General features: G+C 43.6%; 49 protein-coding genes and 2 rRNA genes (1 of these 51 running past the window's edge). 44 read left to right on the top strand and 7 right to left on the bottom strand.

Annotated elements, in window-relative coordinates:
- From FTV31_RS02730 to hisC, 9 genes are all read left to right on the top strand, one after another.
- Positions 1-99: ribosomal RNA gene (locus FTV31_RS02730) — 23S ribosomal RNA — on the top strand; the annotation flags it as partial.
- Between the two features lie 202 nt (positions 100-301).
- A 5S ribosomal RNA gene (gene rrf / locus FTV31_RS02725) occupies positions 302-416 on the top strand.
- A 267-nt stretch (positions 417-683) separates the two neighbouring features.
- Positions 684-2129 (top strand): RNA polymerase factor sigma-54, encoded by a 1446-nt coding sequence (locus tag FTV31_RS02720; RefSeq protein ID WP_159124272.1) that lies wholly within the window; start codon positions 684-686, stop codon positions 2127-2129.
- A gap of 185 nt (positions 2130-2314) precedes the next feature.
- Complete coding sequence (hpf, locus tag FTV31_RS02715; RefSeq protein WP_004783414.1) at positions 2315-2647, top strand: ribosome hibernation-promoting factor, HPF/YfiA family; 333 nt, start codon at positions 2315-2317, stop codon at positions 2645-2647.
- Positions 2648-2782: 135 nt separating this feature from the next.
- Positions 2783-3034, top strand: a complete 252-nt coding sequence (gene ibaG / locus FTV31_RS02710) for a BolA family iron metabolism protein IbaG (RefSeq protein ID WP_004783413.1) — start codon at positions 2783-2785, stop codon at positions 3032-3034.
- 7 nt (positions 3035-3041) lie between these two features.
- Positions 3042-4298, top strand: a complete 1257-nt coding sequence (murA, locus tag FTV31_RS02705; RefSeq protein WP_159124271.1) for a UDP-N-acetylglucosamine 1-carboxyvinyltransferase — start codon at positions 3042-3044, stop codon at positions 4296-4298.
- Complete coding sequence (gene hisG, locus FTV31_RS02700) at positions 4298-4999, top strand: ATP phosphoribosyltransferase (RefSeq protein ID WP_005234128.1); 702 nt, start codon at positions 4298-4300, stop codon at positions 4997-4999. Before murA ends, hisG begins: the two co-directional genes overlap by 1 nt.
- 187 nt (positions 5000-5186) lie before the next feature.
- Entirely contained in the window at positions 5187-6488 is a 1302-nt protein-coding gene (gene hisD, locus FTV31_RS02695; protein WP_180012900.1) for a histidinol dehydrogenase, read from the top strand.
- 118 nt (positions 6489-6606) lie between these two features.
- Positions 6607-7698, top strand: a complete 1092-nt coding sequence (hisC, locus tag FTV31_RS02690) for a histidinol-phosphate transaminase (protein ID WP_180012899.1) — start codon at positions 6607-6609, stop codon at positions 7696-7698.
- 132 nt (positions 7699-7830) lie between these two features.
- Here the strand turns inward: hisC and FTV31_RS02685 are convergent, their stop codons facing one another.
- Positions 7831-9162 carry an anthranilate synthase component I family protein gene (locus tag FTV31_RS02685; RefSeq protein WP_180012898.1) on the bottom strand — a complete coding sequence of 444 codons (1332 nt, stop codon included), beginning with the start codon at positions 9160-9162 and terminating at the stop codon, positions 7831-7833.
- 261 nt (positions 9163-9423) lie between these two features.
- Between FTV31_RS02685 and FTV31_RS02680 the strand changes: the two genes are divergently transcribed.
- From FTV31_RS02680 to FTV31_RS02655, 6 genes are all read left to right on the top strand, one after another.
- The gene (locus tag FTV31_RS02680) at positions 9424-10389 is read left to right on the top strand and encodes a DUF6160 family protein (RefSeq protein WP_180012897.1); all 966 of its coding nucleotides are present in this window, start codon (positions 9424-9426) and stop codon (positions 10387-10389) included.
- Between the two features lie 188 nt (positions 10390-10577).
- On the top strand, positions 10578-11411 hold the full coding sequence (locus tag FTV31_RS02675) for a C39 family peptidase (RefSeq protein ID WP_180012896.1): 834 nt from the start codon (positions 10578-10580) through the stop codon (positions 11409-11411).
- A gap of 38 nt (positions 11412-11449) precedes the next feature.
- Positions 11450-12703, top strand: coding sequence for a hypothetical protein (locus FTV31_RS02670; RefSeq protein WP_180012895.1), 1254 nt, complete (start codon positions 11450-11452; stop codon positions 12701-12703).
- A 12-nt stretch (positions 12704-12715) separates the two neighbouring features.
- A complete protein-coding gene (locus FTV31_RS02665; RefSeq protein WP_180012894.1) occupies positions 12716-14380 on the top strand; it encodes an OmpP1/FadL family transporter in 1665 nt (554 codons plus the stop codon).
- A gap of 7 nt (positions 14381-14387) precedes the next feature.
- The gene (gene filE / locus FTV31_RS02660; protein WP_180012893.1) at positions 14388-15617 is read left to right on the top strand and encodes a putative pilus assembly protein FilE; all 1230 of its coding nucleotides are present in this window, start codon (positions 14388-14390) and stop codon (positions 15615-15617) included.
- A gap of 21 nt (positions 15618-15638) precedes the next feature.
- Positions 15639-17564, top strand: a complete 1926-nt coding sequence (locus FTV31_RS02655; RefSeq protein WP_180012892.1) for a hypothetical protein — start codon at positions 15639-15641, stop codon at positions 17562-17564.
- A gap of 45 nt (positions 17565-17609) precedes the next feature.
- Here FTV31_RS02655 and FTV31_RS02650 read toward each other — a convergent pair whose 3' ends face one another.
- Positions 17610-18158, bottom strand: a complete 549-nt coding sequence (locus FTV31_RS02650; RefSeq protein ID WP_166136775.1) for an NUDIX hydrolase — start codon at positions 18156-18158, stop codon at positions 17610-17612.
- A gap of 123 nt (positions 18159-18281) precedes the next feature.
- On the opposite strand from FTV31_RS02650, the gene FTV31_RS02645 reads away from it, so the two are divergent.
- The 13 genes from FTV31_RS02645 to FTV31_RS02585 all read left to right on the top strand — a co-directional run bounded on the left by FTV31_RS02645 (position 18282) and on the right by FTV31_RS02585 (position 29803).
- A complete protein-coding gene (locus tag FTV31_RS02645) occupies positions 18282-18896 on the top strand; it encodes a CoA pyrophosphatase (RefSeq protein ID WP_004783401.1) in 615 nt (204 codons plus the stop codon).
- Positions 18897-18910: 14 nt separating this feature from the next.
- Positions 18911-19441 carry a gamma carbonic anhydrase family protein gene (locus tag FTV31_RS02640; protein ID WP_180012891.1) on the top strand — a complete coding sequence of 177 codons (531 nt, stop codon included), beginning with the start codon at positions 18911-18913 and terminating at the stop codon, positions 19439-19441.
- A 140-nt stretch (positions 19442-19581) separates the two neighbouring features.
- Positions 19582-20247 (top strand): tRNA (adenosine(37)-N6)-threonylcarbamoyltransferase complex dimerization subunit type 1 TsaB, encoded by a 666-nt coding sequence (tsaB, locus tag FTV31_RS02635; RefSeq protein WP_180012890.1) that lies wholly within the window; start codon positions 19582-19584, stop codon positions 20245-20247.
- A 16-nt stretch (positions 20248-20263) separates the two neighbouring features.
- Positions 20264-21088, top strand: a complete 825-nt coding sequence (locus tag FTV31_RS02630; protein WP_005234173.1) for an undecaprenyl-diphosphate phosphatase — start codon at positions 20264-20266, stop codon at positions 21086-21088.
- The gene (locus tag FTV31_RS02625; protein ID WP_180012889.1) at positions 21082-21900 is read left to right on the top strand and encodes a class I SAM-dependent methyltransferase; all 819 of its coding nucleotides are present in this window, start codon (positions 21082-21084) and stop codon (positions 21898-21900) included. Before FTV31_RS02630 ends, FTV31_RS02625 begins: the two co-directional genes overlap by 7 nt.
- A gap of 124 nt (positions 21901-22024) precedes the next feature.
- Positions 22025-23425, top strand: coding sequence for a C13 family peptidase (locus FTV31_RS02620; protein ID WP_166136755.1), 1401 nt, complete (start codon positions 22025-22027; stop codon positions 23423-23425).
- A 39-nt stretch (positions 23426-23464) separates the two neighbouring features.
- The gene (gene fghA, locus FTV31_RS02615) at positions 23465-24301 is read left to right on the top strand and encodes an S-formylglutathione hydrolase (protein WP_180012905.1); all 837 of its coding nucleotides are present in this window, start codon (positions 23465-23467) and stop codon (positions 24299-24301) included.
- A gap of 160 nt (positions 24302-24461) precedes the next feature.
- Positions 24462-25508 (top strand): YjgN family protein, encoded by a 1047-nt coding sequence (locus tag FTV31_RS02610; RefSeq protein WP_257227132.1) that lies wholly within the window; start codon positions 24462-24464, stop codon positions 25506-25508.
- An 11-nt stretch (positions 25509-25519) separates the two neighbouring features.
- Positions 25520-26659, top strand: a complete 1140-nt coding sequence (locus tag FTV31_RS02605; RefSeq protein ID WP_180012887.1) for a M48 family metallopeptidase — start codon at positions 25520-25522, stop codon at positions 26657-26659.
- Positions 26660-26910: 251 nt separating this feature from the next.
- The gene (gene rpe / locus FTV31_RS02600; RefSeq protein ID WP_034170624.1) at positions 26911-27597 is read left to right on the top strand and encodes a ribulose-phosphate 3-epimerase; all 687 of its coding nucleotides are present in this window, start codon (positions 26911-26913) and stop codon (positions 27595-27597) included.
- A gap of 628 nt (positions 27598-28225) precedes the next feature.
- Positions 28226-28543 (top strand): quaternary ammonium compound efflux SMR transporter SugE, encoded by a 318-nt coding sequence (gene sugE, locus FTV31_RS02595; protein WP_180012886.1) that lies wholly within the window; start codon positions 28226-28228, stop codon positions 28541-28543.
- Between the two features lie 69 nt (positions 28544-28612).
- Positions 28613-29095 (top strand): methylated-DNA--[protein]-cysteine S-methyltransferase, encoded by a 483-nt coding sequence (locus FTV31_RS02590; RefSeq protein ID WP_180012885.1) that lies wholly within the window; start codon positions 28613-28615, stop codon positions 29093-29095.
- Positions 29096-29128: 33 nt separating this feature from the next.
- Positions 29129-29803: a nuclease-related domain-containing protein gene (locus tag FTV31_RS02585; RefSeq protein ID WP_180012884.1), complete on the top strand. Its 675-nt coding sequence runs from the start codon at positions 29129-29131 to the stop codon at positions 29801-29803.
- 19 nt (positions 29804-29822) lie between these two features.
- Here FTV31_RS02585 and FTV31_RS02580 read toward each other — a convergent pair whose 3' ends face one another.
- From FTV31_RS02580 to paaZ, 3 genes are all read right to left on the bottom strand, one after another.
- Entirely contained in the window at positions 29823-30758 is a 936-nt protein-coding gene (locus tag FTV31_RS02580; protein WP_180012883.1) for a tRNA-dihydrouridine synthase, read from the bottom strand.
- 197 nt (positions 30759-30955) lie between these two features.
- Positions 30956-32395 (bottom strand): MFS transporter, encoded by a 1440-nt coding sequence (locus tag FTV31_RS02575; protein WP_180012882.1) that lies wholly within the window; start codon positions 32393-32395, stop codon positions 30956-30958.
- Positions 32396-32600: 205 nt separating this feature from the next.
- Positions 32601-34712 (bottom strand): phenylacetic acid degradation bifunctional protein PaaZ, encoded by a 2112-nt coding sequence (gene paaZ / locus FTV31_RS02570; protein ID WP_180012881.1) that lies wholly within the window; start codon positions 34710-34712, stop codon positions 32601-32603.
- A gap of 262 nt (positions 34713-34974) precedes the next feature.
- Here paaZ and paaA point away from each other — a divergent pair, with 262 nt between their 5' ends.
- The 13 genes from paaA to FTV31_RS02505 all read left to right on the top strand — a co-directional run bounded on the left by paaA (position 34975) and on the right by FTV31_RS02505 (position 46960).
- A complete protein-coding gene (gene paaA, locus FTV31_RS02565; RefSeq protein WP_180012880.1) occupies positions 34975-35916 on the top strand; it encodes a 1,2-phenylacetyl-CoA epoxidase subunit PaaA in 942 nt (313 codons plus the stop codon).
- A 28-nt stretch (positions 35917-35944) separates the two neighbouring features.
- Positions 35945-36232, top strand: coding sequence for a 1,2-phenylacetyl-CoA epoxidase subunit PaaB (gene paaB, locus FTV31_RS02560; RefSeq protein WP_004783374.1), 288 nt, complete (start codon positions 35945-35947; stop codon positions 36230-36232).
- A 16-nt stretch (positions 36233-36248) separates the two neighbouring features.
- Positions 36249-37004 (top strand): 1,2-phenylacetyl-CoA epoxidase subunit PaaC, encoded by a 756-nt coding sequence (gene paaC / locus FTV31_RS02555; RefSeq protein ID WP_180012879.1) that lies wholly within the window; start codon positions 36249-36251, stop codon positions 37002-37004.
- Between the two features lie 27 nt (positions 37005-37031).
- The gene (gene paaD / locus FTV31_RS02550; protein ID WP_004783371.1) at positions 37032-37532 is read left to right on the top strand and encodes a 1,2-phenylacetyl-CoA epoxidase subunit PaaD; all 501 of its coding nucleotides are present in this window, start codon (positions 37032-37034) and stop codon (positions 37530-37532) included.
- 65 nt (positions 37533-37597) lie between these two features.
- Complete coding sequence (paaE, locus tag FTV31_RS02545; RefSeq protein ID WP_180012878.1) at positions 37598-38656, top strand: 1,2-phenylacetyl-CoA epoxidase subunit PaaE; 1059 nt, start codon at positions 37598-37600, stop codon at positions 38654-38656.
- A gap of 42 nt (positions 38657-38698) precedes the next feature.
- Positions 38699-39475, top strand: coding sequence for an enoyl-CoA hydratase-related protein (locus FTV31_RS02540; RefSeq protein WP_257227134.1), 777 nt, complete (start codon positions 38699-38701; stop codon positions 39473-39475).
- Positions 39475-40266, top strand: a complete 792-nt coding sequence (paaG, locus tag FTV31_RS02535) for a 2-(1,2-epoxy-1,2-dihydrophenyl)acetyl-CoA isomerase PaaG (RefSeq protein WP_180012876.1) — start codon at positions 39475-39477, stop codon at positions 40264-40266. The genes FTV31_RS02540 and paaG overlap by 1 nt, the downstream gene beginning before the upstream one ends.
- A gap of 2 nt (positions 40267-40268) precedes the next feature.
- The gene (locus tag FTV31_RS02530) at positions 40269-41822 is read left to right on the top strand and encodes a 3-hydroxyacyl-CoA dehydrogenase (protein WP_180012875.1); all 1554 of its coding nucleotides are present in this window, start codon (positions 40269-40271) and stop codon (positions 41820-41822) included.
- 12 nt (positions 41823-41834) lie between these two features.
- Positions 41835-43046, top strand: a complete 1212-nt coding sequence (gene pcaF / locus FTV31_RS02525) for a 3-oxoadipyl-CoA thiolase (RefSeq protein ID WP_180012904.1) — start codon at positions 41835-41837, stop codon at positions 43044-43046.
- A gap of 58 nt (positions 43047-43104) precedes the next feature.
- Positions 43105-44397 carry a phenylacetate--CoA ligase PaaK gene (gene paaK / locus FTV31_RS02520; protein WP_180012874.1) on the top strand — a complete coding sequence of 431 codons (1293 nt, stop codon included), beginning with the start codon at positions 43105-43107 and terminating at the stop codon, positions 44395-44397.
- Between the two features lie 60 nt (positions 44398-44457).
- On the top strand, positions 44458-45399 hold the full coding sequence (gene paaX, locus FTV31_RS02515) for a phenylacetic acid degradation operon negative regulatory protein PaaX (protein WP_159123525.1): 942 nt from the start codon (positions 44458-44460) through the stop codon (positions 45397-45399).
- Positions 45400-45440: 41 nt separating this feature from the next.
- Positions 45441-46040, top strand: a complete 600-nt coding sequence (locus FTV31_RS02510) for a gamma carbonic anhydrase family protein (protein ID WP_180012873.1) — start codon at positions 45441-45443, stop codon at positions 46038-46040.
- Positions 46041-46180: 140 nt separating this feature from the next.
- Positions 46181-46960, top strand: coding sequence for a class I SAM-dependent methyltransferase (locus FTV31_RS02505; protein ID WP_180012872.1), 780 nt, complete (start codon positions 46181-46183; stop codon positions 46958-46960).
- A gap of 55 nt (positions 46961-47015) precedes the next feature.
- Here the strand turns inward: FTV31_RS02505 and FTV31_RS02500 are convergent, their stop codons facing one another.
- Entirely contained in the window at positions 47016-47825 is an 810-nt protein-coding gene (locus tag FTV31_RS02500; protein WP_004783358.1) for an inner membrane protein YpjD, read from the bottom strand.
- A 138-nt stretch (positions 47826-47963) separates the two neighbouring features.
- Between FTV31_RS02500 and ffh the strand changes: the two genes are divergently transcribed.
- The 3 genes from ffh (at position 47964) to FTV31_RS02485 (ending at position 50844) form a co-directional block, all read left to right on the top strand.
- Entirely contained in the window at positions 47964-49370 is a 1407-nt protein-coding gene (ffh, locus tag FTV31_RS02495) for a signal recognition particle protein (RefSeq protein ID WP_180012871.1), read from the top strand.
- 159 nt (positions 49371-49529) lie between these two features.
- Complete coding sequence (locus FTV31_RS02490) at positions 49530-50105, top strand: alpha/beta hydrolase (RefSeq protein ID WP_180012870.1); 576 nt, start codon at positions 49530-49532, stop codon at positions 50103-50105.
- 133 nt (positions 50106-50238) lie between these two features.
- A complete protein-coding gene (locus FTV31_RS02485; protein ID WP_180012869.1) occupies positions 50239-50844 on the top strand; it encodes an alpha/beta hydrolase in 606 nt (201 codons plus the stop codon).
- Here FTV31_RS02485 and FTV31_RS02480 read toward each other — a convergent pair.
- A protein-coding gene (locus FTV31_RS02480; RefSeq protein WP_180012868.1) for a type III pantothenate kinase crosses the window boundary here: on the bottom strand, positions 50798-51519 show its 3' portion. It continues 19 nt past the right edge of the window; the window shows 722 of its 741 coding nt (coding positions 20-741); the start codon falls outside the window, past its right edge; it ends in the stop codon at positions 50798-50800. The genes FTV31_RS02485 and FTV31_RS02480 overlap by 47 nt on opposite strands.

The following is a 51519-nucleotide window of genomic DNA, read 5'->3' as shown; positions in this document are numbered from 1 at the left end:
CTAAAGAGCCGTTGAAGACTACGACGTTGATAGGTTGGATGTGGAAGTGCAGTGATGCATGAAGCTGACCAATACTAATTGCTCGTGAGGCTTGACTATACAACACCCAAGCAGTTGTATATAAAGCGTCAATTGATTTCATATTGATCTAACGATCAGACGAAGCCTTGATTTAGTTAAGCTAATCGAACAGACTACAGCAACTCAGATACATCTGTTAATGCATTCTATTTGAAGAAAGCTAGGCAAACGAAGCGCAAGCAACGTAGATAAGACCATAGCGAGTAAGCATACCAGTTGTGCTGGCGACCATAGCAAGAGTGAACCACCTGATCCCTTCCCGAACTCAGAAGTGAAACCTCTTAGCGCTGATGGTAGTGTGGGGTCTCCCATGTGAGAGTAAGTCATCGCCAGCTCATTATTCCAAAAGCCCTCTGCTTACGCAGAGGGCTTTTTTTATGCGCTCAATTTAAAAAAATTAAGTCAAATTATATTAATTTACAAATCGTTTGAATACTGTTTAATAAAAATAAGTGATTAATAATGCTTAAAAAATTATAAAAAAATGACGTTAAAGTTCATGAAATCATTATGGTTTTGTGTGTTTTTTTATCAAACTATGTTATAAAAGTTAAAACGGCATGAAAATTGCTTATAAAACGAGATTTTTATTAGGGGGTCATATGAAATTATCAGTGGGATTACGAATTGCCAACTCGCTGTCATTAACTCCACAGTTACAACAAGCAATCCGCTTATTACAATTATCCAGTCTAGAACTAGAGCAAGAAATCCAGCTACAACTTGATAGTAATCCTTTGTTAGAAAAAGTTGAAGAGCAAATCAGTGTTGAAAGTCTTTCTACTGTTGATGCGAGTCAAAAGGATTTAACCAATGAACTCAATGCAGACCATCTTCCGGACGATCTACCTGTAGATACCGACTGGGATGATGTCTATACCCATCAACCGACAAGTCTAGGTGCAGCAGAGTTTGAAGAGCGCGAAGACAATCGTCAAAGCCAGCAAAGCTTACAAGAATATATGCTCGAGCAGGTTAATCTGCTGCACTTTTCTCGCATTGATCAGCTGATTGCATACTGCATTATTGATTCTCTAGATGAAAAGGGTTTTCTGGATGCAGAAATTTCCGAAATTACTGCATCAGTACAACATCTTTTATCTTCCATGGATTATGAGGAAGAAATCGAAGAGGATGAAGTACTCGTTGTTCTTAAGCATATTCAGCGTCTTGATCCGATTGGAGTAGGTTCCAGAAATCTAGCTGAGTGTTTATTGATTCAGCTGGATAGCCTACCAGTTAATACCCCTTGTCGTAATGATGCGGTTAAATTGCTGCAACATTATGAGCTGCTGATTACCAATGAATTACCAAAACTCATTAAGCAAACTGGTTTAAATCAGGAACAATTACGCTGTGCGGTTGATTTGCTAAAAACTCTTAAACCATATCCGGGACTGGAGTTTGAAAGTAAGGAATCTGATTATCAGATCCCCGATGTCGTGGTAATGAAAAAGAATGACTGCTGGCAGGTGACGTTAAACCCTGATGTGATGCCTAAGTTGAGACTAAATTCTTTTTATACCAATATGATTCGTCGTGCTGATCAAAGTGAAGATAATCAATACCTGCGTAATCAGATGCTGGAAGCGAAAAACTTTATTAAAAGTATTGATGAACGACATAAAACTTTATTGAAAGTAGCGACCTGTATTGTTGAACATCAGAAAAGCTTTTTAGAGATTGGTCCTGAAGGTATGAAGCCTCTGGTTTTACGTGATATTGCTGAAGAAGTTGAATTACATGAATCAACGGTATCCCGTGTAACGACTAACAAATATATGCTAACTCCTCGTGGTTTATTTGAACTGAAATACTTCTTCTCGAGTCATGTAGGAACGACTTCTGGGGGAGAGGCTTCATCTACTGCAATCCGTGCCAAAATTAAGAAAATGATTGCAGAAGAAAATGCACGTAAGCCTTTATCTGACAATGCAATTGCCAATCTTTTGAAAGAAGAGGGGATTGATGTGGCACGACGCACGGTCGCGAAATATCGTGAATCGTTACATATTCCTTCATCTTCTGAGCGAAAAGTCTTGATCTAGTTTTTGAAATTTGATTATTCTAGAGATTCATTATGACATCGTAATGAATCTTTTTTTCTTTTGAGGAATGGTGAAAATGATCTGAATAAATGCTTTAAATCACGATTTTGCTTGAGCAAGTTATTGTATTCTTTTCATTTTTAACTGTGACTCTTCTGATCCTAACGAAGGTGAGGGATAGAACTATGCAAATAACAATTCGTGGACATCATTTATCAATTACGCCAGCGATTGAAGAAACTATAAAAACGAAATTTTCACAGATGACCAAACATCTAGATCAGGTCAACAGCATGCAGGTTAAGCTTTCCAAAGATCATCAGATTGATAAGCGCTCAAAAAGAGGCAGTAGTAACCATATCGCAGAAGCGATTGTCCGTTTACCGGGTATTGAGTTTTTTGCCCATGCTAATGCTGATGACATGTATACCTCGATTAAAATTTTGACGGAAAAATTAAAAAAACAGATTGACCGATATCGCGAAATGCAGCTGAATCATCAGAGTTTAGCCATTTAAGCGACCAAATGGGGAAAAAGAGGTTTTTAAAAGCCTCTTTTTTTATATATATAATGTATGTGACTAATGAATTATTTTTTACATTTATAGTAAAATGACTCGTTTTACACCCTTAGTCCTATAAGAGGTCTTGTGATGAATAATGAACAGCTCGCTGAAATTTTAAAAGCCGCTTTTCCTGAGGCGGATGTTGCTGTGAGTGGTCAGGGCGGAAAATTCGATCTCCGTATTGTGGATGATCAGTTTGAAGGTAAACGTCCGGTTGCACGTCAACAAGCTGTTTATGCTCCTCTCAATTCCCATATTGCCAGTGGTGCAGTGCATGCTGTGACCATTCGTGCATTGACCAAAGAAGAATGGCGTAAAGCAAGCTTATTTGGAGCTTAATCAATTAATGGATAAATTCTTAATTCAGGGCGGTATTAAGCTCGACGGTGAAGTGCGTATTTCTGGTGCAAAAAATGCAGCGCTTCCATTATTAGCAGCAATGATTCTTGCTGATACGCCAATCACACTTAAAAATGTTCCAAATCTAAAAGATGTAAATACCTTGGTAAAGCTGATCGCAGGTCTTGGGATCACGATTAGTTATGAAGGCGATACAGTTATTGCAGATACCTCTACTTTGGATAACCAGTTTGCACCTTATGAACTCGTAAAAACCATGCGTGCTTCTATTTTGGTGCTTGGTCCTCTATTGGCGCGCTACGGTAGTGCAAAAGTATCCCTGCCAGGTGGATGTGCGATTGGTTCCCGTCCAGTCGATCAGCATTTGAAAGCATTAGAAGCTTTAGGTGCCGAGATTGAGGTTGAGGCCGGCTATGTCCATGCCAAAGTCGATGGTCGTCTGAAAGGCGGTGAAGTCGTATTTGATATGGTGACTGTGGGTGGTACTGAAAATATTCTGATGGCTGCAGTATTGGCGGATGGTGTGACCACGATTCGCAATGCGGCGCGCGAACCTGAAATTACTGATCTTGCTCAAATGCTGATCAAGATGGGTGCGAAGATTGAAGGTCTGGATACCGATACGCTAGTGGTTACCGGTGTAGAAAGCCTGCATGGCTGTGAATATGCAGTGGTTGCCGACCGTATTGAAACCGGTTCTTACTTGGCTGCTGCAGCTATTACGGGTGGCCGTGTTAAAACCACACATACAGATCCGGCTTTAATGGAAGCTGTACTGGATAAGTTTGAGGAAATGGGTGCAGAAGTCACTCGTGGTGATGACTGGATTGAACTGGATATGATGGGCAAACGTCCGAAAGCGGTGAGCTTCCGTACCTTGCCACATCCAGATTTCCCAACAGATATGCAAGCCCAGTTAATGGCAGTCAATGCTATTGGTCGTGGATTCGCCACAATTTCTGAAACGATTTTTGAAAACCGTTTTATGCATGTGCCTGAATTGGCCCGTATGGGAGCCAATATTCAGGTTGAAGGTAATGATGCTGTTGTGACCGGTGTAGAAAAACTTTCTGCAGCACCTGTGATGGCAACAGATTTACGTGCTTCATTCTCTTTAGTTCTTGCAGCACTTGCAGCCGAAGGAGAAACATTGATTGACCGTATTTATCATATTGACCGCGGTTATGAAGATGTCGAAGCAAAGTTACAAGGTTTAGGTGCCCAAATTAAGCGAGTAAGTTAATGAGTGATATGAGAAACGATGATCCAAACTTTGACGTAATGGGCAATTTTGATCATGGTTTAACGTTAGCATTAAGCAAGGGCCGTATCTTAAAAGAAACTTTACCTCTGCTTGAAACAGCAGGGATTAATCTGCTAGAAGATCCGGATAAATCACGTAAGCTGATTTTTCCAACCACGCATAAACAGGTGCGTATCCTGATTTTACGTGCCTCTGATGTGCCGACTTATGTTGAGAATGGTGCGGCAGATATCGGTGTAGCAGGTAAAGATGTGTTGATGGAACATGGCGCGCAAAATGTCTATGAACCATTAGATCTTAAAATTGCCAACTGCAAATTGATGACAGCAGGTAAAGTCGGCATGGAGCGTCCGAAAGGCCGTTTAAAAATTGCGACTAAATACGTGAATCTGACCCGTCAATACTACGCGAGCCTCGGTGAACAGGTTGATGTGATCAAGCTTTATGGTTCAATGGAACTTGCACCATTGGTGGGTTTAGGTGATTACATTGTTGACGTGGTCGATACAGGCAATACACTGCGTGCCAATGGTCTTGAGCCACTTGAAGAAATCTGCAAAGTCTCTTCACGTCTGATTGTGAACAAAGCCAGCTTTAAACGTAAGCAAGCATTGCTGAATCCGATTCTTGCTCAGCTTGAGCAAGCAGTGGAAGCACGCGAACAGGCGAAAAAAGCTTAAATTTAAGCTTTATCAAAGACCGCCCACTTTGGGCGGTTTTTTATTGCTGATTATAAATATAAGAAGCTCAATGCTTTCATCAATTTTATCAAAAGCTATTTCCAATAAAACTCATAGCACAAGTCTGTTCTAGCTACCGACAAAGTCTTTGAAAACAGGTAAACTAAAGCCTTCGAATTCAAACCTTATGGGTAAATTGATGCGACGTTTATCGACACAAGATCAAAACTTCAAGCAAGCGTTTGCTGACTTGTTGGCTTTTGAAACCGTGAATGATCCTGAACTTTTAAAAACTGTAGACCAGATTATTGCTGACGTACGTCAGCATGGTGATGCTCATGTTCTTAAATTGACTCAGCAGTTCGATCGACATCCAGCGCATCAATTTTCAGATTTGGAACTGACTCAAGAGCAACTTAAAGCAGCTTTCGAAGGCTTAACGACTGAAGTGCGTGAAGCTTTAGAATTGGCTGCAAACCGCATTCGTGAATTCCACCAGGCACAAAAACAGGATGGTTGGACGTATGTCGACGCTCTAGGTAATACCTTGGGTCAGAAAGTGACGCCATTGGATCGCGTAGGGATCTATGTTCCAGGTGGCTTGGCTTCATATCCATCTTCAGTATTAATGAATGCTGTACCTGCACATGTGGCAGGCGTGGGTGAAATTGTTATGGTGGTGCCTGCACCTAATGGTGAATTGAATCCATTGGTATTGGCAGCAGCATATCTGGCTGGCGTACACCGTGTATTTACCATTGGTGGCGCACAAGCGGTTGCTGCATTGGCCTATGGTACAGAAACCATTCCACGTGTCGATAAAATCACTGGTCCAGGTAACCGTTTTGTGGCTGCGGCAAAACGTGCCGTATTTGGTCAGGTCGGTATCGACATGATTGCTGGCCCTTCAGAAATTCTGGTCTATGCAGAAGGGCAGAACAATGCCAAATGGTTAGCGATGGATTTGTTATCTCAAGCTGAGCATGACACTGTTGCTCAAGCCGTATTTATTACCCCTGATGAACAGCTATTAAGTGAAGTAGAACAAGCAATTGAAGAACATTTGCAAGCTCTACCGAAAGCAGATATTGCACGTACTTCTATTGCCAATCGTGGTGCACTAGTTCTTGTGAAAGACCGTGCTGAAGGTATTGAGCTAATTAATCAAGTAGCACCTGAACATTTAATGCTGTGTCTGGATGAAGCTCAAGAAATGGCTGAAGAGATCCGTCATGCGGGTGCAATCTTCATGGGACGTTATACGCCTGAAGCGATTGGTGACTATTGTGCAGGTCCAAACCATGTATTACCGACATCGGGTACAGCACGTTTCTCATCACCACTGGGTGTGTATGATTTCCAGAAACGTTCAAGCCTGATTATGTGTTCTGAAGATGGTGTGAAAACCCTTGCGAAAACTGCAGATGTTCTGGCACAGCAGGAAAATCTGGATGCGCATGCCCGTTCAGCACGCTACCGTTATCAGTAATTAAATACTTATATTGAATAAAAGATATTTCTTTCCCTTCGGGAGAGGTTAGGTAAGAGGAATTATTTGACCTCTCCCTAACCCTCTCCTAAAAGGAGAGGGAATTTGAGAATAGAAAATGTCGAATATCACCATAGAGCAAATGCGTTTTTGGAGCCCTGAAGTCCGTGAGCTAGAGCCTTACGTCCCAGGCGAACAGCCCAAAATTCAAAACCTTTTAAAATTAAATACCAATGAAAATCCGTATCCACCATCACCGAAAGTCGTGGAAGCGGTGCAAAAAGTTTTAGCCAATGGCGCAGATGTTTTACGTCTTTATCCAGATCCAGATGCGTCTGAATTGAAACATGCCATAGCTAAACAGCAAAATGTTACTGTTGAAAATGTCTTTGTGGGCAATGGTTCTGATGAAGTCTTGGCACATATCTTTAAAGCTTTCTTTATTCAGGAACAGCCACTGCTTTATCCAGATATTACCTATAGCTTCTATCCAGTTTATAGCCAGTTCTTTGGTGTCAAAACCAAAATCTTGCCGCTCAATGAAAATTTTGAAATTGTGGTAGATGATTATAAACAGCCAAATGGCGGCATTATCATCACCAATCCGAATGCGCCAACCAGTATTGCGCTTAGTTTGTCTGCCATTGAAGAAATTCTGCAGGCGAATCCAGATTCAGTAGTCGTCATTGATGAAGCCTATGTAGATTTTGGTGCTGAATCAGCAGTGAGTTTGGTTGAGAAATATGAGAATCTAGTAGTCTGTCAAACGACTTCAAAATCCCGCTCTTTAGCAGGCTTACGTGTCGGTTTTGCGATTGCCCAACCACATCTGATTGCAGCGCTTGAAGCGGTAAAAAACAGCTTTAACTCTTATCCAATGGATCGTTTTGCCATTGCGGCTGCGGTCGCTTCATTCGAAGATCAGGAATACTTTGAAGCACAAAATGCCAAAGTAATTGCCAGTCGTGAAAAACTGGTTAATCAGTTGAATGAGCTTGGTTTCAAAGTCTTGCCATCAAGTGCGAACTTTATTTTTGCTTCACTACCATCAAAAGATGCAGGTGAGTTAGCGGCTGAATTACGGGAACGCGGCATTATCGTACGTTATTTTAATAAACCTCGTATCAATCAATTTTTACGTATTACCATTGGTACAGATGAGCAGAATCAGCGTTTAGTAGATACATTGAAGAATGATATTTTAGCTTAATTAAATCCACCCTAACCCTCCTTTGATAAAGGAGGGAACCTTTTTCTTTTTAAAGAGAGAGAATCCCCTCTTTTACAAAGAGGGGTTAGGGGAGATTTATAAAAAAGCGGCTCAACCGAGTCGCTTTTTTATTTATTTAGGTTTATACCAGGTATTGAGTAAATCCAGCATGGCATCAACCTTATCAAAACATTCCTGATATTCCGCATCACAGTCAGAAGAAATCGTAATTCCGCCACCAGCCCAAAGTGAAACCTCATCCTGATATTTCTGAATCGAGCGAATCAGAATATTCCAGCTTCCTGTTCCATCAAAATTAAAATAACCTAATGAACCACAATACGCTCCACGTGGAGCACCTTCTAACTCTTCAATAATTTGCATGGCACGAATCTTTGGTGCACCGGTAATTGATCCACCTGGAAGTGCAGACAGCAATACATCAAAAGGATGCACACCTTCTTTTAAGGTCGCTTCGACTTCGCTGACCATATGATGTACCTGATTAAATGACTCAATATTGAATAGTTTAGGTGTTTTGACTGAACCTGTTTCTGCATAAACACTGAGGTCATTGCGTAGTAAATCTACAATCATGATATTTTCAGCCTGATCCTTCTTTGAGTCTTTTAATCGTTGTTTGGATTGCTCATCAAGCACCGGATCGGCAAAACGTGGCATGGTACCTTTAATCGGTTTGGTGACAATTTTTCGATGTGCTTCAAAATCAATAAACAGTTCAGGTGAACAGCTCAATAATTCAAAATCACCTATACGAAGATAGCCCGCATATGGCGCATTGGTTAATGTCCAGAAAGCATGTGCAGTTTCTAATAATGAACCTTCAGCCAGTGCTGTAAATTCTTGGGTTAAGTTAATCTGGTAACAATCACCGGCTAGAATATAATCCTGAATATCCTGAAATGCCTGTGCATAGCGAGATTTGTCCCAACGTGGGTTGCAAAGGGTTTTTAATTGAAATTGTGATGGTATAGAGGCTTGATTTAATAGATTTTGAAGATGATTGAAAATATCTTCTGCTTGCGGATCATGACTATAGAATACCCATTGTTCAGCTTCAAACTTAATATAAGAATCAAACTGCCCGATAAATAGGCTAGGTTGAGCTCGCTCTGGGTATTGGGTGTGCTGTTGAGCAGCGTAATCATAGCCAATAAACCCAACATAACCTCCAGAAAATTCATTCGCTTTAATATCTGGAGTTTGATCAAGCTCTAAGCTGAGTTCAGCTATATCAGCCTGATATTGCTCGATATCCACTCTCTTAAATGACTGAGTTTGTCCATCCTGCACCATAAAATATTTCTGTGCACAGCAGGCAATAAAAGGCTGCCCATTATTATTTAAATATATCAGGTGATCTAAGGGGCTTAATGCATGCAATAGATCTTTAAGCTGAAGAGATGCAAAACTTAAAGGACAATGGTAAGGAGCTTCGTTCATTCAGTAGCGCATATTCCGATATGACCCGGTATTTTATATCAAGAATGGGAAAAAATATTTCTAAATCATCAAATACCGTTTGTCGGTAAGCTCAATATTGCGACCAACAACAGTTGATCAAAATATGACTCGACGTTAATTTAAGTGGGCGAGCAAAATTACTCAAGGAAAGATGCTTTGCGTTGTCAGAAAATAAAAAACACAACGTCAGCACTGAGTGATTCACAACCAAAAAAAATAGTACTCTTGGGAGAGTAAACAATGAAAAAATTCACAAAATTGGCTTTAGCTGCTTCAGTTGCTTTTAGTGCAAACGCAATGGCGATGCAATCACTGGACGATGCATCTCTAAGCGCGACTACAGGTCAGGACGGTTTGAAAATCGGTATCGGTATTTCAAAAATTGAAATTGAAAAACTATTTATCCATGATAATGATGGTTACAGTGGTGCTGGTGGTACAGGTGAGGCGGGTGCAATTGTTATTGAAGCAAACGGTACAGGCGCTACTACAGCACATGGTATTGTAGTTGGCGCAAACTATGATAACAATGGTGCATTTTTACTAGAGTCACGTAACCTTGCAGATTTGACCATTGACTCAGATGCTGGTGCTGGTAACCCGTTCATCAACATTGCCGCTGAAGTATCTGGCTTGGATATCAATATTGGTAAAATCGGGGTAGTAGCATCAGGTGATGAACCAGCAGCTACAGCAACTAGCATTCGTCGTGGTGGTCAAGGTGCAACTAATCATATCTTATCTGGCCTATCACTTAAAACAGGTCCAATGTCTGCCAATATTCAATTAGGTGCTGCTCCACAGGGTGCAATGATTAAGTTGAATGCAACAATGATTGGCGGCTTAACAATTACAGATTTGGGTATTCTTGATAATTCAACGACTGGTGGACAAGTTGCTGCAGGTGTAACCACCTCAGGCCCAGGTGAAATCTTCATTGAAAGCATTAAGTTGACAGATGCTAACTCTAAAGATTTGAAACTTAACCAAAGCATTAGTGTATTTGGCGAATCAAGTGCAAACGATGGTTTCATTCGTATTCTGAGCACAAGTGGCGCACATGATAACTATGTGAAAGGTATTCACTTAGGTAGCCGTACTGCAGCTTCAATTGGTGACATGGAAATTCAAGGTCTGCAAACTTACTTTAGTCCAGCACAAGGTACTTATGTTCCAGGTGCTATTATTACGATCGCTGGTCACTAATTTTTACCTTAAAAAAGCGCGTGTTTACACGCGCTTTTTTATGACTACAACATCTATCTAAAAAAATAAAAAAAGACTGTATTTTTTTGAAAAAGAAGGTATCTTTCTAGTTACAGGGAAGTAGAGTGAACACTCTATAAAAAGAAAAATTAGGCACATCATGCCAATGATAAGAAAAGTAAAAGAATATGTTAGAGATTGCATTGGGCTCGGCATTGATGTATTACGCTGCCAAAGAAGCTCTGGATATTAAAAAACAGCCTCCAGGCGCTGTTCACTATACTGAAGTTCTTGATTCAAGAAATGACTCTTTTGTGCGTATGCACCGTGAACATGTGGAAGTCAAACCTGCACTGTTAGACCAGTTTCAGGGAATTGTGCGTCAGGCTTATGATTATAGTTGCGGTTCAGCAGCACTTACGACTTTATTAAATGGCTATGTGGGTACCCAGTTGGGTGAACAGCAAGTCATGAATGGCTTAATGAAATTTGGTGAAACGGATAAAATCATCGAACGTCGTAGCTTTTCCCTTCTTGATATGAAGCGTTTTGTTGCTGCTTTAGGCCTAGAAAGTGGTGGCTATCGCGGGGAATTTGAAGATCTGGTTAAACAGGGACAACCCGCCATTGTTCCTATTTCCTATGCAGGATTTAAACATTTTGTCGTGTACAAAGCTTATAAAAATGGGCGGGTGTATGTTGCCGATCCGGCACTGGGTAATATCAGTTTTGATGAACAGCGATTTAAGGAAATTTGGGAAAACAATACTTTATTCTTAATTAATGTCCCTGAACAATATCGAAAAAACTTTTTGGCATTAAAAGATTCGGATATGCGTCATGTCGAAGATGCAACCATTAACCGTTATGCTTTAGTTGATATGCAGTATCCACAGTTCTATATGGATAAAATTGCCGATAAAGCATCGACTATCCGTATGGATCGTAACCGTAATGTAGATTCAGAAAAATTTGGGGAATATCAATATAATTTTCTCAGACTTTATTACAAGAATAAATAAAACGAAAAGATGGCTATAGAAAAATTAAAAATGGTGAAATGGATATGAACAGTAAATGGATGAACAAGACATTCTTGGCGCTCAGCATTCAGATGGTCATGGGAGTGGCATGGGCTGCGGATGAGCCTGAACTGGGTGAGTATGAAACGGTTGAGGAAGAAGTAGTCGAGACTGCCGCATCCGTTGATATTCAGCCTGAACCAGCAGAAACCCAGGCTGTAGAAGAGCCTGAACTTGGGGGGTATGAAACAGTTCAGGAGGAAGCTGTAGAAGAGCCTGAACTGGGAGGATATGAAACAGTTCGGGAAGAAGCTGTTGTTGAAACTGCTGCACCTGTTGAAGCTCCAGCCACTCAAGCAGTAGATGCATCTCAAGCCTTACAGAAAAAAGAAGGAGATGCTACTCAGGAAGCGAGTCTAGAAGAAGTATTTACTTCAAATGAGCGTCAATACTCACTCATTAAACAAGGTGAGATTTCATCCTATTACGATATTGATTATACCTATTATCGAGATACACAACTCGATATGGAAATGGCACAGGGCCAGTTGTATCAACTCCGTGTTCAGGAAAATGCAACGCATAGCCTGACCAATACTTTCACTTTTCAGTACGGGGTGAAAGATAACCTGACCTTAACAGCTTCCTTACCTTTAGTTGCTAAGACAGATTTGTTAAAGGATACCTCTACAGCAGGACTAGGGGATATTAGTCTAGGTGCACGTTGGGAGCCATTCCCTTTAAAAGCAGGTCGTTTACCACTTATTTTATTTGCTAATTTATCGACTAAAACAGGTGATAGTCCATATGAAATTAATGCAGCAAAAGATCTGGCTGCAGGTAAGGGATATTACTCAGCCGGTGTGGGGGCGAGTACACGTAAATATATTGACCCAGTGGTGCTGTTTGCCTCAGTTTCTGCAAATTATGGGTTTAAAGAATCGGGCTTAGATCAGCGTCGCGGTACACGCATTATTGAAGAGTTTGAACCAGGGATTAGTGGTGGTTTTGCTTTCGGTTTTGCTTATTCATTTAACTATGATGTCTCCATGACCATGTCATATCAGCAAAGCTTTAATACTGGTGCAGAATTTAAGTATCACACGGGTGAAAGCTATTCAGCAGCTGATCAGACTAGCTCGACTTTTGCGATTTCTTTAGGGGTGCGTGTATCCCCAGAAACCATTGTAAATGGTACGGTCGGATTGGGGCTGACCGAAGATGCACCAGATGTTTCACTGGGACTTTCATTCCCACTTGATATTTTAGGTTTCGGTAAGAAATTCAGTTAATAGGGGTGTCGTATGAAAAACATTCGACTTAGCCCGTTATTAACAGGAATTATTCTTGCGGGCTGTTCAAGTTATACCTTTGCACAATTAGGGACCAACCTTTCTGTTGACCTGCGTGCATTGTCTATGGGGAACGCGGTTACTGCAGATCCGCCAGGAGTGAATGCAATTCACTTTAACCCGGCTGCATTGGCTAAAATTGAAGGCTTACAAACCGAACAGCAAATTATTGTTGCGAACTTTGATATTCAGCGTGAATTTAATGTTCCTGCTGGATATAACGTTTTTGGTTATTCAGATGATCCAATGGTCTGTAATGATGGGCCTGAAGTATCTTCTGATTTATGTACAGATTTTAAAGGCCCAGTGAAGGGTGATGTAGAGTATGTCAGTCTCTACGTACCTATCCTGAAAAAAATGGTGGATTTGGGTGAAGGCCTCCCGATGGCAGCACCTACCATGGGGGTCTCTTATAAACCACCAGGTTCTAAAGCAACGTATGCAACTGCCGTTTATGCACCGCTAGTGGCAGGTTTTGGTCATGAGGATGGTAACCCTGCCAATTTTATGGGACAACAGGTTGCTCTGGAGCGAATTACCTATTTATCTCCATCAATTGGTTATGAAGTCAACGACCAGCTTTCGATTGGTGCTTCAATCGGGATGTCTTATCAAGCCATTGCCATGAAAACGGATTTACGTTTTCCCAATGAGCTGATTGGCATGTTGCGTATGATTGATGAAGTCGTATGTACACCATTTAAAGAAAATTCTGACATCATTACTGATATCTTGCTGCTCGGGATCTGTAATGCTGATGAAGGGATGAACCCATTTGGTAAATTTGGCCAAATGCAACTTTCATTAGAACAAAATTTAAGTCCAAGCTATAACCTGGGTGTTCTATGGGAGCCAACTGAAGATTTCAGTTTTGGTATGGTTTACCAGAGTGCGGCCAAAATGCGCTTAAAAGGTAAATATCATATCGATAATGCCAAAGCACCACAGGAAATGATTAAAGGTCTGATGACCTCTCCAACTGGCCAGATTTTAGCTGCAATTCTTGGTTTTCCAAATTATATTCCTTCAAGTGAGTCGGGTCTGGTTTCCATGGATTTCGAATACCCAGCTCACTTTCAGGCGGGGATTAAGTATAAGGTGATGCCAGATTTGCAGGTCAATTTTGATATTGGCTGGACTGATTATGCTGCTTGGGATCAATTCAAGTTTGAGTTCGACCGCACCCTTTCTGCCTTGAAGATTGCCAAACTGTTATCTGCCAATGTAACGGATTCTTCACTTGCATTACCGCTTGGGTTTGAGTCGCCATGGAACTTCGGGATCGGAGTAGAGTATTCAGCAACTGACCGACTGAAACTTCGTGCTGGCTATGAACCACGTACCAGTGCCATTCCAAAAGATAAACGCAATACTATGGTACCGATTAATGGTGCACAGCTATTTGGTTTAGGAGTGGGCTACCGTTTTGACGCAGATACGGATCTGGATCTATCTATTGGTTTCTTACGCAGTAAAGATAATATTCCAGCAAATACCAGTAGCCTAGCGAACCAGACCGGGGTAAATAACCTGTTACTGAATCCATATGCAGGCTTGAATGTCAAAACAGATACCAAGATCACAATTTTAGGTTTGAACTATCGCACCCGTTGGTAAGGAAGAAATGATCAGAACAGGGAACTTAGGGATAAAAATGGTACTGGCATTAAGTCTGGTACCATGGTCTTTTTATACAAATGCCAGAGAGTTTATTACGATCATTGGGCCCGATGGGCGACCATTAGTTGTGCCACGTCAAAATAATGAGCAGAAAGAAACAACAAAAAACCAAGCGGCCACTACTCCGAAAAAATTGACTACGCCCGTTACATCTACTGCACAGGATCTGAAAAAATCCGAGCCAAAGGCGGTGGAAAAAAGTGTGACAACAGGTGAGCAAAAAAATAATATGGTTGTACAACCAGTACAACCAGTACAACCAGTACAACCAGTACAACCAGTACAACCAGTACAACCAGTACAACCAGTACAACCAGTACAACCAGTACAACCAGTACAACCAGTACAACCAGTACAACCAGTACAACCAACTAAACACGTTGAGTCTAGATTACCGCAACAATTACCACCAGTGGCACAGCCTCAAATCTATGAACCTGTCATTCAGACAGTACCTGATCCTGTTCAAAAACAGAATTTCAGTCAGATTGAAGGGGTGGAATATGTGGATAGTGAATATCTGGAAAATAAAGAATTTAATCTAGAAGGTAAAAAACGTTTCTATAGCATGCCTGAAGGGATAGTTGATAAAAATATTGGATCAACACGTGTACAGACGATTGAGCGTGAAAAAGGAGTAGGACAGTCGATTATAAAATCCTTGTTTCAACAACCTGTCGTAGATTCTGGTCCAGTCGTACTGGCCCAAACCTACTACCGTATTTCTCAGCCTGAATCTATAGAAAGCTTAGGTAAGCAGTGTTTTAAAGATAAAAAAGTTAAGAATGCGAAAGAGATTAGTGCAGGTAAATCCATTAATCTGTGGCCACGGGCACCGCTGAAATCAGATGAGTTTGATTATGAAATTGTGAAGCTAAAATCTGATATTAAAAATATTCAGATTCAGTCTTATGCTTCCCGTCAGAATAATCCTGCCTATTACTGGCCATTTGTTGTATTTCTGGATAAACGAGGCTGTGTTTTAGAAGGGGCGGGCGGTTTCAAAAATCAGGAAGCACAAGCCAATATTATTCAACATGAGAAGATACAGGGAATTATTCAGATTCCTGCGCAAAGCCAATATGTATTAATGACCCCACTCGCTTCAGCCATAGATGTTGAAGACAAGATGCTGACAAATTATGGACAACTAAAACTAGTTGCCATTCGATAAGGACGATTCGAGTAGAATAAGATGAAAAATAAAATATTATATCCATTTGCTTTCACTGCTTTATTTGCCGCCCTCAGCGGATGCGGAGGTGAAAGTGCGAATGTCATACCAGAACAAAATGATGAAGCCACCACGAATGGTTCCTGCTCTGCTACTGCAACGAATTGTCTGGAATGGGGGCTTGAATATCCAATTGATGGTCTTAACTTTAATTGTAGTGGTGATAAAGAAAATACCTTTATTACTTTATTTGACCAAAATGATGGTGTGGCATCAGGTACTTGTCAAAAAGCAGATAGTATTGAATTTTATCTGAAAAGTTTTAGTGATACCAAAATCAAGTTGGGTACTGTAAAGCTTTCTGAATATATGAACCTCAGTACATCGAGTCAATTACCCCGACTAAGTGTACTTGATATTGCTAAGGGAATTACCGGTCGTAATATTGCCAGAATCGAACAGACAGATCCAACCGTGCAGGTGGCGATGAAACTGGTCAAAATCTGGCAGACCTTGGCACTGGAAAAAGGCCGTATCTATAATCCGACGGATGTACAGCCCTTGTATATCACAGAAGATATGCGAAAGAATCTGGGCAAAATTAATAAAGATATCAGCCTGACAGATGCAAATTTGGCAGAAACCCTTAAACCTTTTATTGATATTAGCCAGATTAGTGATGATCAAGCCTTTGAAGTCGTAAAAAAACTGGCCAATATTGCCAGTGCAGCAGTATATCAACCGGAATTTTCTCTGTTCTCAACTTCAGGCATTATTAGCAGTAACTTGACTGGTTCCGATGGCCTGGCGGGTTGTAATAAATCTGTATGTGACATTAAAGATAAAACGACTAAATATTTATTTGGACATTTTATCCTGATTACAGACCGCCAAGGTTATACCTTTGGCAGTGGACTACAGTGGCGTGACACTCAGCTAAAACTGGGCTCCAATAATCTGGGATCTTTGGGTGGCATTAATGCGGAATTGATCCGTAAGGTCAAACCACAGCAAATTACTGCAGTACCGCAAACCAGCTGGATTAGCCCTGCCACGAGAATGCTTTCATCAAATGCACCATATAAAATGAATGTGGCTAACAACAGCAATCCATTAGAAATTTACCAAGGTCGTTTGCTGAGCGATTATGTGATTGCCGGTAAAGAAGCATTTTATAAGATGGCCACAGGTAAAACTGAACTCAGCGATGCTGATCGTGCCAGTCTTGGTTTATGGCGCTTTAATGCTGATGATGACAACTATAGTGGCTCAATTGATCTTTATAAAATTTTCCCGATCAGCTATCTGGATCGTCAAGTCTTTAGAACAGCTGAAAATGTAGAGCCAGGTGAAGAATATATTTTCCCAATGTATGGCAACATGGAGTTTAAATTTAGCGAAAACTCAATTAGCCCTGTTACAGTGGGTGTTGTGATTGATAGTAATGGTGATGTGCGTACCAATATGCAGTCCGCGAGCAATCTTGCAACTGATAGCATTAATGGTTGCCAGGGAGATATCTTACCGGCTGGACTTAAAGACAATAACGGCGTTCAACAATATCGTCTCGGTACCTTAGGCCGTGCATTTATAGATGAAAAAACAGTATCTATGCGACTGGTCTTCGCTGATCCTGTATTTGGTTCATTAAATGGTGCCTTGGTAGGTATGAACTCCACTATTCAGGCTTCAACCAATACAGAGGATAAGATTGTGATTGGTGGGGCATTACTCAATTTATCTAATGTATTGAATGGAACCAGTCGTGTGGGCTTTACCAACTCAGCTGGAGAAAGCGTAGGCTGGGCAAATACTTATGCCAGCTTCCAGAAAGTCTATAACAACAATAATACTGATGAAACGACAGAAGAGACCAATCTGGCCAAGCTAAGTGGCGGAAGTGTTTCATTTAAATTAGCGGATTGTTATAGCATCAAAACCAAATAATGAAAAAAGCCCATCCAATGATGGGCTTTTTTATAAAAAGACATTTTAACCTGTGTGATCCAAACGAGTTCCCAAGGTCTCAAGATGCATCGGGAAGTTATTGGTTTTACGGTCTTCAAAATAATGACGGAGTGTATGTTCTACACTCGGGAAAGCCAGTTCACTCCAGGGAATTTCATCTTCATCAAATAAACGTGCTTCAATGGTTTCTTCACCTGCACCAAATTTTCCATCAATCAGTTGAGATTTAAACAGGACATAAATCTGGCCAATCCGCGGAATATTGTACATGCAGTACAGCTGTTCAATATCTACTTCAGCTTCGGCTTCTTCACGGGTTTCACGTGCTGCGCCCTGTTCCATGGTTTCAAACAGTTCCATATAACCGGCAGGGAGGGTCCACAGTCCATAACGTGGTTCAATTGCACGGCGGCAGAGCAGAACTTTATCTTCCCAGAGCACCAATGCACCGCAAATCACTTTTGGATTAATGTAATGAATATATCCGCATGTAGTACAAACCTTGCGAACCTTCTGATCGCCTAAAGGAATTTTCTCTGTTGTTTTATGTCCACAGTTCACACAGAAGTTCATATTCATCATCAATGATAACAGTAAGGTCAGGATAACTGAAAAATCAAAATTTGGCATCATTTCTATCCCGCCAAATCAAAAATCAGCTATGATGAAATTATAGTCGCATAGGGAGCTGAATGAATGGATGAGCTGGGATTAATACAACGCTTGCAGAAACATTTACGATTTTCCAAACGGATTCAAACTGCACAGGCTGCTGTATTAATTGCGATCACAGATGAAGCTGATCCCAAAGTTTTGCTGACACGTCGTTCAGCTTATATGAATAATCATGCAGGGGAAGTCTCTTTTCCAGGGGGTAAACGCGACCCGCAAGATACCAGTAATATTGTAGTGGCTTTGAGAGAGGCGTATGAGGAAACGGCGCTTAACCCATTTGATGTGCATCTGATCGGGGATCTACCGATGCAAAAGGCACGTAACGGGATGCTGGTTAAGCCTGTGGTCGGTTTAATTCCGCCTACCATTCAACTCATTCCTCAACCGACAGAAATTGACCGGATTTTCTTTGCTTCTTTGCAGCATTTGCTGGAAGCCCAGCCCATGCCTTATGAAGTGCGGTTTGCCCAGCAGTCTTTATATTTTCCAAGTATGCGGGTGGAAAATGAGATTGTCTGGGGACTCACCGCACGTATGCTGATCTCACTATTTCAGTACGGGCTTGACTATAAAAAAGACTGGCCATTTTTACTTAATTCACCTGCGTTTAAACGCTCAAAATTTTTTAACCGTTGAACAGGATTTCAGCCATGTTATATCAATTTCAGGGACATACACCAAAAGCAACGCATCAGCCATGGGATGGTTGGGTGGCACCTACAGCGACGGTCATTGGACAGGTTGAACTGGGAAAGCAGGTGAGTGTCTGGTTTGGCGCCGTCGTTCGTGCAGATAACAGCAAAATCCGTTTAGGTGACTTCACCAATGTTCAGGAAAATGCCGTGCTACATACCGATGCTGGGATTGAAATGAACATTGGGAATTATGTGACCATTGGTCATCAGGCCATGCTGCATGGTTGCACGATTGGAGATAATAGCCTGATCGGGATTCAGGCAGTGATCTTGAATCATGCCGTGATTGGCAAGAATTGTATTATCGGTGCCAATGCCCTGATTCCAGAAGGAAAGGTGATTCCTGATAATTCGGTGGTGATGGGCTCACCAGGCAAAGTCGTGAAAACTTTAGATGAAGCCAGTATTCAGAAACTGAAAATGAGTGCCATGCACTATGCTGAGCATTTCCAGAAATTTCAGGACCTGGAAGAAGTACAGCTTTAGGCTGTTATCTGAATAAAGTCCTCAGTTAAGCCTAGAATTTTCTAGGCATTTTTGTATCTGGCTTGGGAAAATCTCGCCTAGAAGATATGAGTGGAGTATTATATTCGACGTTTTTTATATTCTCTAAATTAAGGTTGTGCATGAAAGTGCTGGCATTGGAGACTGCCAATGAGCAGTGTTCCGTCTCTGTGATCAATGATACTCAAGAACTATTTTTTCAGCTTGATGCGCGCGCCAAGGCACAAACGCAAACCATTCTCCCAATGATTGAACAAGGCCTCAATGATCTGGGCTTGGCTGTATCTGATCTGACAGCGATTGCCTTTAGTCGTGGCCCGGGATCGTTTAGTGGTGTTCGTATCAATGCGGCTGTGACCCAAGCTTTGGCTTGGTCAAATGATCTGCCTGTAATTCCGGTATCCACTTTACAAGCTTTGGCGCAAGCGGCATATCGTTTGCATGGTTTAACTGCAGTAACTGCCGTACTGGATGCACGGATGAATGAAGTCTACGTGGCCAGTTATCAGTTAGATGCTCAAGGGATTATGCAGGCTGTTGATGAAGAACAGCTTTTGAGTTATGAACAAGGTGCGGAGGCAGTAAAATTTACTGTGGTGGGTTCAGGTGTCAATCTAGTTCAAGAAACAGCATCTGAATATAAAAATGTTAGTGCAACAGCGCAGGATATTGCCGTGATTGCGCGTGCAGCAGCAAAAACAGAAAATTGGGTCAGTGCAGAATTGGCACTTCCGGTATATTTACGTGATAACGCATGGAAAAAAATTCCAGAACAAGGCAAAGCATAGTTAATCAGGATTAAGCATGGATCTTTTACTGCTGCTGAAAGCAGCAATTATGGGTATTGTTGAAGGTATTACCGAGTTTTTGCCTATTTCCAGTACTGGGCATCTGATTTTGGCTTCAGAATTAATGAATTTCTGGACCAAAGAAAAAAGCGATGTTTTTGTCGTCGCAATTCAGATGGGGGCAATTGCCGCGGTTATTTATGAATATTGGGCACGGCTTTGGGGCGCAGCAACCGGGATCGTAAGTGGTGAACCGCAAGGACGCCGTTTAGGGATTGGCCTGATTCTGGCCTCTATTCCCATTGTGCTGATTGGCCTGACCTTAGGGCAAACCGTAAAAGAGCTGCTATTCAATAATATTGCGATTGCCATTGGCTTGATCGTTGGTGGTCTGATCATTATCTGGATTGAAAAGAATCCACCCAAGGTACGTGCCCAGGAAGTTGAAGATCTGACCGTGAAAGATGCAATCTGGATCGGTCTGATTCAGGTCTTATCCCTGATACCGGGAACTTCACGTTCAGGTGCGACCATTATCGGGGCGATGTTCCTTGGCGTATCACGTAAGGCTGCAACTGAATTTTCATTCTTCTTGGGGATTCCGGTTATTATCGGTGCAGGCCTGCTCGATCTGTATCAAAGCTATGATGTTTACAGTACCACAGAAGACTGGACAGTTCTGGCAGTCGGTATCATCGTATCATTCATCTCGGCGCTTTTATTAATCCGTGCCTTGGTAGCCTATGTGGCAAAACGTGATTTCATGGTTTTTGCCTGGTATCGCATTGCCTCAGGTTTACTGATTTTATTATTTGCCTTTACAGGTTGGAGATTATGGTAAGCACGATTCGCTTATATACCGAATCTGAGTATCAAGAGAAAGCACAGCACTTCGAGGCTGTGCTTTCTTCTCGTGGTGTAGAGGTTAGTATTGAGGTTATTGAAAAGCTGAATGCACGTTTCTTGCGTTTACATCCCGAACTGGCACTGTGTGTTGATGCTGACGGCCTATGGCTCTGTGCCAATGGCATGAAAATGCAACCAGATTGGCAAGCAGAAGTAGGGCGCTTAAAACGTGCCTCTTTAAAATCGGAAATGATTGCTCGTGCTTGTAACCTCGGAGAAAAGCCGACTCTTATCGATGCGACAGCTGGGCTAGGTCATGACAGTCTGTTGATGGCACATTTGGGTGCTCAGGTGACCTTGGTCGAACGACATCCTATTTTATTTACCCTGCTTGAAGACAGTCATCACCGAGCGAAAAAGGATACTTTTCTAAGTTCGGTGGTTAAGCGGATTGATCTGGTTTTTTCGGATTCTGCAGATTATCTGAAATCACAGACTGAGCAGAATGCGGTCGTCGATGTAGTTTATCTGGACCCGATGTTTCCACAACGCGACCAGAACCAGCAGGCACCGAAAAAACAGGCACAGGTGAAAAAACAGATGCAGTTATTACATCTGCTTTTACCGGAAGATGGGGAAATGGATCTGGGAGATAATCTGCTGGAACTGGCACAAAAAATTGGCAAGCGGGTGGTGGTGAAACGTCCTCGTCTGGCTGTATTTTTAGCTGGAAAAGAACCAAATCATCAATGGTCTGGTGATGCTTGCCGTTTTGATGCCTATTTTCAGCATGAACTGGTTACTTAATATGAGAATTGCTTCAAAATAGATCAAGGATTTGTTATATATTTAAAAATTGGCATTGATAAAACTTATATCAAGCATAAACTTATTGGGCACATTAGCGAGCCACTTATCTCCCTGAAATCATATGATCGACTTTAAACCCTCCATCAATTTTTGGCACGATTTTAAAAGCAACCAAATTGCCGGGATGTGGTTATTTCTGGGATCTCGGCGTTCGCTGCAACTGGTGCGTCCCTCTATTCTACAACTGGTGTTCTGGGGCATTTTGGGCGGCTGTGCTAATAGCCTGTTTAGCTGGCTCAGTTCCGGCCGCATGGGAGATTTTAACTCTCAAGGTTTGATCAGTTATGCACTTTGGCCCTTTATTGCCTTGATTGTCGGGATTTTCTTGTCCCAACGTGTGAATAATCCTCGTCTGATGCTGGTGCCAGCACTACTCTGGCTAGTGCTGGATACGCATATCATGCTGTTCCAGAGCCTGATCCAGTATCTGGGTGATCTGGATTATCTACCCTATATTTTCTACGCCTATATTCCGACCCTATTTGTCATGCTGTTTGTCTGGCAAAGTCTGGCTGTGGTCTGGGTGATTTCACGTGAATTAAAATGGCCGTGGTGGGAACGGGCACTGATTATGCTGGCCACCCTGTTTACCCTGGTGGTGTGGCAGATTTCGGTGAAAGATCAGCCCATCTGGAAAGTTGAAGAAATTCCACCAAGTTTTGCTGAAGATGCTTTTTATGCTCAGCCGATCTTGCTGAACAAGGCACTAGATGCAATTGAATATGGCGAATTTGCACAGTCGCATTGGTACTTTATGGGTGTGGCTGGCGCGAGTTATCAGGATGTGTTCTATTCAGAAATAGAGCGGATTAAAAAGCAGTTTGATACCCGGTTTGGGACTTTTGGCCGTTCGATTATGCTGGTGAATCATCCGGCAACACGGACTGAGATTCCACTTGCTTCCAAAACCAGCATGGAATTGGCCTTGCGCCGTATTGGCCAGCAGATGAACCGGGAAAGTGATGTACTGTTCCTGTATATGACCTCACATGGCTTGCCAAATGAATTTGAAATGGAAAATGCCCCGCTAGACCTGGCATCAGTCGATCCAAAATGGTTGCGTGATACTCTGGATGCCTCAGGTGTGCGTTGGCGAGTGATTGTTATTTCCGCCTGTTTTTCAGGTAGTTTCGCTTCGGCTTTGCAGAATGATAATACTTTAATTATCACAGCCTCTGCTGCTGACCGTCAGTCTTTCGGTTGTTCAAACGAAGCTGATTATACCTATTTCGGCCGTGCTTTCTTTGATGAGGCCATGCGTGAAAATAACAGCCTGAAAGCCTCTTTTGAGCAGGCCAAGACTACAGTGGCTAAATGGGAAGCAGCTCAGGGATTTGAACCGTCAGAACCACAATGGGTGATTGGCAAAAACATGGAATTGATGTTGCCACAACTGGAACAGCGTCTTTTCCCTCCAGCGACGACCACTTCAGCATCTCCGTCTGTCGCTTTGACTCCATAAACCAATCTATAACTTTAGAAAATAGAAAAAGGAATGATGATGGAACTGGTACAGAATAATCGAAGCTTTGAGGGTGAACAGCGGATTTATAGCTTTGAGTCTAAAATATTAAAAAAACCAACCAGATTTGGAATCTTCCTGCCGCCACAAGCTCTGGAAGGCGAAAGTTGTCCTGCTTTGTTCTATTTAGCTGGCCTGACCTGTACTGAAGAAACTTTTGCAATCAAGGCACATGCCCAGCGTCTGGCGGCCCAGCTTGGTCTTATTCTGATTACACCAGACACTTCTCCGCGTGGAGATGATGTTGCCAAAGGTGATCACTGGGATATTGGGCAAGGTGCCGGATTCTATATTAATGCCACTCAAGCACCGTGGGCTGAACATTATCAGATGGAAAGCTTTATCGTCGATGAGTTGTATGAACTGGTGTGTGAAGAGTTCGTAGTTCAGGCAGATAAGATCGGGATTTTCGGTCATTCCATGGGTGGACATGGCGCTTTAACTTTGGCTTTTAAATATCCGGAAAAATTCTGTTCAGTTTCGGCATTCGCACCGATTTGTGCACCAAGTCAATGTCCATGGGGTGAAAAGGCATTCTCGAATTATCTGGGCGAAAACCGCGAAGAATGGTTGAAGCATGATGCAGCTGCGCTGGTTCAGGAAAAAGGTGCACTATTTAGCGATATCCTGATTGATCAGGGCTTTTCTGACCAGTTCTATAGCCAGCTGAATCCGGCGTTATTTCAGCAAGCTTGTGATGCCGTGAACCAGAAATTAACCTTACGTGAACATCAGGGTTATGATCATGGTTACTATTTTATTCAAAGCTTTGTAGATGACCATCTACAATTCCATGCTGTGCAATTAAATCCATAAGCCTAGCAACACAAGCGAAGCAAATTTAAAAGTACAATGAAACTCCAAAAATAGGTCATATTTTTGGAGTTTTTTATATGAATATCAAATAAATATAATAAAAATGGCATATAGGTTGCTATTCAAAAATCAGGTAGAACCAGTTGCAGTTAAGAACACGATGCACAATAAGCCTGAACCAGAGATTGACCAGCCATCACCTCCACTAGAAAAACACAGCTTCCGATTTCATGGCAGTGCCACGGAATATTTTGGAATCTGGATGGTGAATCTGATGTTAACCATTATTACGCTTACTTTGTATAGCCCGTGGGCAAAGGCACGCCGTATCCGCTATTTCTACGGTAATACCCAATTGTTAAAACATCGCTTTGACTTCATCGCCATGCCAAGCCGAATTCTACTAGGTCGTCTACTGGCATTGGAGTTGTATGTAGTGACAGTGATCTTGACCAATTACTCCATTCTTGCCACCAGTTCATTATTTCTGATTGCTGCAATCTGTCTGCCCTGGTTAATTCGGATGACCCTGAAATTTAAGGCTCGGAATAGTAAATATGGCAATGTCCGGTTTCATTTTAGTGGAAGCAATCGGGAAGCCTATAGGGTCTTATGGCTCGCGATATTGGTCAACATTTTTACCTTGTTTCTTTTCAGCCCAGTGGTGATCTGGCTATACAAACGTTACTGCTTTAATCATTTATCGATCGGACAACTTCAGTTTAGGCTGGGGATTCAGTGGTCTAAATTTATGTCGGCAGTTTATATCCCCTTATGTCTATGTCTGCTGGTCGGCATTGTATGGATCGCAGCAATCGTTTACTGGGTCGATTTGATCGGTACAACCCTGTTTATCTTAGGTGTTGTGTTGAGCTATCTGTTTTGCCTGGCCTTGGTCTGGCCGATGATCTCTGCACGCTTATATATGTATACCTGGAATCATGTAGAGCTTGGTCAAAGCTATTTTAAAACCCGGGTAACGACATGGCGCTATAGCTGGATTGTACTCAGTAACTGGATAGTGCGTGCACTCAGTTTGGGACTCATGACCCCTTGGGCGAGCATCCGTTTATATGAATATCAACTGGCTAACCTAGAACTCTATCTAGCAGAGGACGAAACTAATCTAAAAAATATCTTGCAGCGTGATCCTAATGCTATAGCCAATGAAGTACTGGATATCTTTGATTTCGATGCATCGTTATAGAGGCAAGTAGGATGAAGCGACCTGTTGAAGTCAGATTTTATGATGGGGTTTTGGCCGAAGCCCAGCGTGCATGGATTGTCCCTGATCAGCAACGCGGGATTGCCTTGAAACTCAGTGAAGAAACACCCAAGCAAGTGAGCGAGGCTGACTTTTATTTTACTTATCCCGATATGGCGTATATTGGCGGGGTCGGGGGACGTAAACCGATTATCGAATTACCTGAAGATCGTCGGATTGAATTTTTGACCAAAGCACCGCATTGGCTAAAGATTAAATCCAAAGAAATCTATCATGCCATATGGAAATTTGAACGTTCTCCACTCCTGATTTTCTTCTCGATGATTATCGTGATATGTGCGGTAATTTTTATTCTTAAATGGGGAATTCCATATACGGCCCAGCAGCTCGCTCAATTACTTCCCGAACAGACCTTGATCGAGGTAGGAAATCAAACTGAGCAGAAATTAATTGAGCAAACTGAGCCATCCAAGCTCTCCGCAGAGCATCAAGCACATCTAAAAAAATTGTATGAACAAAAAATTGCAGTAGGGAAACCCGCTAAGATTATTTTCCGTCAAGGCGGAGAAATCATGAGACTTAATGCAGCTGCGATTCCGAACAATACCATTATTGTCACCGATGAACTGGTCAAGCTCAGTGGCGCAGATGAAGAAGTTCTTGCAGTACTGGCGCATGAACAAGGTCATCTGGTACAAAAACATAGCATGCAAAAAGTGATTTCCAACCTGGGTGCAGCAGGATTATTTGCCTTGGTAACGGGAGACTTAAGTGATGTCGTGGCGGCATCTATAGCGGTACTCGCCGATGCGGGATATTCACAGGCGCTTGAACTTGCTGCGGATGATTATGCCATGCAACATTTACATCAACAGCAGATATCCAGTATCCATTTGTCGAACTTTTTGCAGCGGGTTGAAAACGCTAGAATCCTGGCAGAGCAGAGTAAAACGATAAAAATGAAAAACTTTACCCTGAATATTGATGGAAAAGAACGGCAAATTACCGAGTCTGAACTGAAATGGTTGCGTTTGATTGGAAAACTCAAAAAATATCTGGAATCGCATCCCGAACTGGACAAAAGAATTGAACGGATTCATGCATTCGAAGAAAAAATGAGCCAACCTGTTTAGCTCTAATATTGAGTATAAAAATTCATATCTCTATATTCTGATGATCGAGGCGTGTTTAGCCTCGATTTTTTGTTGATGGATATGCGAGTTTTCCTGTCTTAATCAATCATTTTCGTCCAAGTCTAGTGATGTTAAGCATAAATACTGTCCAGCGTTACATAGCATTGTATTCACATAACATCCAAGTCACAGTAGCCGGACTGGATTTGGTATAATGAGAAAAATCCAATTTCAGTTAGCCAGGTCCTTTCATGTCCAAGCCTTATTTAATTGCACCTTCTATTTTGTCTGCCGACTTTGCCCGTTTAGGTGAAGAAGTTGAAAATGTACTTCAGGCCGGTGCAGACGTTGTGCATTTCGATGTTATGGATAATCACTATGTACCCAATTTAACCTTTGGCGCAGGTGTATGTAAGGCATTGAAAAAATATGGTATTCAGGCACCTATTGATGTACATCTCATGGTGAAACCTGTAGATCGCATGATTGGTGACTTCCTGGAAGCAGGGGCTGACATTATTACGTTCCATCCGGAAGCATCTGATCATATTGACCGTTCTTTACAGTTGATCAAATCGGGTGGTGCTAAAGCCGGTCTGGTATTTAATCCAGCAACACCATTGCATTACCTGGATTATGTACTGGATAAGGTTGACCAGGTACTTCTAATGAGTGTGAACCCTGGCTTTGGCGGACAGAAATTCATTCCAATGACTTTGGATAAATTACGTCAGGCGCGCAAGATCATTGATGCTTCAGGTCGTGATATCCGTTTAGAAGTAGATGGCGGTGTGGGACCAGCAAATATTCGTGAAATTGCAGAAGCTGGTGCAGATATGTTTGTGGCCGGTTCAGCGATTTTTGGCAAGCCGGATTATAAAGCTGTGATTGATGAAATGCGTAGTGAGCTGGCTAAAGTCGGTCAAATCCAGCTTTAATCTCTAAAATGTTTAAGGTGCATAAATCTGTGGATAACTTTATGGATAAGTGTGTAGATATCTATGTTGATAACTATATGGATATGTTGCATATTTTGTAATCGTTTGTGGCTTGATTGATTGCATCTTAGACAAAAATTGTATAAAAAGAACTCAATCGGAGTTCTTTTTACCTATGTCAACCCTTGATTTTAGTGATCGTTTATTCATCAAAGGTTAATAATCAAGTCAAACAAAAAGTGATCAATAGGTCTTAGTTTTGTGTTTCATTGTGTAAGATCTCCACGCTATTTTTAAATTTAATTCATGTGCATAACTTAATAATATGGACTTATTCCTTGTTTGTTTTTCTTACTCAAGTTTCTGTAATGCCATAACACGATGTCCCATGTTGGCGTTCCTTAAGATAGGCTGAAATCTTCAGGTTGTCCTGAGCATTTGAGTAAGACATGGTTAAGTTAATTCTCATTCAGTCAAATTTTGTAAACGGCAGTTTGGTTTAGCCATCTGTTTTATAAAATGCCTATTTTTTTTAGGGGGAACGACCTCCCTTGTTGAATAAATTTATAAAATTTAACAAGAAAAATCGTCAGGACGGCCTGACTCTGTTAATTAGGAGGAAGGCGATATGGCCTGGATTATACTTGTATTCGCTGGACTATTTGAGATTGTCTGGGCCTATTCCATGAAGCTCTCAGAGGGTTTTAGCAGACTCACACCGAGTATTTTTACGATTGTTTTTATGGTGCTCAGTTTTGTATTGCTGGCCTATGCCATGCGTACTTTGCCTCTAGGAACTGCCTATACCATCTGGACGGGCATTGGCGCAGTCGGCTCATTTCTGGTCGGTGTTATAGTTTTAGGTGAACCTGCTTCTGCTATGCGTATGCTGGCTGCGGTGCTGATTATTTCCGGACTTGTTTTGATGAAATTATCCTCCTCCTAAGAGCTGTTGAGCAGTTCTGATTTCGAGTAAAATAAAAACTGGCAAGCTTGATTCTGTAGGAGTAGGGCCATGCAACTCAGTTATATTTATATGGACTCGCCTGTAGGACAGTTGCAGCTGGTCGCCAATGAAACGGCACTGGTGGCTGTACTCTGGGATTGTGAGAAACCGAATCGGGTTAGATTGGCAACTCTGGTAGAAGATCCACAGCATCCCGTGTTGATAGAAGCTCGACGTCAGCTTCAGGAATATTTTGCCGGTCAGCGCAAGGTTTTTGAGTTACCTTTGGACTTTGCTGGTACAGATTTCCAGAAAAAAGTCTGGCAGGCTTTGCTGAATATTCCTTATGGACAGACCCGAAGTTACCGGGAAATCGCTGAACAGATCGGTAATGTTAAAGCAGTACGCGCCGTGGGGGCTGCCAATGGTAAAAACCCGATCTCGATTATTGCACCTTGTCATCGGGTGATTGGCAGTAGTGGTAAGCTGATAGGCTTTGCGGGTGGTCTGGATAAAAAAGAAATTCTATTAAATATTGAGCGAACCCATTAAGATCAAAATCATAAAATTAATGAAAATTAAAATATGGATCAGTTCGCAACACAAATCTTAGGCCAACTCTGGTCCAGTTTATGGTGGGTTCTTCTACTTTTTATTGGTTTAATCGTTTTTAAGTTATTTAAGCCATTTTTAAAAGGGAAGTTGGGAGAGTTTGCTGTTGCCACTCATGTCAAACTTTATCTGAAAGACCCTGAGTATCGATTATTAAACGATTTGACTCTTCCGGATGGAGAAGGGAATACAACACAAATTGATCATCTCTTATTAAGTCCTTATGGCCTGTTTGTGATTGAAACCAAAAACTATAAAGGCTGGATCTTTGGTGGCGAGCGACAAAAGACCTGGACACAAAAACTTTATAAAAATAGCTATAAATTTCAAAATCCGATTCATCAGAATTATAAGCACATTAAAGTTCTGGAGCAGTTGCTGGCTGATATTATTGAGCCAGACCAGTTGCATTCTGTGATTGTATTTATGCCAGATGCGGTATTCAAAACCTCAATGCCAAATTATGTATTTCGAGGCGCAGGTTGGACAGATTATGTAAAAAGCTTTAATCAGCGAGTTATTTCTGATACCAAGATTAAACGTATCCAGATTCGCTTGGAGAAGGAAGTATTAGAAAAATCCTGGAAAACCAACCGTGAACATGTCGCAAATTTAAACAGGCGACAATCCGAACAAAAAAGCCTTTGAATCATTCAAAGGCTTTTTCTTAATTTTTCGAGGCTTTTAGTTTTTCAGTAATTTCAACCAGCTGTTTAATCCGTTTGACCTCATCCCAGAGTGCTTTAGCTTCAGGATAATGCTTGGACATCATACCCAGCCATTGTTTGTAACGACCGACCATATTCATTTCCTTTTTATAGGAACCATTCAGGAAACGGATTTGCAGTTCCAGTAGCTCATTCCAGGTGATGAGCGGCTCATCAGAATTCTGGCGAATACATTGGGTCAGATCAGGTGTAGTGACCGCACCACGGCCAATCATTAGATCTTCACAGCCTGATTCTAGCTGACATTGCTTGGCATCGGCATTGGTCCAGATTTCACCATTGGCAATGACATTGATCTTTAAGGCTTCACGGATCGGTTGCAGCTGATCCCAGAAGGCTGGTGGAGTATAGCCATCGGACTTGGTCCGTGCATGGACAGTGACCCAGGCCGCTCCAGCATCTTCAATGGCATGGGCATTTTCCATCATGAAGTTGCGATCCATATAACCCAGACGCATTTTCGCCGAAACCGGGATATGTGCAGGCACTGCATCACGAACAGCTTTGACCAATTCATAGACGACTTCAGGTTCATCTAGCAGCACTGAACCACCACGATGACGATTCACGGTTTTAGCTGGGCAACCGAAATTCATATCAATCGCAGGGGCACCCATGGCAGCGACCTTCACTGCATTGGCTGCCAGCATTTCCGGATTATTTCCCAGAAACTGTACATGCACCGGCGTACCGGCAGCAGTTTTGCCGTCATTCAACAGTTCAGGGCAGTAGGTGTGATAGATATGATCTGGTAGCACCGAATCCGTGACACGAATAAACTCGGTTACACACCAGTCGAAGCTCCCAACGGATGTCAGTACATCACGCATAATCGGGTCAGTTAAGCCTTCCATGGGTGCAAGAACAAGTTTCAACGGTCAACACCTGTTAATTCGAAAAACGGTGTTATACGGCTTTTTGGTGGGAAAGTCCAGGCAGTTTAATTTTCATATGAATTGCAGAAAAAGATTGAGTGTGAATGAGTACCTATTGATCTTTTGCTATCTAAATAAAAAACCTTAAATCGGCTGATTTAAGGTTTGGATTTAAAGCTTGAAAATCTAATATTGTCTTAATCGACCAGCTTTTCAACTTTCATGCTTTCACGATAATACTGACAGCCTTTATACAGTAGGAATACACCAATCAGGCCGGCTATCGCATTGACGATAGAAATTGAATTCCCCACCATTAGGGTATTTTCATAATATCGGTCTGTAATCAGCGCCACAGCAGTTGTACCCACACCGAGTGCAATCAGGTTAGAAATCAACAGGAATTTGGCTGATACCTGAGAGCGCAACTGGTTCGGTGTCAGCATCTGGGTAGCAGCGGCTGATGCTGGAATCGGGAAGGTGGAGAAGAACATCGCCACAAAGATCAGTGCGAATGAAAGCTGCATATTGTCGACTTGGGTAAACAGCACGCTTGGAATGATCAGGGCAGCACAGCCAATTGCACCGGCACGGATTGCTGCATCGCTATAGCCACGTTTAGAAAAGAAGTCGATGAGCCAGCCACAGAATAGGGCGCCTGAAGTATTTGCGACAAGAATAATACTTCCAAGGATATATCCGGTCTGGCTTGCATCCAGACCAAAGTGACGCATGTAGTAGGCTGGTGCCCAGCCGAGCAGGGAATACAGCATCATAGTGTAGAAAGAGAAGCCAATAAAATGACAGAAGAATGTCTTTTTATGGGTTTTGATAAAACCAATCGAATTCTTAAAAGATGCTTTCACTGCGACACCATTCGCATCCATTTTGAGACCTTTACGTTCTGGTTCACGTACGGTCAGAATCATGAGTAGTGCCAGCAATACACCCGGTAAACCGACAATCATAAAGGTCAGCTGCCAGGTTTTGATTTCACCGATCACCGGTAAAGTGACAAAGCTAACATCCTTGAGCAGACCAATGACATAACCACCGATCAGGAAAGCCAGTCCTGAACCGATAAAAGCGCCAATGGCATAAACGCCCAGCGCACGGCCCAGTTTATGTTTAGGGAAGAGATCTGCCACAATGGAATAAAAGGCAGGGGAAAGTGCTGCCTCACCTGCACCGACACTGAGGCGAGCCAGGAACATCTGGATAAAGTTTTTGCTTAGACCGCAGGCTGCAGTTGCCAGACTCCAGAAGGCAATCCCGACTGAAATAATTTTCACACGTGATTTCTTGTCGGCCAGTGCGGCGATCGGTACGCCCATAAAGGCATAAAACAGCGAAAAGGCCAGACCTTGTAACAGGCTGAACTGGGTATCACTGAGCATCAGGTCGGCCTTAATCGGCTCAATCATCAGGGATAAAATCTGACGGTCTACGAAAGACAGAATATAGGCCACCATACAGATGATCACCACATACCATTGATAGCTACTACGTTCTGGAGCTGCTGGTGGAATTTCTGTAGCTACCTGTTCGGGGATAGGCGTAGTAATTTTTAGATGAGAATCGAGTGGTTGGACATCATTGTCAACCTTGTCTATGACCAATGTTTTTTCATTCATCATGCAACATCCTGTGCAAGTTATAGTGATTGGCTTATTTGATACAAATTTAATTATTTTTATTTTTTAAATGTATCAATTAATCTAATCTAGGAGTAATTTGCACAGCCGTCAATATGTCTGGATTAAAAAGATACAATTATTTTTAAAAGAATAAAAAAGGGAATCAAATAGACTCCCTTTAGCTTTAAGTGTGTGAAAATGGAGGTTAAGCGGCTTTTTCCACTAGAGTCAGGATGTCATAGGTTGCGACCAGTTCATTGCGCTGGTTTTTAACTTTGATGTCCCAGACCACAACACCATGCGGTTTCTGCTCATCACGCAGCGGTTTAGGTGTTTTTTGCTTGCAGGTCAGTTCTACCTGAATGGTATCACCAATTTTCACTGGTTCTACGAAGCGCAGGTTATCCATACCGTAGTTAGCAATGACAGGACCCGGAGCGGCATCGACAAACAGGCCAGCAGCCGCAGAAACAATGAAGTAACCATGTGCGACGCGTTCACCGAACAGGGATTCTGCAGCCGCAATCTTGTCCATATGTGCATAGAAGTAATCACCACTTAAACCACCAAAGTTGACAATATCAGCTTCAGTAATGGTGCGGCGTGCAGTCAACAAGCGTTCACCGATCCGCAGTTCATCAAAGGATTTCTTGAATGGATGCACGCGGTCTTCAAATACCTCAGCACCTGCGGTCCAGCTATGACCGACCTGAGTCAGCGCATTTGGTGAGCCTTGAATAGCAGTACGCTGCATATAGTGTTTCACTGCACGCAGACCACCGAGTTCCTCACCACCGCCAGCACGCCCCGGACCACCATGCACTAACAATGGCAGTGGTGAACCATGACCGGTACTTTCCTTCGCGCTTTCACGATCCAGAATATGCACACGACCATGCCAAGGCGCGATCTTGCTGAGTAGCTGTTCAATATTTTCATCATGGTTACGCACGATTGAAGCGACCAGACTGCCTTCACCACGAGCTACTAATGTTGCCAGTTGTGGTAGGTCACTATACGGCATCAATGTAACCACTGGGCCAAAGGCTTCGATATTATGAATCTGTTGGGCCTGTACCGGATCTTTACATAACAATACTGTTGGTGGATAGAAAGCAGATTTTTCCGGATGTGCGACCTGGATGGCAAAGTCCTGGCGCAGGTGGCTACCTATGATGATTTCAGCTTCCTGTGCTAGCTGTTCTACCTTGGCAGCAACATCATGCTTCTGTTTAACGCTGGCCAGAGCACCCATGGTTACGCCGTCCTGTGCAGGATCACCGATGACTACTTTCTGTAGTTTTTCAGTCAGGCGTTGCTGTACGGTATTGAGCAATGCTGCTGGCACAAAGGCACGACGAATTGCAGTACATTTTTGTCCGGCCTTGGTTGTCATTTCACGGAAGACTTCACGCACAAACAGGTCAATGGTTCCATCGTTGGCTTGCTGGGTCAGGATGGCGCTGTTCACCGAATCGGCTTCCATGCTGAATGGAATGGAGTGGGCATTCAGGTGCGGATGCGCACGCAGTTTCTGGCCGGTAGTAGCCGAACCTGTGAAGGTTACCGTATCCTGTGCATTCAGGTGATCAAACAGGTCGTAAGTCTGCCCGCAGATCAGCTGCAGAGCACCTTCTGGCAGTAAATTACTGGCTAAAATGTCTTTAACGACTGCATGTGTCAGTTCTGCGCCTTCTGTTGCTGGCTTCACAATACATGGCACACCGGCTAGTAGAGTAGGTGCAATTTTTTCCAGCATACCCCAGATTGGGAAGTTAAATGCATTGATATGTACGGCCACACCGGCTTTCGGGCTCAGGATATGTTTAGCACCAAAGCTGCCCTGTTTGGATAATGGAATCCAGGCATCTTCAACCAGTGCCGTTTCATCGCTGAGTTCACGGCGAACCAGACTTGAATAGGCAAACAGAGTGCCGATCCCACCTTCAATATCAATCCAGGCATCTTTGCGGGTACAGCCGGTTGCGGCTGCCAGGCGGTAATAATCTTTCTTACGTTCCAGTAAATATTGTGCCACCTGTTTCAGAGCATTAGCACGCTGGTGGAAAGTCCAGTGGGCAATGGCTGCACCCTTCTGTTTGGCATATTGCACCACATTATGCATGTCGATACCGTGACTGCTGACCTGATAAATCGCTTCACCGCTAATAGCGTGATAAACCGTACGCAAGTCATTTTGTGCGCTATGTTCACCACCTAAAACCAGTGAACTCAATACTTTAACTTTAGCTGAGTAATTCGCCTGTGTGTCGTCCTGAAGATCCGTGCTCTGGGTAGTGCTGTCCAGTTCCAACATTGTATAACTCCATTTATGATACGTTGTTGAGTTTATTTTTGCTTTTGATGTTTCATAAATTGCAATCAAAAAACTTAAATGTCAATCATAATCCGCAAACAAAAAAGTAACTTTCATGTAATTAAAAATTTAAAAATAATAAAAACAATAACTTAATAAAAAATGCTTTTAAAAAATATATGATACTTAAAAAATAGTATTGATTTTATATTTGTATCGTTTTAATTTGAATGTATCAGCACTTGGGATAAGTGAGACAAACATGAATAAGCAACAACAAACATTCGATCAGAAGATAGAGCAGGACATTTCTATTGAAGCGAAGGACTGGATGCCGGATGCCTATAGAAAGACCCTGATCCGCCAGATTGGCCAGCATGGACATTCAGAAGTGATTGGCATGCTGCCAGAAGGTAACTGGATTACCCGCGCACCAACCTTAAAGCGTAAAGCGGTATTGCTGGCTAAAGTACAAGATGAAGCAGGACATGGCCTGTACCTCTACAGTGCAGCAGAAACGCTTGGTGCAGACCGTGATGACATGATGGAAAAGCTGATTGCTGGCCGCATGAAATATTCATCCATTTTTAACTATCCAACCCTGACCTGGGCAGATGTTGCTGCGATTGGCTGGCTGGTAGATGGGGCGGCAATCGTCAATCAGGTGGCGTTGTGTCGTACTTCTTATGGTCCTTATGCACGTGCCATGGTGCGTATCTGTAAAGAAGAAAGTTTCCACCAGCGTCAAGGCTTTGAGGCCATGATGCAACTGGCACAAGGTACGCCAGAACAGAAACAGATGGCACAGGATGCAGTGAACCGTTTCTGGTGGCCGGCACTGATGATGTTTGGTCCAAGTGACGACAACTCTCCAAACAGTGCACAAAGCATGCAGTGGAAAATCAAATTATTCAGTAATGATGCATTGCGTCAGAAATTTGTCGACAACACTGTGCCGCAAGTATTGCAGCTTGGCCTGACTGTGCCGGACCCAGACCTGAAACTCAATGAAGAAACTGGCCACTATGAATTTGGTCAGGTGAACTGGGATGAGTTCTTCGATGTGCTGGCAGGCAGAGGTCCATGCAACCACGAACGTATCGAAGCACGCCGCAAGGCTTGGGAAGACGGCAAATGGGTGCGTGAATCTGCTGCAGTTTATGCCAGCAAGCAGCAGCAATCAGAGCAACGAAAAATCGCTTAAGGCAACGGAATAGCACAAGGATATGCAAATGAACAAGAATAACTGGTCTTTATACGAAGTATTTATTCGCAGCAAACAGGGTCTGAGCCACCGCCATGTCGGCAGCCTGCGCGCCCCTGATGATGAAATTGCCCTGCAAAATGCCCGTGACGTCTATACCCGCCGCAATGAAGGTGTAAGCATCTGGGTAGTGAAATCTGAACTGATTACCTCATCTCAACCAGATGAAAAATCAGAGTTTTTTGATCCTTCACTGAACAAGGTCTACCGTCATCCGACCTTCTATCACATTCCAGATGGCATCGAGCACATGTAAGGTGGAGGGCAGAGCAATGACGAATCAGGTATTAGCACAATTTTTACTGCATGTTGGTGACAGCCAGCTCATCCTTTCACACCGTCTGTCAGAGTGGTGCGGTCACGCACCTGAGCTGGAGCTAGATATTGCACTGGCAAATATTGGTTTGGACCTGTTAGGTCAAGCACGTACCGCGTTGAGTCTAGCCGGTGAAATTGAAGGGCTGGGCCGTGATGAAGACAAACTGGCCTATTTCCGTACCGAGCGTGAATACCGCAATTTGCTGTTGAGTGAACAGCCAAATGGTGACTTTGCTCAAACCATCGTGCGTCAGTGGTTGATGGATCATTACCATGCTTTGCTGTTTGCAGCACTCAGCAATAGCAAGAATGAAGACATTTCTTCATTCGCCATCAAGTCGCTGAAAGAGGTGAAATACCATTTGCGTTTTTCAACCTCATGGATGGAACGCCTGAGCTTAGGTACTGCAGAAGCACATGAAAAAATCCAGAATGGTCTGAACCAGCTATGGCGCTTTACTGAAGAGCTGTTCAGCCTGACTGCAGATGAACGCCAGCTAGTCGATGCTTACCTGATTCCTGATCTGGAACTGCTGAAACCGAAATGGCTGGAAACCATATCTGCCGAGCTGCAACGTTTTGAACTCAGCCTGCCAGAAAGCGGTGCTTACCGTAGTGGTGCCAAGCAGGGACTGCATACCGAACATCTGGGTTATGTACTGGCGGAACTGCAATATATGCAGCGTGCCTATCCGGGCATGAACTGGTAAATCAACACATCACAGGGAGTGAGTGGCATGAACCTGATCAGACATGTAGAAGATCAATGCTGGGAAGTCCTGGCTCAGGTTTCCGATCCGGAAATCCCGGTCCTGTCGGTCCTTGACTTGGGAATGATTCGCGGGGTGGAGATTAATCCGCAGGATGAGATCGTCGTCCGATTGACACCGACCTATAGTGGCTGTCCGGCAACCGATTTGCTCAAGGCGGAAATCACCCAGGCATTTGCAGCACATGAGCTGACGCCAGTCAAAGTCGTGGTCGATCTGTCAGAAGCATGGACCACCGACTGGATGAGTGAAGAAGGTAAACAGAAACTGCAGCAATATGGTATTGCTCCACCCAAAGGTGGTTCAAACAGCTGCGGTACCCATGTCGCACTCAGTGATGGTATCCAGTGTCCACATTGTCATAGTCACCACACCCGATTACTTAGTGAATTCAGTTCAACCGCTTGCAAGGCGCTGTACAAATGTCAGGAATGCCTGGAGCCGTTTGACTATTTTAAATGTATCTAAGGGCTTAAGCGCACAAGCCATAACAATAAAGCGTGAGATCGCCACAGTTTAAGAAGGATTTTGAAATGAGCCAGTTTATTCCATTAACCATTAAATCGATTCAGCCTCAGACTGAACAGGCAATTTGCATTGCTTTTGAACTGAGTCCAGAGCATGCCGAGAGCTTTCAGTATCAGCCGGGCCAACACCTGACCATCCGTCACATGACAGAACAGGAAGAATTGCGCCGTTGCTATTCGATCTGTAGCGATACTGATGAAGACATGAGTATTGCGATCAAGAAAATTGATCAGGGACAGTTCTCAACCTGGGCCAATGAAAACCTGAAAGTCGGTGATGTACTGGAAGTGATGCCACCACAAGGTGTGTTTTTCCAGAAAGCGGCCAAGACTGGTGGAAAACACTATCTCGGTTTTGCTGCAGGTAGTGGTATTACGCCAATTCTGTCAATTGTCAAAGCAGTTTTGAACCGTCAGCAAGATGCCACTTTTACCCTGGTTTATAGCAACCGTTCCTGGAAACAGACCATGTTCTCTGAACAGATCATGGATCTGAAAGACCGTTTTAAAGAGCGTCTACAGCTGATCAATATTTTCTCGCGTGAACTGAATGACAGCGAAATTTTTAATGGTCGTATTGATGCTGAAAAACTGCAGCAGCTGTTCCAGGCAGGCCTGATTCCAGCAGAAACCGATCACTGCTTTGCCTGTGGCCCTGAAGAAATGATGAATGCGGTAGAAACCGTATTGCCAACCCTCGGGATTGAGCGTAACAAGATTCACACCGAACGCTTTAATACCGGTACTGCACCAAAAGCCTCTGCGCAGCAGATCGAAAGCCGTACCGAGGAAAAGGTTAACATTATTCTGGATGGTCGTGAGCTGATCATTGAAGTGTCCAAACAGGATGACAGCATTCTGGATGCCGCCTTACGTGCTGGTGCGGATCTGCCTTATGCCTGCAAGGGCGGGGTATGTGCAACCTGTAAATGCAAGGTGTTACAGGGCGAAGTGGAAATGGCGATCAACTATAGCCTGGAGGAAGAAGAAATCCAGAAAGGTTATGTGCTGAGCTGTCAGGCGCGTCCAACCTCAGCCAATGTGCGCCTGAGTTTTGATGAATAAGCCGGAAATCAGGTCCATCACAGGAAAATCACTATGGAATTGATGAAAACGGAATTGATTAAAACCAGTTCACCCAAAGCTGGTGTGGTATTGATCGAGCTGAACCGCCCAGAAAAGCGCAATGCCCTGAACAATGCCACTTTGAAAGCCATTGCTGACACACTGCAAATTCTGGATACAGATACCGAAGTCAAGACGGTAGTGATTACTGGTAATACCCAGTGTTTTGCAGCCGGTGCAGATTTGAATGAGTTAGCACAACTGGATGTGGTGAGCATACAGCAGGATCAGCGTCCATTGTTATGGAAACGCATTGATGAATTTTCCAAGCCATTGATCATGGCAGTAAATGGCTATGCTTTTGGTGCCGGCTTTGAACTGGCACTACATGGTGACATCGTAATGACGGGTGATAATGCCCAGTTTGCCCTGCCAGAGATTGGCCTCGGTATGTTGCCCGGTGCAGGTGGAACCCAACGTCTGGCACGTCTGGTAGGACAGCAACTATGTATGCGTTGGGCTATGACCGGTGAAGTGATTTCTTCACAGACCGCTTTACAGCATGGCATCACCAGCCAGGTTTGTCCGGCAGATTTGACCGTGCAATATGCGGTAGAACTGGCAGCAAAAATTGCAAAACAGGCACCGCTGGCCATCCGTGTAATTAAACAGTCCCTGAAATCAATACATGAAGTGACCCTGAGTCAGGGCCTTAAACTGGAACGTCAGCATTTCGTCTGGCTGGCCGCTACCCAGGATCGTCAGGAAGGCATCAATGCTTTCCTGGAAAAAAGAAAACCAGAATTTAAAGGTGCGTAATGGATTACCAAACAATTATTGTCGAAGAAAAAAATGCAGTGGGCTATCTGACCTTTAACCGTCCTAAACAGCTCAACAGCTTTAACGAAAGCATGCATCAGGAAGTATCTTCTGTACTGAAACGTTGGGCTAAAGATGCGGCGATTCGTGCAGTGGTGATTTCTGCAGAAGGACGTGGTTTCTGCGCTGGTCAGGACCTGAATGACCGTGTGGTTGATCCCAATGCTGATGCCCCAGATCTAGGTTTATCCATTGAAAAATATTACAACCCGTTGATCAAGCTGATTACCGAAATGCCAAAACCGGTGATCTGTGCCGTAAATGGTGTGGCAGCAGGTGCAGGTGCAAATATCGCACTGGCTTGTGACATCGTGGTAGCTGCTCAATCTGCTTCGTTTATTCAGGCATTCTGCCGTCTCGGTCTGGTGCCAGACTCGGGGGGTACCTGGTTCCTGCCACGTCTGGTGGGCCGTGCCCAAGCAATGGGGCTGGCGATGCTAGGCGATAAAATTTCGGCTGAACGTGCGCTGCAACTTGGCATGATCTGGCAGGTGGTTGAAGACGAGCAGCTAAAAGCTGAAGCAGAAAAAATGGCTGAGCATCTGGCAACTCAACCAACTTATGGCCTGTCGCTGATCAAGAAAGCGATTCATGCGGCTGCAGACAATAATCTGGATGAGCAACTCATTCTGGAGCGCGATCTGCAGCGTCTGGCTGGCCGTTCCAGCGATTACCGTGAAGGCGTACAGGCCTTTATGCAAAAACGCACACCACAATATAAGGGGTGCTAAATATGCCAGAGATGAATTTAACCCAAGCCAAAGTTGCGGTGATCGGTGCCGGTACGATGGGTATCGGGATTGCCCAGCTAGCCGCCATGCATGGTCACTCAACCTATGTTTATGATGTTGATACCAGCCGTACCCGGGCTGCATTGCAGGACTTACAGGCACAGCTCAGCAAGCGTGTGGCTGCAGGTAAAATGACCCAGGAACTGCTGGACAGCACTTTTGCCAACCTAACTGTGGTGCAGGACCTTCAGCAACTTGCGGATCGTAACCTGATCATTGAGGCGATTGTCGAGAAAAAAGAAGTCAAACAGCAGCTGTTCCAGCAACTGGCAGAAATCTGCTCGGCAAAGACAATCTTTGCTTCAAATACTTCGTCGATTTCAATTACTGCGATTGCCTCTGCAATTCCGCAACCAGAACGGGTCGTGGGACTGCATTTCTTTAACCCGGCACCGGTTATGAAACTGGTAGAAATTATCCGTGGTCTTCAAACTTCTGCGGACATTGCCACTGCGTTAATTGAATTGATGACTCGCTGGAAAAAGGTACCGGTTACGGCAAAATCTACGCCAGGTTTTATCGTGAACCGTGTAGCCCGTCCTTACTATGCTGAAGCCTTTCGTGCCTTGCAGGAAAATGTTGCTACGCCTGAGCAGCTGGATTTCATCATGCGTGAATGTGGCCGATTTGCCATGGGGCCATGCGAGCTGACCGACCTGATCGGGCAGGATGTGAATTTCTCGGTGACTCAAAGTGTCTATAACGAATTCTTTAATGAACCCCGTTATCGTCCGTCATTAATCCAGAAAGAACTGGTCGATGCTGGCTGTCTGGGGCGCAAGTCCAAGCAGGGATTCTATGACTACCGCAGCGAAGTGCGTACTCCGGCTTATCAATTGCCGGTGCTATATGCCAAATCGGTACAGAAACTTGAGGTGCTTGTGAAAGGTGCCTGGCAGCATTCCCCAGCACTGATTGAACTCTTAAAGCAGGCTTCACATGTGGAACTGAGCTTTCAGGCTGCTGAGCACAATGAAATTCTCATCGGCGACGTATCATTGCGCCTGTCTTTGGGTGAATCGGTTGAACTGGACTATACCCAGCAGAAAGTCGTACTGATGGACTGGCATGCGGACTGGCATAATGCCAAAGCGATTCCAGTGACTGCTTCACCTGCGTGTAGCGAACAGGATCGTCAGGTAATCGAGCAGCTACTGGTCGGTATGAATGTGATACCAATTTGGTCTAAAGACCATGCAGGCCTATATGTACTGCGTACTATTGCTATGCTGGTGAATGAAGGATGTGAAGCTGTTCTACATAATATTGCCTCAGAACAAGACATTGATTCAGCAATGAAATTTGGTGTCAATTATCCAAATGGTCCATTTGAGTGGGTAAACAAAATCGGATATAACACAATTTTACAAATCTTAAAAAATATGTATCGTATTTATGGTGAAGAGCGATACCGACCTAGTATATATTTAGTTAAGCAGGCAGCGCTAGGACAGGCGCAACAAGTATCGCCAACACAGTTACGTGTGGCGGGCTAAGGAATAAAAATGATGGAACATGTTTATATTTTTGACGGTATTCGTACCCCAATCGGTCGTTATGCGGGTAGCTTGAGCGGCATTCGCGCTGATGATCTGGCTGCTCTACCAATTAAGTATTTAAAAGAGCAGCATCCCAACCTACCATGGGCAGAAGTCGATGAAGTGATTTTAGGTTGTGCCAATCAGGCGGGTGAAGATAACCGTAACGTGGCGCGTATGGCAGCCCTTTTGGCTGGGTTGCCGGAAAGCGTACCGGCGATTACCGTAAACCGTCTCTGTGCTTCCGGTCTGGATGCTGTTGGTTTGGCAGCACGTGCGATTAAATCGGGTGAAGCACAGTTTGTAGTGGCCGGTGGCGTAGAATCCATGAGCCGTGCGCCATTCGTACAGTCTAAGCCGACAGCAGCCTTTAGCCGTACTCCGGAAATTTATGACACCACCATTGGCTGGCGATTTATCAATCCAAAATTTAAGGTAGGTTTCGGCGTAGATAGCATGCCGGAAACAGCAGAAAATGTGGCTGAAAAATATCAGATTAATCGGGAAGATCAGGATCTGTTTGCTTATCGCAGCCAGCAAAAAACTGCACAGGCACAGCAGAATGGTATTTTTCAGGCAGAAATCCTGCCGGTAGAAATCAAAGGTGCTAAAGGTTCTACTCAGGTGATTGCTGAGGATGAACATCCACGTGCCGATACTACTTTAGAAAAATTGGCTTCTTTAAAAGCGCCATTCCGCAAGGAAGGTGGTTCGGTAACTGCTGGTAATGCATCTGGCGTGAATGATGGTGCCGCTTGTGTATTGCTGGGTAATCAGCAGTTTGCAGAACAGCATGGACTGAAACCGCTGGCACGTGTAGTGGGAATTGCCAGTGCCGGTGTAGAGCCGCGCTATATGGGCATTGGTCCAGTACCAGCAGTGCAGAAAGTATTGAAACAGACAGGGCTTAGTCTGGAACAGATGGATGTCATCGAGCTGAATGAAGCCTTTGCTGCACAGTCACTTGCAGTACTACGTGAGCTGGGCCTTCAGGATGATGATGCACGAGTAAACCCGAACGGTGGTGCCATTGCTCTCGGCCATCCTCTTGGTATGAGTGGTACACGACTGGTGATTACCGCCATGAAAGAACTACAGCGTAAACAAGGAAAATATGCCCTTTGTACCATGTGTGTCGGTGTAGGACAGGGTGTCGCACTGATTCTGGAAAATGTGGCTTAAGGACTGAATTAAAAAACAGGAACATCAGCAGTCAGGATGACTGCAGCAGGAGCAAAATATGAATAACAATGCAATGGAACAGATTGAAACCGCTTCAGTGGATGAATTACGTAGCCTGCAACTGGAACGTATGAAAAAAACGCTGCAGCATGCCTATCAGAACAGTACGGTGTACAAGAAAAAGTTTGATGAAGCAGGTGTGCATCCGGATGATCTGAAATCACTGGAAGACCTGGCAAAATTCCCCTTTACCACCAAGCAGGATCTGCGCGAAAACTATCCATTTGGCATGTTTGCTGTGCCTCAGGAGCAGATTGTCCGTGTACATGCTTCTTCAGGAACCACAGGTCAGCCTACTGTAGTCGGTTATACCCAGAATGACATCAACACCTGGTCCAATGTTGTGGCACGCTCGTTACGTGCAGCCGGACTCAGCAGTAAAGATACGATTCAGGTATCTTATGGATACGGGCTATTTACTGGCGGGTTGGGTGCACATTATGGGGTAGAACGTCTGGGTGCCACCGTAATTCCAATGTCAGGTGGCCAGACCGACAAACAGGCACAATTGATTCATGATTTCAAGCCAACAGCTTTAATGGTCACACCATCTTATTGTCTGAACATTATTGAATGTCTGGAGAAAAAATTCGGGACTGCCAAGGATTGTTCCATCAAGACCGGGATCTTTGGCGCAGAGCCATGGACCAATGAAATGCGCCGTGAAATTGAAGAACGTCTGGGTATTGATGCGCTAGATATTTACGGCCTGTCCGAAGTCATGGGACCGGGTGTGGCGATGGAATGTCTGGAATCCAAAGATGGACCTACCATCTGGGAAGATCACTTCTATCCTGAAATTATCCATCCGGAAACCGGTGAAGTATTACCTGATGGTGAACTGGGTGAGCTGGTATTTACCACCATCACCAAAGAAGGTATGCCGGTGATTCGTTACCGTACCCGTGATCTGACACGCTTATTGCCAGGTACAGCACGTACTATGCGTCGTATGGACAAGATTGTCGGTCGCAGTGATGACATGATGATTATTCGTGGCGTGAATGTGTTCCCATCACAAATTGAAGAGCAAATCCTGCATATTCCGCAGCTTATTCCGAATTATCAGATTCAGATTTGTAAACAGGGCCATCTGGATACATTGCATATTCGTACCGAAATGCGTAAAGATAATGCTATAAATATGACACACCAATTGGCAAATCAGCTGAAAGTACAAATCAAGACCATGGTCGGGATTAGTGTCAGTGTGGAAGTTTTACCGGAAGGTAGCTTGCCACGCTCTGAAGGTAAGGCTCAGCGGGTGTTTGATATCCGAAAGTCCGCTTAAATACGTCTGGATGACAGGCTCAGGTCTGTCATCCGGCTTTAACAAGGTAAATTGAACGTAATGAATCCGAAATTAAAACAAGTAATTGATGATTTCATTCAGAATGAGACCCTTAGTGGAACCTCATTGGTAATGACGATTTTTGGTGACAGTATTTATCACCGCGGGGGAGTCATTAGTCTTGCCAGCCTGATTCAGCTGATGGATGTATTTGGCTTCAATGAGCGTTCTGTGCGTACCGCTGTATTCCGTCTGGTACAAAATGGCTGGCTGAGTTCAGAAAAGATTGGCCGCACCAGTTATTACCGTATTACCGAAAGCAGCCGTCAGCGTTTTATTACCGCAGACCAGAAAATTTACAGTTTCCAGCATAATGAATGGGATCAGAAATGGGATCTGGTTCTGCTCAGTTCAGTTGAACTAGAAAATAAACAAACGCTAAAAAAAGAACTGGAATGGTTAGGCTTTGCCAATATCGCGACCAATGTCATGGCCTATCCGGGGTGTGATCAGCAGAAACTGCAAAACCTGTTACTGAATAACAAGATGACCGATCAGGTCGTAGTGTTTCGTGCTGAAACTTTACAGCTTTGGCAGGAATCTTATCCAACCATTAAACGCATGGTTGAGACTAACTGGCCAATCCCGGAACTGCATCAGCGTTATGAAAAATTTATTAGCGATTTCCGCGAGTTTTTCTATCTGGTGGAAAATGAAGAGGAACTGGATCCAGTACAAGCCTTTCAGATTCGTATCCTGCTGATCCATCAATATCGCCGTATTTTACTGAAAGACCCGAATCTGCCATTTGAACTGTTACCAACAGACTGGTTGTCACTGATTGCGCGCAACCTGAGTACCAATCTATATCAGGCAGTATTTGCAGCAGGAGATGAGTTTTTCCTGGAGACTGCCCGGACAGCGGAAGGCCTTATGCCACCTGCACATCCACAATTTTATAAACGTTTTGGTGGCTTAAAGCAGCCGGAATTGACTTTTTAATATTTAAAAGATCATGAACCTAGTAGCTCAAGGAGGAGCCTATGCCATGTTATGCGATTGATGGGGTTATTCCTGTCGTCAGCCCTAAAGCTTATGTCCATCCTACGGCTGTGCTGATCGGTGATGTGATCATTGAAGCCGGAGTTTATATTGGTCCGTTCGCTTCGTTGCGTGCCGATTTTGGCCGGATTCATATCCAGAAAAATGCCAATGTACAGGATTCCTGTACCATTCATGGATTTCCGGACAGTGTGACCTTGGTTGAAGAATATGGCCATGTTGGTCATGGTGCCATTCTGCATGGCTGCGTGGTACGAAAAAATGCCTTGATCGGTATGAACAGTGTAATTCTGGATGAGGCCGAAATCGGGGAGAATGTCATTGTTGGGGCCAACAGTACAGTTAAGGCTAAATTCAAAGTGCCAGCAAATAATCTGGTACTTGGCAGTCCGGCAAAAGTCATCCGTCCTTTAGAAGAAAAAGAAATTGCCTGGAAAAGTCATGGCACCGAGCAATATATCCAGCTCACTGCACGTTGTTTGAATACCTTGCAGGAAGTAGAAGCTTTAACTGAAGATTCCGCAGAGCGACGTGATTATCAGAACTTTAAAGCCGATTATCAGATCAAGCAAAATAGTTAAACTAGCTGATTTCTAATAATTTTAGATAATTAAAATACGCTAATTTTTTAGTTTTAAAATTATTGGAAATGAAACCGAATTACTATTGTCACCTTTCCGGATCGAGTTAAGCTGTGAGAAAACAGGTCAGGAAAGTGCAGATGGAAAGTCGGGAATTTAAAGACCATTTCTCCCAGCAGTCCCAAGATTATGCCTTGTTTCGTCCGCATTATCCGGACACTTTGGGGAAGATGCTGGCAGAGCTATCAACGAGTACCCAATTGGCTTTAGACGTCGGCTGTGGCTCAGGACAGTTTTCAGAGGTTTTGGCGCATTATTTTGATCAGGTCATTGCCATTGATGCGAGTAGCGAACAAATCGCACAGGCCAAACCTCATCCGAAAATTCAATACCTTCATGCCCTAGCTGAAAATATACCCTTAGCTGATCAAAGTGCTGACCTGATTTCAGTCGCGCAGGCTGCCCATTGGCTGGATCTGGACAAGTTCTATGCGGAAGTTCGCCGTATTGCAAAATCCAATGCCATTCTGGCTCTTATTAGTTATGGGGTATTCAGCATTGATGAAGAACATCTGAATCATTATTTCAGACATTTTTATGAAGTGACGATCGCACCCTATTGGGCACCTGAACGTCGCCATGTCGATGAAGGATACAAAAATCTGCCATTTCCATTTCAGGAAATTTCTGTACAGCCGCCGGTATTACAAGTCGAGTGGAACTTTTACCAACTGATAGGCTATATGAGTACCTGGTCAGCTGTAAAAGCAGCCACCCAGGCACTCGGACATAATCCGCTGAATGTACTGGCGGATGCCTTATTGCCAGAATGGGAAGACCCAGAATTGCCCCGGGTAGTGAGTTGGCCGCTATCGCTACGAGTGGGAAGGATAAATCCAGATAAAGGAATGGATAATTAAATAAAAAGCCCAGTCTTAGCTGGGCTTTTATAATACCGATCGAAGATCAATCAGCTTATTTGTTTAACAGCATTTCTAGCACAAATTTGGAACCGATAAAGCCGAGCGCCAGCAGGCCAAACCCAAGCAGGGTAAAGCGCACTGCTTTCTGACCACGCCAGCCAAATTTCCAGTGGCCGATCAGTAATGCACCATAAACCAGCCAGGACACAATACTAAAGGCAGTCTTATGGGCCAGATGCTGGGCAAAGAAATTATCGATGGTAAAGAAGCCAAAACCCAATGCCAGTGTCAGTAAAATGAAACCGGTCATCAGCATATCGAACAATAAAGATTCCATATCCTGATAGGAGGGCAACAGATTCACCCAAACCCGACGTTTCTGTTTTTTCTTCAGTTCACGATCCTGAAACCGCAAAATGACGGCCTGAATCGTCGCCATCAATAACACAGCATAAGCGGATAGGGACAAGATAATATGAATATCCAGACCTAGGGAATTTTGTGCAATAACTTTCGCTGGCTGGGTGAAACTGAAACCGAGAATCAGGCCGGTCGCAGCGACGGGAATACCAATCAGGTTTAGCGCAATAATCGGCCGATAGGTACTGTAAATGATGCTTAGCAGCAGCATTAGCCCTGAAGTAAAGGAAAGTAAGGCAAATACATCATAATTCATCCCCATTGGGGTATACATGTCACCTGATAAAACCAAAGCATGCAGTACCAGTCCAACTAAAGCTGTTAAGCCGACAAACCATTGATTTGGAGTACGTTTAGTCATTAAATGAATGAACAGATACCAAAAAGAGGAGGTATAAGCGATTAATGCTAAGATCGTGTAAACCAAGGGTAGGCTAAGCATGTCAAACCTTTTTAAGGGTGATGAATATTCATTTATATAAATTCAGTGCGAACTACAGTATCCTATAGCATTCTATGCATAAATTTTCTATTTTAAGAAACAATTTTTTGCTACTGGCTATTTTAAGCGGATTTTGCAATGTTTGATACCTTAACAGAACGACTCACGCAGAGTTTAAGAAATGTTACTGGCTCAGGGCAGCTAACCGAAGACAATATTAAAGATACGTTACGTGAAGTACGTATGGCACTTCTTGAAGCCGACGTTGCGTTACCTGTAACTCGTGAATTTATCGCGAAAGTTAAGGAAGAAGCATTAGGCCAGGAAGTGATGACTCAGTTATCACCAGGGCAAGCCTTCGTCAAAATCGTCTATGACGAATTGACCAAAATGATGGGCGAGGCTAATGAAAGCCTTGACCTTACAGCAAAACCACCGGTGGTGGTACTGCTTGCCGGTTTGCAGGGTGCGGGTAAAACCACGACTGCAGCCAAACTTGCGCGCTTCCTGCAAGAGCGTCAAAAGAAAAAAGTAGCTATGGTGTCTGCCGACGTTTATCGTCCGGCTGCGATCAAGCAGTTACAGACAGTGGCTGGCGAAGTTGGCGCGATTTTCCTTGAATCGAATGCTACTGAAAAGCCAATCAGCATCGTTAATCGTGCAATTGAACAGGCAAAAATCCAGTTTGCCGATGTACTGATTGTCGATACCGCAGGTCGTCTGCATATTGATGACGACATGATGGAAGAGATTAAAGAGCTGCATGCAGCGATTAATCCGACTGAAACCCTGTTCGTGGTCGATGCCATGACCGGTCAGGATGCGGCGAATACGGCCAAAGCATTTAACGATGCGCTTCCTTTGACAGGTGTGATCCTGACCAAAACCGATGGTGATGCGCGTGGTGGTGCAGCACTGTCTGTTCGTGCGATTACTGGCAAGCCAATCAAGTTTCTTGGTATGGGTGAAAAACTGGATGCCCTTGAGCCATTCCATCCGGAACGTGTTGCACAGCGTATTCTGGGCATGGGTGACGTGCTTTCTTTGGTCGAAGAAGTTGAACGCAAAATCGACAAAGAAAAAGCCGAGAAAATGGCGAAGAAATTGCAGAAAGGCGGTAGCTTCAACTTTGAAGATATGCTGATGCAATTCGAGCAGATGAACAAGATGGGCGGCATGATGGGCTTCTTGGACAAACTTCCAGGCATGAGCAATTCTGGTATTCAAGATGCGATTGCGCAGGCGAATCCTGAAAAGCAAGTGAAGAAAATGGAAGCGATTATCCAGTCGATGACCATTAAGGAACGTCGTAACCCTGACCTGATGAATCCAAGCCGTAAAAAGCGTATTGCAGCAGGTTGTGGTATGGAGGTGTCAGAAGTCAACAAGCTGATCAAACAGCATGCGCAAATGGCGAAGATGATGAAGAAATTTGCTAATCCGTCGGGTATGGCAAAAATGATGAAATCACTGAGCGGTCTGCAAAAACAGTTTGGCGGTGGCGGTGGTATGGGCCCACTGTTCGGCGGCAACGACAAAAAATAACTGTTTTAAATAAAAAAGGCGCGTACAGCGCCTTTTTTATTATCTGTATTTTCTTTTATATCCAGTTTAAACAAAACAACATTTGCTTACCCAAATTTCTAGAAAAATCAGGCAGACTCGAAAACATTCGAAATAAAATAATACAGAAGGATGTTTCTAATGACTCAAGTGATTGTGGTGCATGGCTATACCGCAAGTCCTGAAGAAAACTGGTTTCCATGGATTCAGGAAAAAGCCCAGCAGGAACATGTCAGCTTGAAAGTACTCAGACTTGACCCGTCAACTACGCCAAAACTGGAGGTCTGGGAACAGCAAATGCGTGAACAGATTGACGGGATTGACGAAAACAGTATTTTTATTGCGCATAGTCTGGGTTGTCTGGCTGCATTACATTATTTAAGTCGCGAATTAAAAAATCAGAGAATCAAACAACTGGTTTTGGTGGCCGGTTTCAATGGCAGACTGGGACGTCTGGAAGAAGTTAATCCGTTCATTGACGCGGCTGAAGTAGATTTTGATTTACTGAAACGTCAGATTGATGAACGTGTAGTGATTTATTCGGAAGGTGATGATCGGGTTCAGCCTGACTTTAGTCTGGAGCAAGCGGAAAGTCTGGATGCAATCGTAGTCTGTGCCGAACATCAAGGGCATTTCATTAATTCTCAAGGCTGTATTGAACTGCCAGAAGTCTGGCGAGTGATTCAGCCTTATCTGATCCAATCTTCCACTGAATAGGGAGGATGATGAACAGATTGGTTCAATGATGACAGGATGAAATTAAATAAGGAATATTGAATTTCATCCGCTAATAATTAAAAACTTAACTTTTGTCGGAGCATTTTGCTCTTAATATAATAAGTACAATGCTATGAAAAATATAACGAAGAAAGTCTATATCGTGCCTGATTATCAGGCGACCTCAAATGACCATTGGTATCCATGGTTAAGCCGGCAGATCAAAGACGCAGGGTTCGAGGCCAAACGGATCATGCTGGCCAACCCTTTTCAACCTGATCTAGAAGAATGGCAGCACAACCTGAAGCTGCAGATTCCGCATCTGGATGAGCATAGTTTCATTGTTGCGCATGGCTTGGGTGGCTTAAGTGCTCTAAAGTTTCTTGAAGAACACTATAGCCGTACACAATTGAAAATTGGCGGGCTCATGTTAGTCGCAGCTTTTGATACACCACTGGTGGCTTGGTCGGAACTGAATAAAATGGTGCAGGCAGTAAAGTTAGATCTGAACAATCTATCACATGGTGCCAAACGCTTTGTCATGCTGCTTTCCAGTAATGATCCTTATGTGCCTGCACCGATTTCACTGCGTTTGGGCCATAGCCTGAATGCACAGATTTTTGAAATCAAAAACGCAGGGCATTTTAACAAGCTGGATGGCTATGCAGATTTTTCAAAGTTGCTCGAGCTGCTCAAACTGTGTCTGGCAAATGATCTGCAAAATGCTGCAGGCCTTTAAGCAATAAGTCTGGTTCAATCACGGGCTGAAACCGTTCGAGATGCTGTGCAAACAGCGCAGCATCTCCACCAGTCAGGATCAACTGTGCCGGAAAATCTTGCAGTACTTTTTCAATGGTGCTGAGCAGACCGAATAAAATGCCATGATGCACGGCATCAATGGTATTGCGCCCAGGACTGAGTTCCTCGAAAGCCGCATCCGGGATTTTAATGCCTTTGGTATTCTGGATCAGGGAATCGCGCTGTAAATACAGGTTTGGCAGAATATAACCACCAAGATGTTTCTGGCCCTGAGCTAGATCAATGGTCAGGGCAGTCCCGCAGCTGATGACACAGTAATTTTGCTGAGTTGACTTGGCAACGGCCAGCACCTGCAACCAGCGGTCAATCCCAAGCTGGGAAGGATCATCATAGCCACAGATCAAACCGGCATAGCGTGCCTGTACCGTGGCAAAAACTACAGGAATGTTCAGGCAGGTCAAAATCGATTGAATACGGACATTATTCGCTTTGTCCAGTACTGAAGAAATTCCGACCTGATGCAAGCCTAAACTCTTAAAGTGCTGAATCAAGCCAAGAAGTAAGTCGGCAGGGGATTGCAAATGCATTTCCGCGGCATGTTCAATGATCTGGTTCTGCTCCGTAATCCAGTATTTGAGCCGTGTATTGCCGATAT

The organism is Acinetobacter sp. YH16031 (assembly GCF_013417335.1).
Lineage (GTDB): Bacteria > Pseudomonadota > Gammaproteobacteria > Pseudomonadales > Moraxellaceae > Acinetobacter.
The sequence above is the reverse complement of the archived record's forward strand: the minus strand, read 5'-3'. Positions and strand labels throughout refer to the sequence as shown.

Bases quoted from the DNA above. Each gene is read 5' to 3' on its own strand.
- FTV31_RS02720 (WP_159124272.1), top strand. From the start codon at position 684: ATGAAATTATCAGTGGGATTACGAATTGCCAACTCGCTGTCATTAACT.
- hpf (WP_004783414.1), top strand. From the start codon at position 2,315: ATGCAAATAACAATTCGTGGACATCATTTATCAATTACGCCAGCGATT.
- ibaG (WP_004783413.1), top strand. From the start codon at position 2,783: ATGAATAATGAACAGCTCGCTGAAATTTTAAAAGCCGCTTTTCCTGAG.
- murA (WP_159124271.1), top strand. From the start codon at position 3,042: ATGGATAAATTCTTAATTCAGGGCGGTATTAAGCTCGACGGTGAAGTG.
- hisG (WP_005234128.1), top strand. From the start codon at position 4,298: ATGAGTGATATGAGAAACGATGATCCAAACTTTGACGTAATGGGCAAT.
- hisD (WP_180012900.1), top strand. From the start codon at position 5,187: ATGGGTAAATTGATGCGACGTTTATCGACACAAGATCAAAACTTCAAG.
- hisC (WP_180012899.1), top strand. From the start codon at position 6,607: ATGTCGAATATCACCATAGAGCAAATGCGTTTTTGGAGCCCTGAAGTC.
- FTV31_RS02685 (WP_180012898.1), bottom strand. From the start codon at position 9,162: ATGAACGAAGCTCCTTACCATTGTCCTTTAAGTTTTGCATCTCTTCAG.
- FTV31_RS02680 (WP_180012897.1), top strand. From the start codon at position 9,424: ATGAAAAAATTCACAAAATTGGCTTTAGCTGCTTCAGTTGCTTTTAGT.
- FTV31_RS02675 (WP_180012896.1), top strand. From the start codon at position 10,578: ATGTTAGAGATTGCATTGGGCTCGGCATTGATGTATTACGCTGCCAAA.
- FTV31_RS02670 (WP_180012895.1), top strand. From the start codon at position 11,450: ATGGATATGAACAGTAAATGGATGAACAAGACATTCTTGGCGCTCAGC.
- FTV31_RS02665 (WP_180012894.1), top strand. From the start codon at position 12,716: ATGAAAAACATTCGACTTAGCCCGTTATTAACAGGAATTATTCTTGCG.
- filE (WP_180012893.1), top strand. From the start codon at position 14,388: ATGATCAGAACAGGGAACTTAGGGATAAAAATGGTACTGGCATTAAGT.
- FTV31_RS02655 (WP_180012892.1), top strand. From the start codon at position 15,639: ATGAAAAATAAAATATTATATCCATTTGCTTTCACTGCTTTATTTGCC.
- FTV31_RS02650 (WP_166136775.1), bottom strand. From the start codon at position 18,158: ATGAACTTCTGTGTGAACTGTGGACATAAAACAACAGAGAAAATTCCT.
- FTV31_RS02645 (WP_004783401.1), top strand. From the start codon at position 18,282: ATGGATGAGCTGGGATTAATACAACGCTTGCAGAAACATTTACGATTT.
- FTV31_RS02640 (WP_180012891.1), top strand. From the start codon at position 18,911: ATGTTATATCAATTTCAGGGACATACACCAAAAGCAACGCATCAGCCA.
- tsaB (WP_180012890.1), top strand. From the start codon at position 19,582: ATGAAAGTGCTGGCATTGGAGACTGCCAATGAGCAGTGTTCCGTCTCT.
- FTV31_RS02630 (WP_005234173.1), top strand. From the start codon at position 20,264: ATGGATCTTTTACTGCTGCTGAAAGCAGCAATTATGGGTATTGTTGAA.
- FTV31_RS02625 (WP_180012889.1), top strand. From the start codon at position 21,082: ATGGTAAGCACGATTCGCTTATATACCGAATCTGAGTATCAAGAGAAA.
- FTV31_RS02620 (WP_166136755.1), top strand. From the start codon at position 22,025: ATGATCGACTTTAAACCCTCCATCAATTTTTGGCACGATTTTAAAAGC.
- fghA (WP_180012905.1), top strand. From the start codon at position 23,465: ATGGAACTGGTACAGAATAATCGAAGCTTTGAGGGTGAACAGCGGATT.
- FTV31_RS02610 (WP_257227132.1), top strand. From the start codon at position 24,462: ATGCACAATAAGCCTGAACCAGAGATTGACCAGCCATCACCTCCACTA.
- FTV31_RS02605 (WP_180012887.1), top strand. From the start codon at position 25,520: ATGAAGCGACCTGTTGAAGTCAGATTTTATGATGGGGTTTTGGCCGAA.
- rpe (WP_034170624.1), top strand. From the start codon at position 26,911: ATGTCCAAGCCTTATTTAATTGCACCTTCTATTTTGTCTGCCGACTTT.
- sugE (WP_180012886.1), top strand. From the start codon at position 28,226: ATGGCCTGGATTATACTTGTATTCGCTGGACTATTTGAGATTGTCTGG.
- FTV31_RS02590 (WP_180012885.1), top strand. From the start codon at position 28,613: ATGCAACTCAGTTATATTTATATGGACTCGCCTGTAGGACAGTTGCAG.
- FTV31_RS02585 (WP_180012884.1), top strand. From the start codon at position 29,129: ATGGATCAGTTCGCAACACAAATCTTAGGCCAACTCTGGTCCAGTTTA.
- FTV31_RS02575 (WP_180012882.1), bottom strand. From the start codon at position 32,395: ATGATGAATGAAAAAACATTGGTCATAGACAAGGTTGACAATGATGTC.
- paaZ (WP_180012881.1), bottom strand. From the start codon at position 34,712: ATGTTGGAACTGGACAGCACTACCCAGAGCACGGATCTTCAGGACGAC.
- paaA (WP_180012880.1), top strand. From the start codon at position 34,975: ATGAATAAGCAACAACAAACATTCGATCAGAAGATAGAGCAGGACATT.
- paaB (WP_004783374.1), top strand. From the start codon at position 35,945: ATGAACAAGAATAACTGGTCTTTATACGAAGTATTTATTCGCAGCAAA.
- paaC (WP_180012879.1), top strand. From the start codon at position 36,249: ATGACGAATCAGGTATTAGCACAATTTTTACTGCATGTTGGTGACAGC.
- paaD (WP_004783371.1), top strand. From the start codon at position 37,032: ATGAACCTGATCAGACATGTAGAAGATCAATGCTGGGAAGTCCTGGCT.
- paaE (WP_180012878.1), top strand. From the start codon at position 37,598: ATGAGCCAGTTTATTCCATTAACCATTAAATCGATTCAGCCTCAGACT.
- FTV31_RS02540 (WP_257227134.1), top strand. From the start codon at position 38,699: ATGAAAACGGAATTGATTAAAACCAGTTCACCCAAAGCTGGTGTGGTA.
- paaG (WP_180012876.1), top strand. From the start codon at position 39,475: ATGGATTACCAAACAATTATTGTCGAAGAAAAAAATGCAGTGGGCTAT.
- FTV31_RS02530 (WP_180012875.1), top strand. From the start codon at position 40,269: ATGCCAGAGATGAATTTAACCCAAGCCAAAGTTGCGGTGATCGGTGCC.
- pcaF (WP_180012904.1), top strand. From the start codon at position 41,835: ATGGAACATGTTTATATTTTTGACGGTATTCGTACCCCAATCGGTCGT.
- paaK (WP_180012874.1), top strand. From the start codon at position 43,105: ATGAATAACAATGCAATGGAACAGATTGAAACCGCTTCAGTGGATGAA.
- paaX (WP_159123525.1), top strand. From the start codon at position 44,458: ATGAATCCGAAATTAAAACAAGTAATTGATGATTTCATTCAGAATGAG.
- FTV31_RS02510 (WP_180012873.1), top strand. From the start codon at position 45,441: ATGCCATGTTATGCGATTGATGGGGTTATTCCTGTCGTCAGCCCTAAA.
- FTV31_RS02505 (WP_180012872.1), top strand. From the start codon at position 46,181: ATGGAAAGTCGGGAATTTAAAGACCATTTCTCCCAGCAGTCCCAAGAT.
- FTV31_RS02500 (WP_004783358.1), bottom strand. From the start codon at position 47,825: ATGCTTAGCCTACCCTTGGTTTACACGATCTTAGCATTAATCGCTTAT.
- ffh (WP_180012871.1), top strand. From the start codon at position 47,964: ATGTTTGATACCTTAACAGAACGACTCACGCAGAGTTTAAGAAATGTT.
- FTV31_RS02490 (WP_180012870.1), top strand. From the start codon at position 49,530: ATGACTCAAGTGATTGTGGTGCATGGCTATACCGCAAGTCCTGAAGAA.
- FTV31_RS02485 (WP_180012869.1), top strand. From the start codon at position 50,239: ATGAAAAATATAACGAAGAAAGTCTATATCGTGCCTGATTATCAGGCG.